This window comes from Actinomadura miaoliensis, assembly GCF_039536785.1.
Classification (GTDB): domain Bacteria; phylum Actinomycetota; class Actinomycetes; order Streptosporangiales; family Streptosporangiaceae; genus Spirillospora; species Spirillospora miaoliensis.
In genome coordinates this window covers 56,328-112,398 of record NZ_BAAAZG010000040.1, presented here as the reverse complement: position 1 = coordinate 112,398, position 56,071 = coordinate 56,328, and the positions used below count along the sequence as shown (strand labels likewise).

At 73.0% G+C, this 56,071-nt stretch carries 53 protein-coding genes (2 of these 53 only partly in view); 17 read left to right on the top strand and 36 right to left on the bottom strand.

What is annotated here, in order from left to right:
* Positions 1–239, bottom strand: partial view of a hypothetical protein gene (locus tag ABD811_RS26715; RefSeq protein WP_344952978.1) — the 5' portion only. 127 nt of this gene lie to the left of the window's left edge; the window shows 239 of its 366 coding nt (coding positions 1–239); the start codon lies at positions 237–239; its stop codon lies off the left edge, out of view.
* A 157-nt stretch (positions 240–396) separates the two neighbouring features.
* Between ABD811_RS26715 and ABD811_RS26710 the strand changes: the two genes are divergently transcribed.
* The 3 genes from ABD811_RS26710 (at position 397) to ABD811_RS26700 (ending at position 3,521) form a co-directional block, all read left to right on the top strand.
* A complete protein-coding gene (locus ABD811_RS26710) occupies positions 397–1,623 on the top strand; it encodes a helix-turn-helix domain-containing protein (RefSeq protein WP_344952976.1) in 1,227 nt (408 codons plus the stop codon).
* 24 nt (positions 1,624–1,647) lie between these two features.
* Positions 1,648–2,880 (top strand): helix-turn-helix domain-containing protein, encoded by a 1,233-nt coding sequence (locus ABD811_RS26705; protein ID WP_344952974.1) that lies wholly within the window; start codon positions 1,648–1,650, stop codon positions 2,878–2,880.
* A gap of 86 nt (positions 2,881–2,966) precedes the next feature.
* Positions 2,967–3,521: a 2'-5' RNA ligase family protein gene (locus tag ABD811_RS26700; protein WP_344952972.1), complete on the top strand. Its 555-nt coding sequence runs from the start codon at positions 2,967–2,969 to the stop codon at positions 3,519–3,521.
* 277 nt (positions 3,522–3,798) lie between these two features.
* On the opposite strand, the gene ABD811_RS26695 is transcribed toward ABD811_RS26700, so the two are convergent.
* The 6 genes from ABD811_RS26695 to ABD811_RS26670 form a co-directional block, all read right to left on the bottom strand.
* Positions 3,799–4,182, bottom strand: a complete 384-nt coding sequence (locus ABD811_RS26695; protein ID WP_344952970.1) for a sensory rhodopsin transducer — start codon at positions 4,180–4,182, stop codon at positions 3,799–3,801.
* A 44-nt stretch (positions 4,183–4,226) separates the two neighbouring features.
* Positions 4,227–5,000 (bottom strand): SDR family NAD(P)-dependent oxidoreductase, encoded by a 774-nt coding sequence (locus tag ABD811_RS26690; protein WP_344952968.1) that lies wholly within the window; start codon positions 4,998–5,000, stop codon positions 4,227–4,229.
* Positions 5,001–5,058: 58 nt separating this feature from the next.
* Positions 5,059–6,516 (bottom strand): sugar porter family MFS transporter, encoded by a 1,458-nt coding sequence (locus ABD811_RS26685; protein ID WP_344952966.1) that lies wholly within the window; start codon positions 6,514–6,516, stop codon positions 5,059–5,061.
* A 91-nt stretch (positions 6,517–6,607) separates the two neighbouring features.
* Positions 6,608–7,291, bottom strand: coding sequence for a bifunctional 4-hydroxy-2-oxoglutarate aldolase/2-dehydro-3-deoxy-phosphogluconate aldolase (locus tag ABD811_RS26680; protein WP_344952964.1), 684 nt, complete (start codon positions 7,289–7,291; stop codon positions 6,608–6,610).
* Entirely contained in the window at positions 7,288–8,265 is a 978-nt protein-coding gene (locus ABD811_RS26675; protein ID WP_344952962.1) for a sugar kinase, read from the bottom strand. The genes ABD811_RS26680 and ABD811_RS26675 overlap by 4 nt, the downstream gene beginning before the upstream one ends.
* A gap of 22 nt (positions 8,266–8,287) precedes the next feature.
* Positions 8,288–9,424 (bottom strand): mandelate racemase/muconate lactonizing enzyme family protein, encoded by a 1,137-nt coding sequence (locus ABD811_RS26670; RefSeq protein WP_344952960.1) that lies wholly within the window; start codon positions 9,422–9,424, stop codon positions 8,288–8,290.
* A 284-nt stretch (positions 9,425–9,708) separates the two neighbouring features.
* On the opposite strand from ABD811_RS26670, the gene ABD811_RS26665 reads away from it, so the two are divergent.
* Positions 9,709–10,359: a GntR family transcriptional regulator gene (locus ABD811_RS26665; protein ID WP_344952958.1), complete on the top strand. Its 651-nt coding sequence runs from the start codon at positions 9,709–9,711 to the stop codon at positions 10,357–10,359.
* Between the two features lie 36 nt (positions 10,360–10,395).
* Here the strand turns inward: ABD811_RS26665 and ABD811_RS26660 are convergent, their stop codons facing one another.
* Positions 10,396–10,980 (bottom strand): GNAT family N-acetyltransferase, encoded by a 585-nt coding sequence (locus tag ABD811_RS26660; protein WP_344952956.1) that lies wholly within the window; start codon positions 10,978–10,980, stop codon positions 10,396–10,398.
* A gap of 132 nt (positions 10,981–11,112) precedes the next feature.
* On the opposite strand from ABD811_RS26660, the gene ABD811_RS26655 reads away from it, so the two are divergent.
* The 3 genes from ABD811_RS26655 to ABD811_RS26645 all read left to right on the top strand — a co-directional run bounded on the left by ABD811_RS26655 (position 11,113) and on the right by ABD811_RS26645 (position 15,529).
* Positions 11,113–13,815, top strand: coding sequence for a helix-turn-helix transcriptional regulator (locus ABD811_RS26655; RefSeq protein WP_344952954.1), 2,703 nt, complete (start codon positions 11,113–11,115; stop codon positions 13,813–13,815).
* Positions 13,816–13,818: 3 nt separating this feature from the next.
* Positions 13,819–14,697 carry an alpha/beta fold hydrolase gene (locus tag ABD811_RS26650; RefSeq protein WP_344952952.1) on the top strand — a complete coding sequence of 293 codons (879 nt, stop codon included), beginning with the start codon at positions 13,819–13,821 and terminating at the stop codon, positions 14,695–14,697.
* Between the two features lie 271 nt (positions 14,698–14,968).
* A complete protein-coding gene (locus ABD811_RS26645; protein WP_344952950.1) occupies positions 14,969–15,529 on the top strand; it encodes a hypothetical protein in 561 nt (186 codons plus the stop codon).
* Here the strand turns inward: ABD811_RS26645 and ABD811_RS26640 are convergent.
* The 13 genes from ABD811_RS26640 to ABD811_RS26580 form a co-directional block, all read right to left on the bottom strand.
* Positions 15,521–15,904: a cupin domain-containing protein gene (locus ABD811_RS26640; RefSeq protein WP_344952948.1), complete on the bottom strand. Its 384-nt coding sequence runs from the start codon at positions 15,902–15,904 to the stop codon at positions 15,521–15,523. The two genes, ABD811_RS26645 and ABD811_RS26640, sit on opposite strands and share 9 nt — an antisense overlap.
* A complete protein-coding gene (locus tag ABD811_RS26635; protein WP_344952946.1) occupies positions 15,901–16,668 on the bottom strand; it encodes an HpcH/HpaI aldolase family protein in 768 nt (255 codons plus the stop codon). Before ABD811_RS26635 ends, ABD811_RS26640 begins: the two co-directional genes overlap by 4 nt.
* Positions 16,665–17,813 carry a hypothetical protein gene (locus ABD811_RS26630; protein ID WP_344952944.1) on the bottom strand — a complete coding sequence of 383 codons (1,149 nt, stop codon included), beginning with the start codon at positions 17,811–17,813 and terminating at the stop codon, positions 16,665–16,667. The genes ABD811_RS26635 and ABD811_RS26630 overlap by 4 nt, the downstream gene beginning before the upstream one ends.
* A 43-nt stretch (positions 17,814–17,856) precedes the next feature.
* Entirely contained in the window at positions 17,857–18,672 is an 816-nt protein-coding gene (locus ABD811_RS26625) for a fumarylacetoacetate hydrolase family protein (RefSeq protein ID WP_344952942.1), read from the bottom strand.
* Positions 18,673–18,806: 134 nt separating this feature from the next.
* Positions 18,807–19,211 (bottom strand): nuclear transport factor 2 family protein, encoded by a 405-nt coding sequence (locus ABD811_RS26620; RefSeq protein ID WP_344952940.1) that lies wholly within the window; start codon positions 19,209–19,211, stop codon positions 18,807–18,809.
* Between the two features lie 14 nt (positions 19,212–19,225).
* A complete protein-coding gene (locus ABD811_RS26615; RefSeq protein ID WP_344952938.1) occupies positions 19,226–19,681 on the bottom strand; it encodes a VOC family protein in 456 nt (151 codons plus the stop codon).
* Positions 19,682–19,715: 34 nt separating this feature from the next.
* Complete coding sequence (locus ABD811_RS26610) at positions 19,716–20,630, bottom strand: ABC transporter permease (protein WP_344952936.1); 915 nt, start codon at positions 20,628–20,630, stop codon at positions 19,716–19,718.
* A gap of 97 nt (positions 20,631–20,727) precedes the next feature.
* Positions 20,728–21,861, bottom strand: coding sequence for an ABC transporter permease (locus ABD811_RS26605; protein WP_344952934.1), 1,134 nt, complete (start codon positions 21,859–21,861; stop codon positions 20,728–20,730).
* The gene (locus tag ABD811_RS26600; RefSeq protein WP_344952932.1) at positions 21,858–23,453 is read right to left on the bottom strand and encodes an ABC transporter ATP-binding protein; all 1,596 of its coding nucleotides are present in this window, start codon (positions 23,451–23,453) and stop codon (positions 21,858–21,860) included. Before ABD811_RS26600 ends, ABD811_RS26605 begins: the two co-directional genes overlap by 4 nt.
* Before the next feature lies 1 nt (position 23,454).
* Positions 23,455–24,546, bottom strand: coding sequence for a BMP family ABC transporter substrate-binding protein (locus tag ABD811_RS26595; protein ID WP_344952930.1), 1,092 nt, complete (start codon positions 24,544–24,546; stop codon positions 23,455–23,457).
* Positions 24,533–25,969, bottom strand: a complete 1,437-nt coding sequence (locus ABD811_RS26590) for an amidohydrolase family protein (RefSeq protein WP_344952928.1) — start codon at positions 25,967–25,969, stop codon at positions 24,533–24,535. Before ABD811_RS26590 ends, ABD811_RS26595 begins: the two co-directional genes overlap by 14 nt.
* The gene (locus tag ABD811_RS26585) at positions 25,966–26,994 is read right to left on the bottom strand and encodes a zinc-binding dehydrogenase (protein ID WP_344952927.1); all 1,029 of its coding nucleotides are present in this window, start codon (positions 26,992–26,994) and stop codon (positions 25,966–25,968) included. The genes ABD811_RS26590 and ABD811_RS26585 overlap by 4 nt, the downstream gene beginning before the upstream one ends.
* A gap of 163 nt (positions 26,995–27,157) precedes the next feature.
* Entirely contained in the window at positions 27,158–28,615 is a 1,458-nt protein-coding gene (locus ABD811_RS26580) for an aldehyde dehydrogenase family protein (RefSeq protein ID WP_344952925.1), read from the bottom strand.
* Between the two features lie 75 nt (positions 28,616–28,690).
* Between ABD811_RS26580 and ABD811_RS26575 the strand changes: the two genes are divergently transcribed.
* Together ABD811_RS26575 and ABD811_RS26570 are read left to right on the top strand one after the other, a co-directional pair.
* Positions 28,691–29,770, top strand: a complete 1,080-nt coding sequence (locus ABD811_RS26575; RefSeq protein ID WP_344952923.1) for an NAD(P)-dependent alcohol dehydrogenase — start codon at positions 28,691–28,693, stop codon at positions 29,768–29,770.
* Positions 29,771–29,832: 62 nt separating this feature from the next.
* Complete coding sequence (locus tag ABD811_RS26570) at positions 29,833–32,037, top strand: cytochrome P450/oxidoreductase (protein WP_344952921.1); 2,205 nt, start codon at positions 29,833–29,835, stop codon at positions 32,035–32,037.
* Between the two features lie 27 nt (positions 32,038–32,064).
* On the opposite strand, the gene ABD811_RS26565 is transcribed toward ABD811_RS26570, so the two are convergent.
* The 4 genes from ABD811_RS26565 to ABD811_RS26550 form a co-directional block, all read right to left on the bottom strand.
* A complete protein-coding gene (locus ABD811_RS26565) occupies positions 32,065–32,313 on the bottom strand; it encodes a hypothetical protein (protein ID WP_344952919.1) in 249 nt (82 codons plus the stop codon).
* Between the two features lie 72 nt (positions 32,314–32,385).
* Positions 32,386–33,153 carry a sulfite exporter TauE/SafE family protein gene (locus tag ABD811_RS26560; RefSeq protein WP_344952918.1) on the bottom strand — a complete coding sequence of 256 codons (768 nt, stop codon included), beginning with the start codon at positions 33,151–33,153 and terminating at the stop codon, positions 32,386–32,388.
* A gap of 85 nt (positions 33,154–33,238) precedes the next feature.
* Complete coding sequence (locus ABD811_RS26555; protein WP_344952916.1) at positions 33,239–34,027, bottom strand: ABC transporter ATP-binding protein; 789 nt, start codon at positions 34,025–34,027, stop codon at positions 33,239–33,241.
* A gap of 236 nt (positions 34,028–34,263) precedes the next feature.
* Positions 34,264–34,629: a DUF1801 domain-containing protein gene (locus tag ABD811_RS26550; RefSeq protein ID WP_344952914.1), complete on the bottom strand. Its 366-nt coding sequence runs from the start codon at positions 34,627–34,629 to the stop codon at positions 34,264–34,266.
* A gap of 173 nt (positions 34,630–34,802) precedes the next feature.
* On the opposite strand from ABD811_RS26550, the gene ABD811_RS26545 reads away from it, so the two are divergent.
* Together ABD811_RS26545 and ABD811_RS26540 are read left to right on the top strand one after the other, a co-directional pair.
* Positions 34,803–35,945 carry a site-specific integrase gene (locus ABD811_RS26545; RefSeq protein WP_344952912.1) on the top strand — a complete coding sequence of 381 codons (1,143 nt, stop codon included), beginning with the start codon at positions 34,803–34,805 and terminating at the stop codon, positions 35,943–35,945.
* A 95-nt stretch (positions 35,946–36,040) separates the two neighbouring features.
* Positions 36,041–37,162 (top strand): FAD-dependent oxidoreductase, encoded by a 1,122-nt coding sequence (locus ABD811_RS26540; protein ID WP_344952910.1) that lies wholly within the window; start codon positions 36,041–36,043, stop codon positions 37,160–37,162.
* A gap of 9 nt (positions 37,163–37,171) precedes the next feature.
* Here the strand turns inward: ABD811_RS26540 and ABD811_RS26535 are convergent, their stop codons facing one another.
* Together ABD811_RS26535 and ABD811_RS26530 are read right to left on the bottom strand one after the other, a co-directional pair.
* Positions 37,172–37,720, bottom strand: coding sequence for a CHAP domain-containing protein (locus tag ABD811_RS26535; RefSeq protein ID WP_344952908.1), 549 nt, complete (start codon positions 37,718–37,720; stop codon positions 37,172–37,174).
* Between the two features lie 131 nt (positions 37,721–37,851).
* A complete protein-coding gene (locus tag ABD811_RS26530; protein ID WP_344952906.1) occupies positions 37,852–38,355 on the bottom strand; it encodes a hypothetical protein in 504 nt (167 codons plus the stop codon).
* 268 nt (positions 38,356–38,623) lie between these two features.
* Here ABD811_RS26530 and ABD811_RS26525 point away from each other — a divergent pair, with 268 nt between their 5' ends.
* The gene (locus ABD811_RS26525; RefSeq protein ID WP_344952904.1) at positions 38,624–39,412 is read left to right on the top strand and encodes a hypothetical protein; all 789 of its coding nucleotides are present in this window, start codon (positions 38,624–38,626) and stop codon (positions 39,410–39,412) included.
* Positions 39,413–39,497: 85 nt separating this feature from the next.
* Here the strand turns inward: ABD811_RS26525 and ABD811_RS26520 are convergent, their stop codons facing one another.
* From ABD811_RS26520 to ABD811_RS26500, 5 genes are all read right to left on the bottom strand, one after another.
* On the bottom strand, positions 39,498–40,217 hold the full coding sequence (locus ABD811_RS26520; protein WP_344952902.1) for an RDD family protein: 720 nt from the start codon (positions 40,215–40,217) through the stop codon (positions 39,498–39,500).
* 89 nt (positions 40,218–40,306) lie between these two features.
* Positions 40,307–40,735, bottom strand: a complete 429-nt coding sequence (locus tag ABD811_RS26515; RefSeq protein ID WP_344952900.1) for a DUF2752 domain-containing protein — start codon at positions 40,733–40,735, stop codon at positions 40,307–40,309.
* A 703-nt stretch (positions 40,736–41,438) separates the two neighbouring features.
* Positions 41,439–42,227, bottom strand: coding sequence for a PP2C family protein-serine/threonine phosphatase (locus tag ABD811_RS26510; protein ID WP_344952898.1), 789 nt, complete (start codon positions 42,225–42,227; stop codon positions 41,439–41,441).
* 38 nt (positions 42,228–42,265) lie between these two features.
* Positions 42,266–42,961, bottom strand: coding sequence for a response regulator (locus tag ABD811_RS26505; protein ID WP_344952896.1), 696 nt, complete (start codon positions 42,959–42,961; stop codon positions 42,266–42,268).
* A gap of 160 nt (positions 42,962–43,121) precedes the next feature.
* A complete protein-coding gene (locus ABD811_RS26500) occupies positions 43,122–44,339 on the bottom strand; it encodes a GAF domain-containing sensor histidine kinase (RefSeq protein WP_344952894.1) in 1,218 nt (405 codons plus the stop codon).
* A gap of 132 nt (positions 44,340–44,471) precedes the next feature.
* Between ABD811_RS26500 and ABD811_RS26495 the strand changes: the two genes are divergently transcribed.
* The 5 genes from ABD811_RS26495 to ABD811_RS26475 all read left to right on the top strand — a co-directional run bounded on the left by ABD811_RS26495 (position 44,472) and on the right by ABD811_RS26475 (position 51,260).
* On the top strand, positions 44,472–45,185 hold the full coding sequence (locus ABD811_RS26495; protein WP_344952893.1) for an SDR family NAD(P)-dependent oxidoreductase: 714 nt from the start codon (positions 44,472–44,474) through the stop codon (positions 45,183–45,185).
* Positions 45,182–46,588 carry an MFS transporter gene (locus ABD811_RS26490; RefSeq protein WP_344952891.1) on the top strand — a complete coding sequence of 469 codons (1,407 nt, stop codon included), beginning with the start codon at positions 45,182–45,184 and terminating at the stop codon, positions 46,586–46,588. Before ABD811_RS26495 ends, ABD811_RS26490 begins: the two co-directional genes overlap by 4 nt.
* Positions 46,588–47,607, top strand: a complete 1,020-nt coding sequence (locus tag ABD811_RS26485) for an S-adenosylmethionine:tRNA ribosyltransferase-isomerase (protein WP_344953059.1) — start codon at positions 46,588–46,590, stop codon at positions 47,605–47,607. The genes ABD811_RS26490 and ABD811_RS26485 overlap by 1 nt, the downstream gene beginning before the upstream one ends.
* An 83-nt stretch (positions 47,608–47,690) precedes the next feature.
* A complete protein-coding gene (serB, locus tag ABD811_RS26480) occupies positions 47,691–48,899 on the top strand; it encodes a phosphoserine phosphatase SerB (RefSeq protein WP_344952889.1) in 1,209 nt (402 codons plus the stop codon).
* A gap of 102 nt (positions 48,900–49,001) precedes the next feature.
* Complete coding sequence (locus ABD811_RS26475) at positions 49,002–51,260, top strand: FUSC family protein (RefSeq protein WP_344952887.1); 2,259 nt, start codon at positions 49,002–49,004, stop codon at positions 51,258–51,260.
* Between the two features lie 61 nt (positions 51,261–51,321).
* On the opposite strand, the gene ABD811_RS26470 is transcribed toward ABD811_RS26475, so the two are convergent.
* The 4 genes from ABD811_RS26470 to ABD811_RS26455 all read right to left on the bottom strand — a co-directional run.
* Complete coding sequence (locus ABD811_RS26470) at positions 51,322–51,792, bottom strand: SixA phosphatase family protein (protein ID WP_344952885.1); 471 nt, start codon at positions 51,790–51,792, stop codon at positions 51,322–51,324.
* 320 nt (positions 51,793–52,112) lie between these two features.
* A complete protein-coding gene (locus tag ABD811_RS26465; RefSeq protein WP_344952883.1) occupies positions 52,113–54,566 on the bottom strand; it encodes a sodium-translocating pyrophosphatase in 2,454 nt (817 codons plus the stop codon).
* Between the two features lie 548 nt (positions 54,567–55,114).
* The gene (locus tag ABD811_RS26460; RefSeq protein ID WP_344952881.1) at positions 55,115–55,534 is read right to left on the bottom strand and encodes a phosphoribosyl-AMP cyclohydrolase; all 420 of its coding nucleotides are present in this window, start codon (positions 55,532–55,534) and stop codon (positions 55,115–55,117) included.
* 380 nt (positions 55,535–55,914) lie between these two features.
* Positions 55,915–56,071, bottom strand: partial view of an ATP-binding protein gene (locus ABD811_RS26455; protein WP_344952879.1) — the end only. It continues 284 nt past the right edge of the window; only the last 157 of its 441 coding nucleotides appear in the window; its start codon lies beyond the right edge, outside the window — the gene reads right to left on this strand; the stop codon is at positions 55,915–55,917.

Genomic DNA, 56,071 nt, shown 5'->3' with positions numbered 1-56,071 from the left:
CTCGGCACCACGGCCGGAGCCGACCGCCGCTCCAAGTACGCCAGGATGGAGACCAACTCGGCGGGGTCAGCGGCCTCGACCAGGCGGTCCCGCCCGGCCCGGTCCCTGACCATGCTCCACAGGCTTCCGGTGTAGCGGCCGTACCACAGCAGCACCCCGGGGAATCGAGCGCGCAGTTCGGCGAGCGTCCGGTCGATATGGATCACCCACCGCGGCGGCGCGTCCGCCAACGTGTTCATCAGTCGAACCTCCTACGGCGAGGTCGTCTCGGCGACGCCACTGCGGCATCGACAATCTGGTGACTGTGAGTGAACAGGCGGCACACATGGCGCAACCAGAGGCACAATGAGGAGCAGGGGGGAGCAGGCCGGAGCACGGCGATCCGAGAGGCACGCGATGACCACCGCCGACGAACGGCGCCGCATCGGCGCCCTCCTCCAAACCGAGCGCAGACGCCGCCGCTGGTCCAAACCCGAGATGGCCCGGCGCCTCGCCTCACACGTCCCCGACCAGTGCCCCGACCGGGAAACCCTGATCTCCTACATCAAACGCTGGGAAGCAGGCAAAGTCAGCATCAGCGAGCGCTACCAATTCGCCTACGCCGCCGCATACGACGTGGACGTAGAAGAATTGTTCGGCCAGAAAAAGACTACCGGGCCACCGAACAAATCCGCCGCCATGGACGCACTGGACCTGCCGAACTCGAACGGCCGTCCGGCAGACATGGAATACGTGGCGAACCTCCGGGATACCGGCCAAACGCTCGTCAGGCTGGATACCGTTTACGGCGGCAACGAAGCCTTTCCGCTAGCGCTGCGCGTCTTTCGTGACGCCCATCGAAAACTCGCCGTTGGAGCATATGAGCCCAAGGTGGAGCGAGACCTTGTCGCAGCGACCGGGGAAATCGGCGAAATCGCCGCGTGGCTGGCATACGATGCAGATCGGCAAGCCGAGTCACGACAGATCATCCTTGAGGCGTTGATGCTGTCTCGGCAGGCCGGGGACCGCCACATGGAACTGTTCGAACTCACCCACATGTCCATGCAGGCGGTGCATCTCGGTCACCCGGCGGAAGCACTGCGGATCGCGGACGGACTTCTCGCAGATCAGAGCCTTGCGCCTCGCGTAACGGCACTGTTCAACATCCGACGAGGCAGGGCGCTCGCGCAACTCGGCCACCAAAATCGTGCTTTCGACGCCATTGACAGTGCACGGTCGGCCATCGCAGACGGCATCAATGAACGCGATCCCTACTGGACGTGGTGGGTCACAGAAACAGAGATCACATGGCATAAGGGAATGGCCCACGCCGAACTCGGAAACTGGGGAGCCGCCGTCCCCCTGCTCCACGAGTCGGTCGAAGGGCGCACGGCCTACCGACGTGCCCTGTACAACGACCGCGCCCACCTGCTGAACGCCCTGGTTCATGTTGCCTCATGGGCGGACGCTGAAAGGATCATCGGCGATATCTCCGGCCAGGTCGGCGAGGTGGGTTCGAGCCGTACCACGAACCTGCTCCGCCGCATCGTTCGCCGCGTACCCCACGCAGGCGCACCGTCCACGGTCGCGGACATCGCACATGACCTTCAGGAACGTCTGGATGCACGCACTGCCCTGGCTTGAAGCAGGTAGACCGAGAGGCACGCGATGACCACCGCCGACGAACGGCGCCGCATCGGCGCCCTCCTCCAAACCGAGCGCAGACGCCGCCGCTGGTCCAAACCCGAGATGGCCCGGCGCCTCGCCCCACACGTTCCCGACCAGTGCCCCGACCGGGAAACCCTGATCTCCTACATCAAACGCTGGGAAGCAGGCAAAGTCAGCATCAGCGAGCGCTACCAATTCGCCTACGCCGCCGCACTCGGCACAGACATAGAGGAACTCTTCGGCCAGAAGACGGCTGCCGGGCCTGCCCCGCTCGCTGCCGTGGACGTCCTACGCCTGCCGCACTCGAACGGCCGTCCAGCCGACATGGAATACGTGGAAACTCTCCGCGAGACAAATCAGGCACTCGTACGGCTGGATGCCCTCCACGGCGCGGGCGATGTCTTGCCTTTGGCCGCGCGCGTGTTCCGCACGGCCAATCACAAACTCGCCACCGGTGCGTACGTGGCCAAGGTCGAGCGCGATCTCATGGCCGCAGCCGGAGAAACGGGCGAGATCGCCGCGTGGTTGGCGTACGACGCCGACAACCAGGCCGCGTCGCGGCAGGTCATCCATGAGGCGCTTGAGCTGTCCCGGGCTGCCGGCGACCGCGACATGGAGTTGTTCGAACTGGGCCATCTCGCCATGCAATCCCTGCACCTGCATCGGCCTGCCGAGGCGCTGAGGATCGCGGACCGGGCGCTGGCCGGGGAGCTGCCCGCCCGTGTGAGCGCGCTGTTCGAGATCCGCAGGGGGCGAGCGCTCGCCCAGCTCGGCGACGAATCGTCCGCGCTCTCCGCGTTCGCCAAGGCGAAGAACGCGCTGTCAGAGAGCATCAGCCCGCGCGATCCGCAATGGGCGTGGTGGGTGGACGAAACCGAGCTGACCCGGCATAAGGCGATGGCTCACGCGCAGCTCGGCCAGTGGAACCGTACCGTCCCCCTACGCGAGCAGGTGGTGCTGGCCTGCCGCGGCGAATACCTGTACGGAAAGCTCGATCTCGCCCAGCTACTCGAAAGCTTGATGCAGGTGCGCGACTGGACGCGCGCCGAGGAGGTCATCACCGACATCGCCGGCATCGCGGACGCGATCGCACCCGGACGTACCGCGAACCTCCTGCGACGAATCTTTGCCCAGATCGGCCGCACGGAAGGCGTTCCGTCGACCGTCTCCGACGCCGCCGCCTACATGCGCGGGGTCCTTGAGACCACTACATCTGAGGCGGCACCGCGCTGACCAAGCCCGGAGAACCCGTGAGCCCCCTCCCCGAACGCATGTCGGACCACTGGTGGTGGCGCCCAGGTGTCCGACCGGGCCGCCGGTTGCTGGTCTGGCACATCCTGGTCGACGACCAACCCGCGGTTTGTGAACTGGCCCGGCAGTGCCAGCAGCGGCTGGCGACACTCGACGGATTGGACTTCGTCCCGCGCCAGTGGCTGCACATGACCACGCAGATCGTCGGGTTCACCGACGAGATCCCCGATGCAGAGATCGAGGCCATGGCCGATGCGGCCGCTGAGGGCCTGAGACGCGTGGATCCCATCGAGGTGGAGATCGGCAAGATCTGGTTCCACAGCGAGGCGGTAATGCTCGGCATCCGCCCGCCACGGGCGCTGGATCCGGTGCGGTCGGCCATCCGCGAGGCGGTCGCCCGGTCAGTCACCATCCATCAACTCGCCGACCAGCCCGACTGGACGCCGCACATCTCAATCGCCTACAGCAACAGCGACGGCCCGGCCGCGCCCATCATCGAAGCACTCACGCCCCGCCCGTCCATGGAGCCGCTCAAGGTGGCAGAGGTGCACCTCGTGGCACAGGAACGGACGGGGCGTCTGTATCGGTGGGACCGCCTCAATGTGGCGCATCTCGGCACATGAGTCCGCGCCTCGACGGATTCACCGTCGTCAAATGCGATCGCGTTGGCAGGCCTTGTCGTCGTGGTTGAAGTAGAGCAGCTACCTGAACGTTGACCACGCCCTTCGTGGCCGTGGTGAGCCGGGCTAGGAGCGGGATTATGCCTTGTTGCGCACCCGGTGGGCCGCTGTGGGTTGTGGTCTTGGGGTTCCAGCGGGGTGAGCGCGGTGGCGAGGCATGCCGCGCGGGGCTGGCCCGCGCGGCGGCGCTGGAGGTCGGGTCAGGGGCAGGCGGTGGGCGTCATGCGGGGAAGGCGATGGTGCTCATGAGGGCGTTGGCCTCCTGGCGGGAATCGAGGCGGGTGTGCTGGACGACGATGGGCACGTCGCTGGTGACGACCAGGCAGTAGTCGGTGCCGGCGGGGATCCGCTCCGGGTCCTCCAGGTCGTTGATCCGCTGGTGGAAGGCGCGCCGGGCGGGAATGGCCAGGACGAAGGGGCCCGCGGGTTCGCGGTCGGTGAAGTAGACGTGCACCTCGACCCGGGCCTCGGTGTCTCCCGCGTTGAGCATGCAGATGCTGTCGTGGCTGGTCATCTCGGGTTCGGGACCCGTGCTGCGGGGCGGGATGTAGCCGTCGGCGACGACCCAGGCGGTGGATCCGATAGCGGTCGGACGTGACTGCACGCGCGTGTTCCTTTCAGTGTCACCCGGTCGGGGCTTCGGTGGTGTCAGAAATCGTTGGCGCCGCGGGCGGTGAGGCCGCCGTCGACGTGGAGGTGGGCGCCGGTGACGTAGCCGGCCTTCGGGCCGAGCAGCCAGTCGATGGCCTCGGCGATCTCCTCGGGACGGGCGAGCCGGCCCATGGGGATCTGTGTCCGGGCGCGTTCGGCCAGGTCGCCGCCGGCGCCCGTGGTGACGTCGAGCAGCGGGGTCGCCGTGGCGCCGGGGACGACGCCGTTGACGCGGATGCCGGACGCCGCGTAGTCGATGGCGAGCGCCCTGACGAGGGCGGAGACCCCGCCCTTGGAACTTCCGTAGGCGCTGTTGGACCCTCCGGCGAACCCCACGAACGCCGAGGGGGACGAGACGCAGACGATCGCACCGGGAAGGTCCGCGTCCAGAAGCAGCCGGATGGCGTCGCGGCAGGTGAGGAAGGTGCCGCTCAGGTTGACGTCGATCACCCTGGACCATTCGGCGAGCGAGGTCTCGTGCGCCTTGCGCGCGATCTCGACGCCGGCGTTGGCGACGATGCGGGTGGGGACGCCCAGGTCCGCGCGGCACCGCGCGAAGGCGTCGGCGACGTCGGCCTCTGCCGAGATGTCGGCGGTGATGGCCAGCGCTCGCGGAGCCCCTCGCCGCTCCGCCTCCGCGGCGGCCGCCCGTACACCGGCCTCGTCGGTGTCGAGCAGGGCAAGGGGGCGTCCGGCCGACGCCTGCAGCATCGCGACGGCCAGCCCGATACCGGATCCTGCTCCGGTGATCAAAGTGATGTCGTTGCGCATCGTGGTGTGCCTCCGGTGGTTCGCCATGGCCGTGTGGCCGCGGGTAGAGGGAGCGCGCTCAGGGTCGCGGGGCGCGTGGCGCGAGGCTGTCGGTCATGTCCTCCAGTTCGCGGTTCGTCGTCTCCCGGACGCCGAAGTAGACCAGGACCCAGGAGAGCACGGCCATGACCGCGTACACCGCGTAGCTGCCGGGCAGGGAGATCTCCCGCATGGTGGGGAAGGACAGGTTGAGCCCCACGCCGGAGAACCAGTTGACGGACGCGGCGAGCGCGAGCGCCACCCCGCGGATGGCGTTGGGGAACATCTCCCCCAGCAGCACCCACACCACCGGGCCCCAGGAGACGGCGAAGCACATGACGAACACGTTGGCGCCGACGAGGGTCAGCGGCCCCCACGCCCCGGGGAGCGTCAGCTCGTCGCCGGCCACGACGGCCCTGGAGAACCCGACGCTGACCAGGACGAGGCTGGCCGCCATGCCCGCCGAGCCGGCGAGCAGCAGACGGCGCCGGCCGACCCGGTCGATGAGCGCGATGGCGCCGATCGTCGCCACCACGTTGATCAGTGAGCTGAGCACGGACAGGCCGAAGGAGGCGGACTCGTCGAACCCGACCGAGCTCCACAGGGAGTTCGAGTAGTAGAAGATCACGTCGATGCCGACGAGGGCCTGGAGGGCGGCGATGCCGATGCCGACCCAGACGACGGGCAGCAGCCCGCTCCGGCGGGAGAGCAGGTCGCGGAAGCGCGGGCGGTGCTCGCCGGGAACGGTGGCGTTCATCCGGTCGACGTCGCGTTCGGCCTGCTCGCGGGGGATCGCGTGCAGGTCGGCCAGGATCCGGCAGGCGTCCTCGCGGCGGCCCCGGGCGGCCAGGTGGCGGGGGGACTCGGGGAGCCGGAGGGACAGGGCGCCGTAGAGGAGCGCCGGGACCAGACCGGCGAGGAACATCCACCGCCACGCGGGCAGTCCGAGGAACGATCTGGCGTCCGCGCCGCCGAGCACGGCCGCGATGAGGGAGTCGGAGAGCAGGGCGGCGAAGATCCCCAGCACGATGGCCATCTGCTGGAGCGAGGCGAGCCGGCCGCGGACGGAGGCGGGCGCGATCTCGGAGATGTAGAGGGGGCCGAGGACCGTCGCGTAGCCGACCGCGACGCCCGTCAGCAGGCGCCATGCCGCCAGGTCCCAGAACCCCGACGACAGCGCGCAGCCGGTCGCCGACGCCATGAACAGCAGCGCGGCCACCCCCATGACCCTGGTCCGGCCGAGACGGTCGGCCATCCACCCGGCGAGCAGCGACCCCGTGGCGGCGCCGAACAGGGTGATGGCGACGACGACGCCCAGGCCGACCGTGCCGAGCGCGAAGTTCTCCTTGATGGGGTCGACGGCCCCGTTGATGACGGCCGTGTCGAAGCCGAAGAGGAACCCCCCGACGGCGCCCGCGGCGGAGATGAGGACCACCCGGCGGGGCGGTCTGCCGATCGTGGGTCTGGACGGGGCCGCAGCCGTGTACTCGCCGGACATACGCATTCCTTGCTTTCGGGCGGGGCGGGTGGGATCGCTCGTGATGAATGACCTTCTAGGCCCGACGGCCTATTCAGTGTGGTTCGTCCGGTCAGCCCTCGGGTCGGGGCGCCGGGCGGGCCTGGGCGGCGAGGCGCAGGGCGCGTGCGGCTTCGGTGGTGACGACGTCCCACCGCCGCCCGGCGAGCAGTTCCGGCGCCACCATCCAGCTTCCGCTGACAGCGGGTACGCACGGCAGCGCGAGGTACCCGGCCATGGTGGCGGCGTCGAGACCGCCGGAGGGCATGAAGGACACGCCGGGGAAGGGACCCGCGAGCGCGGAGATCGCGGCGGGGCCGCCCAGGAGGCCCGCCGGAAAGAACTTCACCTCGGTCAGCCCCCGCGCGACCACCGCCATGAGATCGGACGCGGTGGCCACGCCGGGCAACGCGGGAACCGACCGGGCCCGGGCGCGGTCGAGAACGGCGGCCGAGGTCCCCGGGCTGACCACGAAGGCGGCGCCCGCGTCGACGACCCGGTCCACCTGGTCGGGGCGGACCACCGACCCGGCGCCCACCCGCATCCCGGGCAGCGCCGCGAGCCTGCGGATGCCGTCCAGCGCGGCGGGGGTCCGGAGGGTGATCTCCACGACGTCGACGCCTCCGGCCAGGAGCGCCTCGCCCATCGGCAGCGCGTCCGCGGCGTCCGCGAGCACCACCACGGGGACGATCGGGCACCGACCCAGCAGCGGCCCGGTCACCGGACGGGCAGCGGACGTACGGTCGACCCGGCTCATCGCATGACCTCCTCACCCTGGAGGTCCTCGGCGAGTTCGGCGCGGGTCGGCAGCCCCTCCCAATCGCCCTCGGTCGCGGTGACGACCGCGCCCATGGCGTTGCCGGTGCGCAGGCCCACGTCGGGCGGCATGCCTCTCAGCAGTTCGGCCAGATAACCCCCGGCGAAGGCGTCGCCCGCGCCCACCGGGTCGACGACGGTCACGGCACGGGCGGGCGCGTAGGCGACACCGCCCTCGTGGGCGGCGACCGCCCCGAGCGCGCCCAGCTTCACCACGGCCGTGCCCGGCCCGAGGGCCAGGAGGGCGGCGGCGAGTTCCCTGCCGTCGTCCACGGTGGCCTCACCGGCCGCCGGACGCCCCAGGATCAGCGCCGCCTCCTCGGCGCCCGCGAACACCACGTCGGCGGACGCGGCCAGATCCCGCAGCACCGGCGCCGCGGCGGCGTCCGGCCACAGGGTGCGGCGATGGTTGAGGTCGAAGGACACGCGGGTGCCCACGTCGCGGGCGACCTGCGTCGCGCGGGCGAGGGCGGCGCGGGGTTGCGGCCCCAGGGCGGCGGTGATCCCGGTCAGGTGGAGGACGCCCGCGTCGGCGATGGCCCGGCGGGCCCGGTCGACGTCCGTGGGCGACAGCCGGGAGCCCGCGCTGCCGGTGCGGTAGTAGCGGACCCGCCGAGGGCGGCCGCCGCGCAGCTCCTTCAGCAGCAACCCGGTCGGCGCGTGGGGGTCGACCTCGGCCAGGACCCGCACGCCCTCAGCCCGCAGCTCGCGGACCACCAGGCGGCCCAGATCGTCGTCGCCGACGCGGCCGATCCAGGTGCCGGGCGCGCCCAGCCGGGACACGGCCACCGCCACGTTGGACTCGGCGCCTCCGATGCCGACGCGCAGCGGGTTTCCCGGGCCCGGCCGTCCCGACACGGCCGGCGTCAGGACCGCCATCGTCTCGCCGAGCGTCACCAGACCCGCGGTGTTCATGGTCTGCTCTCCGTCCGGCCGGTCACGGCCGCAGCAGGGCGGTCGCGTCGGCGTAGCGGTCGAGGGCCTCCGGGTCGAGGCGGATCCCGAGGCCGGGCGTGTCGGGGATGGCGAGCATCCCGTCGTCGTCCAGCCGCCAGGGCTCTGCGGTGATCGAGTCGACGTAGGGCGATCCCGTGACGTACTCGACCAGGTCGGTGCCGGGCAGCGCCGAGGCCAGTTGCAGGTCGGCCGCCAGTCCCACGGCAGTGTTCCAGCCGTGCGGGATCAGCCGCACGCCGTGGTCCTGCGCGGCCCATCCGATGCGGCGCTGCTCGCTCAGGCCGCCGACCTTGGTCACGTCCGGCTGGACGATGTCGAGCGCGCCGGCCTCCAGCCACGGGTGGAAGCTCTGCCGCCGGGTCAGCACCTCCCCGCCCGAGATCGCCACCGTGGCCGTGCGGCGCAGGTGCACGTAGTCGTCCAGGGCGTCGGGGCTGAGCGGCTCCTCGAACCAGGCGACGTCGTAACCGTCGAGCATCCGGGCGGTGCGCAGCGCCCACTTGTAGCCGTTGGACCATGCGCTGTCGCTGCCGCCCGCGTCCACCATGAGCAGCGCGTCCGGCCCGACGGCCTCGCGCGCGGCGGCCACGATCCGCTCGTCGAGCCGCGCGCTGACCCGCCCGAAGGGCCCCCAGCCGATCTTGAACGCGCGCCAGCCCTGCTCGGCCAGCCGCCGCAGCCGCTCGGCGAGGATCTCCGGTTCGTCCATGAGCAGGGAGGCATAGGGGCGGACGCGCTCCCGGTACCGCCCGCCGAGCAGGCGGCCCACGGGCTGGCCGGTGACCTGGCCGAGCACGTCCCACAGCGCCATGTCGACGCCGCTGATGGTGTGCGTCACCGTGCCGCCCCGGCCCATCCAGAAGGTGGCCCGGTGCAGGCGCTCCGACACCCGCTCGGGTTCGGTCGCCGTTTCGCCGATCAGCAGCGGCCGCAGGATCTCCAGGGCACCGCGGACCAGAGCCTCACTGGTGAACACGCTGCCGATGCCGATCGGTCCCTCGTCGGTGTGCACCGCCACCAGGGTGTGGACGACGTCGTCGGGGGTGAGTTCGTCCTGCCACCCGCCTTCTGGGGTGGCGCCTCGCAGGCCGGCTGCACGGATGTCACGGATTCTCATCTGGTCCTGATTCGTTCGTGGATGGCTCCGGACGACTCTGGGAGCCACCGGACGGTCGATTCGCCGGACGCCCCGGCCGGTGTCCTCCGAGCGGACGGACACCGGTCTCGCGGCAGCGGGAAGGCCGGGCTCGCGCACCGTCCTCCGGGAAGGGCCGGTGCGGTGATGCGGAACACTAAACCGGCAAATGGCAGATGGTCAACCATCTGCCATCTCGCGGCGGCGGCTATCGTAGGGTCCGGGTGCCCGCACGCGGCGGGCTCTCGACCTTGGATGGGACAGAAGTGACGAGCTCGATGCCGCCGTCCACCCCGCCGGCCTCACGGCGCGAATGGATCCTGAACTGGCTTCGCCAGGCCATCGCCACCGGCGAGCTGAAACCCGGCGACCGGCTGGTCGAGCGCGAACTGTCGGCCCGCTCCGGGGTCAGCCGCGGCCCGGTCCGGGAGGCGATCATGATCCTGGAGCAGGAGGGGCTGGTGGTGACCCATCCCTACCGGGGGGCCGAGGTCGCCGGGATCACCCAGCGGGAGGTGCGCGAGGTCCTCGTGCCGATCCGGCTGACGATCGAGCGGTTCGCCTTCCGGGAGATCGCCGAGACCCGCCCGCCCGAACTGCTCGACCGGCTCGAACGCCTCGTCGAGGAGATGACCGACGCCGCGGAGAACGGCGGGTCCGCCGAACGGCTGGCCGACCTCGACGTGGCGTTCCACGAGGCGGTCATCGCCGCCAGCGGACACGCCCAGGCGCTGCAGATCTGGCGCACGATCCAGCCACGGGTGCGCGCCTACTTCGTGCGGGACGCCCCCGGCCACCCGTCCCCGGAAGAGATCCCCCGGCAGCACCGGGCCCTGCTGTCCGCGTTGCGTTCCGGCAAGGCCGACGAGGTCGACCGGGTCGCCACAGGACACATCGAGACCTACCTCGGCGGCTGACTCCCAGCCCGGCCTGACCGAGAAGGCTCACCGTGGTCAGTGCGGGGGGCGGCTCATGCACCAGGTCTTCGGGCCGTTGTCGGGGACGTCCACTTCGGCGACGACCTCGAAGCCCAGTTTCCGGTAGAAGGCGACGTTGCCGGGGTCGGCGGTCTCCAGGAAGGCCGGTACCTTCGCCTCGGCCGCGGCCTGGATGCCGGGCTCCAGCACCGCGCGGCCCAGGCCCTTGCCCTGGACGGCAGGATGCACGCCGACGGTGCCCAGGAACCACACGGGCTCGGTCGGCCGGTACGGGTTCAGCGCGGCTTCGGCGCGTTCCGAGATCTCGGCCCGATCGCCGGCCAGTTCCGTCACCAGCGGGCCGATCTCGCCGAACGCCGCCTCCGCGTCGGTGTCGGGAGTGGTCCACACCGCCACGGCGCGGCCGTCGTCGGCGACCCAGACCCGGCCGTGCGCCAGCCCGATGTGCTCGAAGAACAGGGCCTGGATGCGGCGTATCCGGCCGACGTGGTCGTCGTGGGCCACGGTGTGCCGGGTCCACGGGTAGTCGGCGAACGCCGCCGCCAGCGTCTCCGCCGCCTGCGGAAGGTCATCGATCGTGGCTTCCCGGACATTCACCATGGCGACGAGTCTAGGGAGTTCGTCCCGCGCCTTGACCGACGCCTGGCATGGCGGTGTGTTCCCCGAGCGGGCGGTTGGACTGTGCGCTCGACGGCCGACGTGCGGGTAGGGCGGCCTCCTACTGTGGGGTTCGTGCTTTACGGCAGGTCTGCGGAAATCAGCGCACTCGACGAGGTGATCGTGCGGGCCCGCGAGGGCTCCGGCGGCGCGGTGGTGTTGCGGGGCGAGGCGGGTGCGGGCAAGACCGCCCTGCTCGACGCGGCGGCCGCGCGCGGCGGCGCGATGCGCGTGCTGCGGACGACCGGCGTCGAGTCCGAGTCCGATCTCGCGTTCGCGGCGCTGCACCAGGTGCTGTGGCCGGTGACCGGCTCGCTGGACGCGCTGCCCGAACCGCAGCGCGACGCCGTGAGCACGGCCTTGGGGCTCGCCGCGGGCAGTGCCGGGGATCGGTTCCTGCTGGGCGCCGGCGTGCTGTCGTTGCTGGCCGAGGCGGCCGCTCCGGACGGGCTGATCTGCGTGGTCGACGACTTCCAGTGGGTCGACCGGGCCTCGGCCGACGCGCTGCTGTTCGCCGCCCGGCGGCTGGGGACGGAACGGATCGCGATGTTGTTCGCCGTGCGCGGGGACGTGCCGGTCAAGGGCGTGCCGCTCACAGTGGACGTGCGCGGCCTGCCCGAGTCCGCGGCGGCCGAGCTGCTGGAATCCCGCTGTGGTGGGCTGCCCGCTCATGTGACGCGGGATCTCGTCACGCTGACTCGCGCGAATCCGCTGGCCCTGGGCGAGATCGCCGCCCGCCTGACGCCCGCGCAGCTCGCCGGGCGCGAGCCGCTGCCCGAACCGTTGCCCGGTGGCGCCCGGCTGTTCGGCGACCGGGTGGCCGCGTTGTCCGCCTCTGCTCGGCTCGTCGCCCTGGTCGCCGCCGTGGAGGCCGACCTCGACCAGGTCCTGCGCGCCGCCGACCGGTTGTTCGCCGAGCAGCCGGTACGGCCCGGCGAGAACACGGGAGCCGGGGCCGGGCGGGTGGCGTTGGCCGAGCTGGAAGGGGCCGGGCTGGCGGAGGTGTCGGGCATGAGCGTGCGGTTCCGTCACCCGCTCATCCGGTCCGCGGTGCACGAGGCAGCCGCTCCCGCCGAGGTCCGCCGCGTGCACGCCGTCCTGGCGGAGCTGACCACGGACGATCGCCGCGCCTGGCATCTGGCCGGAGCCGCCCTGGGGCAGGACGAGCAGGTCGCCGCCGCGCTGGTGACCGCCGCGGAGCGGGCGCGCGACCGCGGCGGGTACGGCGCCGCCGCCACGGCCCTCGCCAGGGCCGCCGAGCTGACCCCCGAGCCGCGCACCCGGGCCGTCCGCCTGAAGGACGCCGCCGTCGCGGCCTGGCTCGGCGGCCGTCCGGGGCAGGCGGAGTCGCTGCTGGCCGAGGCGCGCGAGCGGGCCGGCGGGGACGCCGCCCTCGCCATGGAGATCGCCCGGCTCCGGGGCCGGTTCGAGCTGAACTCGGGGAACGCCGCCGAGGCCATGCGGATCCTGGCGGCGGGCGACAGCCTGGACATGCTGGCCGACGCCGCGGAGGCGGCCTCGTACGTCGGCGACACGGCGGCCATCGTCGAACTCGGCCGGCGGGCCGCGGCGCACCCCGAGGGGTTCCTGCGGGACACGGTGGCCGGGATCGGCCTGACGCTGGACGGCGACGCCGCCGGGCCGGGCCTGCTGCGGCGGGCGCTGGGGCGTGCCGGCGAACTGGAGGACGCGGCGGGGCACCTGTGGGCGGCGGCCGCGGCCAGCTACCTGGGCGAGTCGGACCTGGCCACCGAGATGGTCGGCCGGGCCGGACAGGTGGCCAGGGTGTCGGGGATGACGGGCCAGCTACCGGTGGTGCTGGAGTTCGTGGCGACCGCCGAGCGCATCGCCGGGCGGCTGGCGCGCAGCCAGGCCGTCTCCGAGGAGGGCCTGGAGCTGGCCCGCGAGGCCGGGTACGAGAACACGGTGGCCGCGCACCTGGCCAACCTGGCGGTGCTGGCGGCGCTGCGGGGCGAGGAGGAGTCCTGCAGGCGGCACGCCCGTGAGGCGCTGGCCATCGCCGTCCCCCATCGGGTGGGTATGCGGGCGGGGGTGGCCGCGTACGCGCTGGCGCTGCTCGACCTGTGCCTGGGCCGCCACGCGGCGGCGCACGACCGCTTCACGGCCATCGTCGCGGCGGGACCGGGCGCCGGGCATCCGACCGTGGTGTGGCGGTCGGCGCCGGACCGGGTCGAGGCCGCCGTGGGCGCGGGCGACGACGCGGGCGCGCGGGCGGTGCTGGCCGCGTACGAGCAGTGGTCGAAGCACGCCGCGACGGCCGAGTCGCACGCGCTGCTGGCCCGCTGCCGGGGCCTGGCCGAGTCGTCCGAGGACGCCTTCGCCGAGGCGCTGCGGCTGCACACCAACCCCTTCGAGGCGGCCAGGACCGCCCTGCTGCTGGGTGAGCGCCTCCGCCGCGCGCAGCGGCCCGGCGAGGCGCGGGCACATCTGCGGATGGCGTGGGAGACGTTCGAACGGGCGGGTGCCCGGCCGTGGGCGCGGCGCGCGCAGGACGAGTTGCGGGCGGCGGGCGAGAGCGGGCAGGCTCCGCCCGCGGCCGTGCTCGACGCGCTGACCCCGCAGGAGCTGCGCATCGCGGGCCTGGTCGCCGACGGGTTGTCGAGCAAGCAGATCGCCGCCCGGCTCTTCCTGAGCCCGCGCACGGTCGAGTACCACCTGTACAAGATCTATCCGAAGCTGGGCATCGGCTCCCGTACGGAACTGGCGCGGCTAGTAGTTCTACAGAAGGCGCCCGTGGCCGGCGACGACATGCTGTGAGACATGCAGAACGTGACCATCTGGAGTGAAGAGTTCGGCGCCGGGACCGACGAGCCGATTCTGTTGATCATGGGGTCGATGTCGCAGGGCATCCTGTGGCCGGACGAGTTCATCGGCCGCCTGGCCGCCGGGGGCCGCCGGGTGATCCGGTACGACCACCGGGACACCGGCATGTCGGGCACCGTCGACTTCGCGGCGGAGCCGTACACGTGGGACGACATCAAGAACGACGTGTACCGCGTGATGGACGCCCACGGCCTGGACAGCGCGCACCTGGTCTGCCACTCGGCGGGCGGGCTGCTCGGCCAGTTCGTCGCCGTGGAGCGGCCGGAGCGGGTGCGTTCGCTGACCGTCATCGGGTCCTCGCCGCTCGGCGGCGGCGAGGGCCAGGTGATCATGCGGGCCCTGACGGGGCAGCCGCAGCCCGAGGGGAGCCTGCCGGAGCCCACGCCGGAGTTCGTGGCCTTCTACCAGGCGCTGATGGCCGCCCCGCCGCCGGTGGACCGGCGCGCGCGGATCGACGGCATGATCGCCGAGCAGCGTCTGCTGCACGGCACCGGGCTGCCGTTCGACGAGGACGCGGCGCGCCGGCTGCAGGAGCAGATCTACGACCGGGCCCGTGACCTGTCGGCGGTGGCCAACCACCGGCTCGCCGCGATGGCCAAGCCCGACTTCGAGCCGGTGGGCGTGCTGCACCAGGTGAAGGCGCCCACGCTGGTCATCGAGGGCAGCCACGAGCCGGCCAAGCCGGGCCACAGCGCGATCATCGCCGAGCAGATCCCGGGGGCGCGGCTGATGATCGTGGCGGGCATGGGGCACACGCTGCCGCCGGAGGTGCACGAGGAGCTGGCCGCCGCCATCCTCGCGCACACGGCCGGGTGACGGCCGACCGGGAGCAACGGCACGGCCCTCGGCGGCCGGGCGGGGAGGGCTCAGGGGGCAGGCCGGCGGCGCCCCCGGGCCGTGCCGTTGGGAGCCCCGGTCGTCTCCGCCGGGCACGCTCATGCGGCTCGCCGGAGCTTCGGAAGACTCGGGCCTATAGGATTCGTGGCGGTCTTGATGGCGAGGGCGGCGACCCGTGGTGGCCGCCGGGCGGACGAGGCGGACCTGTCGCCTCGTCGATCGTCCATGGACGTGGCTCGCGGGAGATGACGTGGTGGGCGATGGGCCGGTGCTGGAGCTGAGGATCACGCAGGGCCGGCTCGCCGCCCGGACGGTGATGACCTGCACGGCGATGGCCGTCGTCTGCATCGGGCTCGCGAGCCTGTTGGCCGCCTCGGAACTGCCGCGTGTCGTGTCGTCCGGGGGTTCGCTGGTGCTCGGCTGCGTCGCGGCGGGGCTGCTGCTGGCCGTGCTGGTGGCCCTGCCGACCCTGTTCGGCGGCGACCCCGCCCTGACCGCCGACGGCATCCGCATGAAGGTCTTCGCCTGGGACCGCACCCAGACCGTGATCCCCTGGTCGGCGATCGAGCGGCTGTGGATAGCCCGCACCGGCCAGTTCGACTACCTGTACGTTCTGCCGCGTGAGCCTGAGCGGTACCGGCGGGGGCGCGGGCTGCTGCGGGCCGGGCTGATGTCGCAGATGCATTCCGCGCAGGGCAGCGCCCTGCACATCCACCTTCCCGCCGACGGGATTTCCCAGGAGCGCGTCCGCGTCGCCGTCGAGCAGTTCAGCGGCGGAGCCGTCCGCGTCACCGCCGCGCCGTCATCGTGACCGGTTCAGGTAGGTCAGGGACGCGGCGAAGTCGGCTCGGGGCGGCACGAAGATGTCGATGTTGACGCAGGGTTCCTCCAGGGGCTCGACGTAGTGTTCGGCGCCTCGCGGCACCAGCAGAAACGAGCCCGCGGTCATTTCGTGGGGGACGCCGTCGACGTAGTAGTTGCAGCGCCCCTCGGCGATGTAGACGAGCTGGTCGAAGTCGTCGTGGCTGTGCGGGTTGAGGTCCATGCCGACGGACAGGCGGTGGTGGGCCAGCATGACCTCGTCGGTGGAGTAGACGCGGCGCCGTACGCCTCTGCGCAGTTCGGTTTCGGGGATGTCGTCCCAGTTGATGACGCGGCCGTAGAGCCGCGGGTTGCGTTCCGTCATCCGTTTCCTCCTTGGGATGCGGCTGCTTTGAGACCGGTGGCGAGGATTTGCAGGTCGGAGCCGGTGACGAGGTAGCGGGCGGCGGCCAGGCCGTGGGCGGCCGCCGTGTCGGGTGAGGGCGTCCAGCCGCCGAAGGCGATGCCGTGCTCGGCCGCGGCGGCGGCGATGCCGGTGACGGCCGCTCGGAGCCGCTCACCGCCCGGCTCGGCGCCCAGGCTCACGGCGAGGTCGGTGACACCGACGAACACCACGTCCAGGTCGCCGATCAGGGGCTCCCAGGGGCCGTGCACCGGTGTCTCGATCTGGCCGACGAGCAGGGGCGGAGACTCGGCCTCGTCCCGCAGGAAGGCCCGGAGACCACCTTCGCGCAGGCCGAAGCGGGCGGTGCGGTTGGCCATGCTGATGGAGCGGGTTCCGGCCGGGGCGAAGCGTGTCGCCTGGAGCAGTGCGCGGGTTTGTGCCGGGTCGTGGAGCATGGAGAGCTGGAATCCGGCGGCGCCGTTCTCCAGCAGACGGCAGATCTGCGGCCCGTCGACCGCGGGGATGCGGACGAGCGCCGCCAGTCCGCACAGGTCGGCGTGGCGGACCAGGGCGATCGCGTCGGATTCGGTGAGGGTCGAGTGTTCCAGGTCGACGACGACGAAATCGAAACCGGCCTCGGCACAGATCTCGACCACGTCGCACGAGGGCAGCTTGACGAACGTGCCGGTGACGCGGCGGCCCGACGTCAGGGCGGCGCGTATCCGGGACCTCGCCGGACTCATGACGGGAGGCCGCGCCAGGGCGTGATCTCCACGGCGCCGCCGTCGTGCAGGACGAGGGTCGGTTCGAGACGGGGCGCGACGATCGTGTTGCCGGCGGCGTCGGGCAGCTCCACCTCGTCGGTCTCGGTGACGACGGTGATGTGGGCGGGCCCGCCGACCGACAGGCGCCCGTAGCCCTCGGCGTCGAGGCCGAGCAGCGCGGCGGGGCGGACGGTGGCGCGGGTGACGGCCTCCACGAGCGGGACGCCCAGGGCGATCAGCTTGGACATGCTGGTCAGCAGGTCGAAGACCGGGCCGCGCCAGTTGCGGGCGCTGGTGTCGGACGACAGGACGTCGGGCAGGAAGCCGGACGCGATGGCGCGGCGGGCGATCTCGAAGCTGAGGTTGCTGCGGCCGTGGGCGGAGTCGAACAGGACGCCGCGGTCGCGGGCCTCCAGCACGGCGGGCAGGACGGTGTCGCCGTCCAGGATGCCGTGCGGCTTGCCGGTGTAGCAGTGCGCGACGACGTCGCCGGGACGCAGGTACGACAGGACGACCGGCAGCGGTTCGGACGTCTCGCCGATGTGCACCATCAGCGGCAGCCCCGCCTGTTCGGCGACCGTCAGCGACTTCTTCAGCAGCGTCTCCCACTGCTCGCCGACCACGTCCTCGGACAGGCGGATCTTGAAGCCGCGTACGACGTCGGGGTTCGCGGCGGCGGTCTCCAGGGCGTCGTCGGCGACGAGCGTGTCGGGGTTGAGCAGCTCGCCGAAACGGAAGTCGATGAGACCGAGCACCGAGACGTTCAGGAAACTGACGACGCGCATGTCCACCGGTTCGACGATCAGCTTGCGGAACGCGGGGAACGTGGACGCGCCGGCGGTGCCCGCGTCGGCGGCGGCGACGACGCCGCGCCGCAGGTGCGCCTCCTCGGGCGGCGCGCCGACCTGCGACACGTACTGGAAGATGTGCGTGTGCCCCTCGACCAGGCCGGGGAGCACCAGGCTCCCGGCACAGGAGGTCACGCGGGCGGCGTCGGCGGCCAGGCCGGGGCCGATCGCCGCGATGGTCGAGCCGTTGATCGCGACGTCCAGTCGGTCGTGGGTACCGGACGCGGGGTCGATGACAGTGCCACCGGTGAGCACGTGGTCGTAGCGGGTGGGCATGGCGGTGGGCTCCCGATCTGGTGAGGGGACGGGGGACGGCGGGTCACGCGGAGATCCGGTTGGTGAGCGGCAGCACGCCGTCGACCTCGACGCGGACGGTGTCTCCGGGGGTGAGGAAGGCACCGAGGTCCTGGCCGGTGCCGGCGGGCGTGCCGGTCAGCACGACGTCGCCGGGACGCAGCGCGGCGTACCAGGAGACGCGGGACAGCAGCTCGGGGATCGGGAAGATCATCGCGGCACTGGTGGCGTCCTGGCGCGGCTCGCCGTTCACCCAGGCGCGCACGCCGATCGCCGCGCTGTCGGCGATCTCGTCGCGGCCGAGCAGGGACGCGCCGAGCGCGGTGAAGCCGGGGAAGCTCTTGGCCAGGACGGGCGCGGCGGTCGCGCGCATGACGTCGCGGGCGGTGAGGTCGTTGGCGGCGGTGACGGCGGCGACGGCGTCCCACGCCTCGGACGCGGCGGCGCGGTAGAGGGGGCGGCCGAGGACGACGGCGATCTCGGCCTCGTAGTCGAGTTCGGCGGTGCGGCCCGACGGGACGCGGACGGGTGAGCCGGGCGCGCCCAGTGACGAGGGCGCGGCGAGGTAGAGGATCGGCTCGTCGGGGAGGGGGCGGCCGGTGGTCTCGGCCTTGCAGCGGTAGTTCAGGCCGACGCCCCACAGCGCGCGGGGACGGGGCAGGGGCGGCAGGACTTCGTCCTCGGTGAGGGGGACGCGGCGGACGACCCGGGCGGCGGCGAGGGACTCCAGCGATCCGGTCTGCTCGATCAGGGTGCCCGCGTCCGGGTACGGCGTGTCGAGCACGGCGACCGCGCCGTCCTCCACCCGGCCCAGCCCGGCCGCGGTCATCACAACATGCACGACGTCATCTTTCGATGCGAGATAGATCGCTGTCAAGAAATAAGAGATGGCATCTCACCATGCAGGATGAGGCCCTGCGGGCAGGCCGAGGCGGCGGTGCGGCCACCCGGCCGCACCGCCGCTCGCGGGGCAGGTCAGAGGGTGTCGAGCTGGCGGTTCACCTCACCGCTGTCCCAGTAGTCGACGCGGTGGGCGATCAGGCCGTCGGCGGAGACTCGGAAGCGGAACACGCCCCGTACGCGGACGGGCGCGTGCCCCGCCGAGGCGAGCCGGAACGACATCCAGTACGCCAGCACGGCGCGCACGTCCCGGACCACCAGGTCCTCCACCTCGTACTTCAGGCCGGTGAAGTCGGCCAGGAAGCCGTCCAGGCGCTCGCGGTAGGCGGCCCGCCCGATGACACCTTGGCCCGTGGACGACACGTGCTCGCTGACGAAGTCGTCGGTGACGCAGGCGGCCACGGCGTCGGCGTCGTGGCGGTTGAGCGCGGCCAGGTAGCGCAGCACCGCGGCGCGGGTCCGCTCCTCGACCCGTGTCACGGCGACGTCGGTGCTCAGGATCCGTCCCCCCAAAGCTTGCGGACCGTCTCGAAGACCTTCTGGTTGTGGGAGATCTCGATGACGTTGCCGTCGGGGTCCTTCAACGCGCAGATGTAGCCGACGGGGCCGGGCATGTCGCGCGGCTCCCAGTGCAGGCACCCCATCTCGCGCGCACGCTCGGCCATGGCGTCCACGTCGCCGCGTTCGGGCACCTCGATGCCGATGTGCGCGAACGGCTGGAGCAGCCCCTGCCGCTTCCCCTTGTCCTTGTTGAAGGACACCAGCACCAGCACGAACGGCGTCTCGACCTGCCCCTCGTTGGACAGCCAGGCGCTCTCGCCGTCCGCGTCCTGGAACCGCTCGACCACCACCAGCGGGGTGAGCGCGGTGTAGAACTCGATCGACCTGTCCAGGTCGCCCGTGGGCAGCGCGACGTGCGTCCAGCGTGCGCGGGTCAGTCCGGTCGTCATAGTGTCTCCTCCTCGAGATCATTTCCACACACGGTCATGTCGAACCCCGCTGGAAGGGCGCGCCGAGCGCCCGCGGCTCCCGGTCCCTGGCGGCGAACGCCAGCATGACCAGCAGCGCCAGCAGGTACGGGGCGACGATCAGCAGCTGGGAGTTCAACGTCACACCCAGCGCGGGCAGCGCCAGCCGCAGCGCGTCGGCCAGCCCGAACAGGGCGCAGCCCAGCAGCGTGCGACCCAGCCGCCACGCACCGAAGATCACGGCCGCGATGACGATGTACCCGCGTCCGGCCGTCATGTTCTGGCTGAACGAGCCGACCTCGCCGACCGCCAGGTACGCGCCGCCGAGCCCGGCCAGCGCGCCGCACCACAGCAGGGCCTGGCGGCGCCGCGCGTTGACGTCGATGCCGGTCACGTCGGCGGCCTGCGGGGCCTCGCCGACCGCGCGCAGCTCCAGGCCCCACCGGCTGCGCTCCACCAGCCACCAGGTCAGCGGCACCAGCAGGAGCAGCAGGTACGCGGGCCAGCGTTCGACGAACAGGGCGCGCCCGACCACCGGGATGTCGCGCAGCACCGGCACGCTGACCTGCCACACCTGGTGCCCGCCGAACGTGCCGGTGGTGATCAGATAGCTGGTCAGGCCGAGGACGAGGGCGTTCAGCACCAGGCCCACCACGAACGTGTTGATCGCCGCGCGGTGCGACAGGGTGCCGTGGACCAGCCCGACGGCCAGCCCCACCAGCACGCCCGCGGCCAGCCCGGTGGTGGCGCTGCCGGTGGCGGACGCGACGGCGATCGACCCGAACGCCCCGCCGAGCATCATCGCCTCGACGGAGATGTTCACCGTGCCCGCCCGTTCGGCCAGGTACTCCCCGCACGCCGCGAACGCCAGCGGCACCGTCAGCCGCGCCCCGCTCGCCAGGATCGTCGAGACGTTGTCCACCGCGCTCATGCTGTCTCTTCCGCTCGCCTCCACGGCGCCCTTTGGGCGCCGCCTTCCCTCCTCGCAGGCTCGTCGGTCCAGGCGGCGCCGCGCCGCTCCGGCTCGCTCATGTGAGCACCTCTTCCCGGACGGGGGCGGCGGTGGCACGGGCGGCGCGGCGGGACGCGCGGTCGCGCAGCGCGGCGACCACCACCGGCGGGATGACGAACGCCAGCACCAGCAGCGACTTCACCACGTCCACCAGGTACGACGGGACGCCGGTGGCGGCCAGGAAACCGCCGCCGGAACGCAGCACGCCGAACAGCAGCGCCACCGGGATCGCCGCGACCGGACGGTTGCGGGCGACCAGCGCCACCAGCAGCCCGTCCCAGCCGATGTTGTTGGAGATGCCCGGCTGGAGGCGGTTGGTGCCGACCGGGCTGGCCAGCAGCACCGCCCCGGCGAGCCCGGCGAACGCGCCCGACAGCGCCAGCGCCGTGCCGCCCAGCGCGGCGACGCGGACGCCCGCGTGCCGGGCGGCGCGCGGGTTGAGCCCGAGCATCGTCAGCCGGAAGCCCCACCGGGTGCGGGCGATCACCACGGCGGCCACCACCGCCGCGACCAGCGCCAGGATCAGCCCGCCGTTGATCTGCAGACCCGGGTACTGGCCGAACGAGCCGAGCAGCGCCCCGTCCTGGATCTTGTTGGACTGCGGCGAGACGGTCGCGTTGCCGAGCCGCGTCTCCTGCAGCAGCCAGGGCGTGTTGACCGCGTACGCGACGAGCTGCTGCGCGAGGAAGGTCATCAGCAGGGTGCTGACGACGACGTTCACGCCACGCAGCCGGTGCATCAGCGAGCTGAGCCCCGCCCAGGCGCCACCCGCCAGCGCGGCCGCCGCGAGGACGAGCACCAGCAGGACGGGTCCCGGCACGGCCAGGCGCAGCCCGACCCACGCCCCCGCGAGAGCGCCGATCAGTACCTGGCCTTCCTGGCCGAGGTTGAACACGCCCGCGCGGACGCTCAGGCACGTGCCGACCGCGACGAGCAGCAGCGGCGCCGCGTACAGCAGCGTCGAGCTCCAGGCCGTCCGGTCGGCCACCGAACCCCGCAGCAGCGCCTCGACGGCGTCCGCGGGCGACCCGCCCGTGACGGCGACCAGCAGCGACGACAGGGCGAGCGCCACCGCCACGGCCAGCACGGTCACCCCGGCCGTCGGCGCGCCCCCGGGCCCGAGGAGCACCCCCGGCCGCACTCCGTTCATGCCGCCACTCCTCCGACGAGCATGCCGAGGCGTTCGGGGCTGGCCTCGGCGGTGGGCAGCACGCCGGCCACCCGGCCGCGGGAGATCACCGCGATCCGGGACGCCAGCGCCATGACCTCCTCCAGCTCGGTGCTGACCAGCAGCACCGCGACGCCGGACGAGGCGGCCTTGCGCAGCCGCAGGTACATGTCCTCGATGGCGCCGACGTCCAGCCCGTGCGTGGGCTGCGCCGCCACCAGCACCGACGGGTTCGCCGACAGCTCCCGGGCCAGCACGAGCCGCTGCTGGTTGCCGCCCGACAGGCTGCGCACGGGCGCGTCCAGCGACGGGGCGACGATGTCGAACTCGGCGGCCAGCCGCCGGGCGATCTCCAGCATGCGGCGCCGGTTGAGCAGCCCGCCGCGTCCGCCGACCGCGTCCAGCGAGTTCATCACCAGGTTCTCGGCGACGCTCATGTCCAGCACCACGCCGGAGTCGTGCCGGTCCTCGGGGACGATGCCGAGCCCGGCCCGGTGCAGCGCCCCCGGACGGGACAGGTCGACGGGCTCCCCGCCGATCTCGACCGTGCCGAAGTCGGGCTCGACCAGGCCGGACAGCACCTCGCCGAGCGTGGCCTGCCCGTTGCCCTCCACGCCGTACAGCCCGACGATCTCGCCGGGCGCCACGTCCAGCGTGAGGCCGTCGAGCAGGGCGACGCCGCCGGAGCGCACCACCAGGTCGCGCAGCCGCAGCGCCGGGACGCCGCCCTCCGGCTCGCCGGCCGGTTCCCGGGAGGGGGACGCGGCGCGGCGCTCCACCGGCAGCATGCCGACGGCGGCGGCCTCGGCGCGCAGCGAGACGTCGCGTCCCACCATCTGCCGCGCCAGCTCGCGCGGGGTGGTGTCGGCGGTCGCGCTCTGGAACACGACCCGGCCGCCGCGCAGCACCGTCACCCGGTCGGTGGCCGCGGTGATCTCGGCCAGCTTGTGGCTGATGAGGATCACCGCGCGGTCCTCGCCGCGCACCACCTCGCGCAGCACGCCGAACAGCTCGGCGGACTCGGCCTGGGTGAGCACCGAGGTCGGCTCGTCCAGGATCAGCACGGACGGGTCGCGGCTCAGGCACTTGATCAGCTCGACCCGCTGCCGTTCCCCGGCCGACAGCCGCGCCACCCGGGCCGCCGGGTCGATCGGCAGCCCGTAGCGTTCGGCGACCCGTTCGACCTCGGCGCAGGCGGCGGCGCGGTCGACGCGGCCGGTGTCGCCGAGGATCACGTTCTCCCAGACGGTCAGCGGCTCCACCAGGCTGAAGTGCTGGTGCACCATGCCGAGGCCGAGCGTCACCGCCTCCTGGGGGCTGCGCACGTCCACGGGCCGGCCGTCGTAGTGGATCGTCCCGGCGTCGCGCCGCACCAGCCCGAGCAGGATCTTCATCAGCGTGGACTTGCCCGCGCCGTTCTCGCCGAGCAGCCCGTGCACCTCGCCCCGGTGGACGGTCAGGTCGACCGCGTCGCAGGCGACGACCCGGCCGTACCGCTTGCCGATGCCGCGCAGCCGCAGCGCGGGCTCGCCCGGGGGCGGGCCGCCGCCCGTACGCATCCGCTGGTCGGCCATGTCAGGCCCCCAGCCGCCGCACCTGCTCGGCCGGGTCGATCTTCTTGTCGCCGATGTCCTTCATGAAGGCGTCGAGCTTCTGCTTCTGCTCGGCGGTGCCGCCGCACAGCTTGACGGTGGGGTACGGGTCCTTGCCGACCGTCCACACCTTCTCCACGCCCATCGCCAGCTTGCCGTCGGCGAACTGCTTGAGCGCCTCGGTGAAGTAGTCGCCGGGGCTGAAGATGACCGACACGTCGAACTTCGGGGCGGTGGAGGCGCACCGGTCGGTGCCGGGGGTGAGCGTGATCAGCTTCTTGGTGTTGGCGAGCGCGGTCGCCGCGTCCGTGGAGCCGCCCAGGTAGGGGTAGACGACCTGGGTGCCCTGGTCGATCTGCGCCTGCACCGCCTCCTTGGCCTTGGCCGAGTCGTTCAGGTCGCCGGTGTAGGTGGTGGTGACGGTCGCGTCCGGCAGCACGGTGCGGATGCCCGCCTTGAACGCCTTGGCCGCCGCCTCGGTGAAGTCGGCCTGGGCTCCGGTGACGAACGCGGCCTTGGTCGCGCCGCGCGACTGCATGAGGATCCCGGCGGCGTACCCGGCGGTCAGGATGCTCTGGTTCGGGTCGTCGGTCGACAGCATGATCTTGGGGGTCTGCTGGATGTTGCCGGACGTGGGCACGTACCAGGCGGTCTTGGCGCAGGCGGCCTCCTCGGAGGCGGGGATGGCGTCCTTGAGCTCGGACGCGCCGAGCGCCACCATGTCGACCTTCTGCTGGCACAGCGCGCGGGCCGCGTTCAGCGCCTCGGTGGTCGGGACGCTGCCGCGCTTGATGACCGTCCACCCCTTGGACTTGGCGAACGCGTCGGCGCCGTCCACGAAGCTCTGGTAGTAGCCCTTGTCGTTGATGTCGCCGGGGCTGAGCACGCCGATGACGACCTTGCCGTCGCCGTTGAGGTCGGGCTCTCCGGGCGGGACGGTGCCGCCGCCCGCGGCGGTGGCGCCGCCGGTGCTCTTGTCGGCGGTGACGTCGGATTCGGCGCACGCGGCCAGGGACAGCATCGCGGTACAGGCGAGCGCCGCGCCCGCGAGCCGTGCCGCTCTACGGTGTTCCACCACGGGGATCCTTTCGGTCGGGCGGGGAGGGAGGACGGGGAGGGGAGGGGACGGCGGCGACCACCGGCCAGCGGCGCGGGATCCGCAGGCCGGTGCGGCGCAGCAGTCCGGCGGACAGCCGGGCCGCCTCGTGGCGGAGGGCGTGGACGTCGACGGTGGTGACCTCACGGTCGCGCACGACGACCTTCCCGTCGACCACCACGTCGCGGACGGTGTGCGTGGGAGCGCCCCACACCAGGTGGGTGGCCAGGTCGCCCGGCGGCGTCCAGGCGGGGCCGCGGGCGTCGAGAACGACGAGGTCGGCGGCCTTGCCGACCTCCAGCGACCCGACCGTGCCGCCGAGGCCGGCCGCCTCGGCGCCGCGGCGGGTGGCGAGCGCGAACGCCTCGTCGGCGCGGATCGGCCACGCGCCGCGGTCGTTCTCCAGCCCGGCCAGCAACGCGGCGGCGCGCAGGACGTCGGGTGCGTCGGCGGCGTTGTGGGAGTCGCAGCCGAGCGCGACGCGGCCGCCGCGCCGCACCAGCTCGCCGTGCCGCCCGGCGCGCGTGTAGCCCTGGCGCAGCCGCAGGTAGGCGGCGGGGCAGGACGCGACGGCGGTGCGGGTGGCGAGCACGGCCTCGACTTCGGCGTCGTCCAGCCACACCGCGTGGCCGAGCAGCAGCCGGGGGCCGAGCACGCCCAGCCCGCGCAGGTGGACGAGGGGACGTTCGCCGGTGCGCCGCAGGTAGGACTCGGCGTCGCCGGGGCCGGGCGACATGTGCCAGGTGACGCCGACGCCGAGGCGTTCGGCCAGCTCGGCGGCGCCGATGAACAGCTCGTCGCTCACCAGGTCGTGCCCGACGAGCGTGATCCAGCCGGTCACCGGGCCGTCGGCGGGCAGCGCCCGGACGATGTCCTCCTGCCAGGCGAGGGCCTCGGCGGCGGGCAGCGTGTAGGGCACGCCGGGCGCGTCCCAGCCCCAGCCGCCGACGCGTCCGCGGATCCCCGTCCTGAGGAACGCGGCGGCGACCCGTTCGGGGTGGGCGACGGTGCCCGCGTCGAGCACGGTGGTGACGCCCCGGGTGAGGCAGTCGACGGCGGTCAGGGTCGCCGCCAGCTCGTCGTCGCCGCCGGTGACCCGCGCGTGCAGCGGCACCGCCCAGTCGAAGATGGCCTGCCGGGAGTCCAGGTCGTCGGGGATGACGCTGCGGATCAGCGGGTCGACGGTGCTGTGCTGGTGCGCGTTCACCAGCCCGGGGATGACGACGCATCCGCGCGCGTCGATCTCCGCCTGCGCCGGGTGGCGTGCGCGCACCTCGTCGTCGGCTCCGATGGCGAGGATCCGGCCGTCGGCGACCGCGATCGTCGCGTCGGTGACGACCCGCCGGTCCTCGGCCATCGTCACCACCGTCCCGCCCGCGACCAGCAGCTCGGCGGCGGTCACGGGCGGACCAGCACTTTGCCGACGGTGGCGCGGGACTCGGCGGCGGCGAACGCGGCGGGCAGGTCGGTCAGGTCGTACTCGGCGGCGAGCGGGACGCGCAGGCCGCCCGCGAAGAAGGCGTCGAGCATCGCGGCGAAGTCGGCCTCGGTGTAGGCGCCCGAGCCCAGCAGCCGCAGCCCCCGGTGGTAGATCTCCGAGAGGGAGAAGGTGACCTGGTCGCCGCCGGTGTTGCCGAACATCACCAGGCGGCCGCCGGTGCGCAGGCAGTCGATGGACGCGCGCCAGGTCGCGGCGCCCACGTGGTCGAGGGCGACGTCGGCGCCGCGTCCGTCGGTGCAGCGCCGTACGGCGGCGGCCACGTCGGCGTCGTTGCGCACGATCACGTCGGCGCCCAGGTCGGCGGCGAGGGCCAGCTTGGCGTCGCTGCCCGCGACCGCCACGACGTGCGCGCCGGCGCGTTTGGCCAGTTGCAAGGCGGCGATACTCACCGCGCTCGCGGCGGCCTGCACCACGACGACGTCTCCGGCGGACACCTCGCCGACGCCGAACGTGGCGCGCCAAGCGGTGCTCCACGCGGACGGCAGGGCGGCGGCGTCGGCCAACCCCACGTGGCCGGGGACGCGGTGGACGACGCGGGCGGGCACCGCCACGTACTCGGCGAAGCCGCCCGCGACGTTGCCGCCGACGACGCGCAGCGCCGGGCAGTGTCCGGGCCGGCCGGCGCGGCAGGACGGGCAGTCGCCGCAGCCGAGCGTCGGGTCGATGACCACGCGGTCGCCGGGGGCGTGGCCGCGCACCCGGTCGCCGACGGCGGCGACGTGCCCGGCGACGTCCATCCCGGCGATGTGCGGGAGGCGGAAGCCCGGCAGCACGGCCGGGCCGCGCCGCTGCAGGATGTCGAGCCGGTTGAGGGCGCAGGTCCGCACCCTGACCACCACGTCGCCCGGTCCCGGTTCGGGGTCGGGGACCTGCCGCGGCGTGACCACCTCGGGGCCGCCGAACCCGGTCTGCACCAGCGCTCTCACCGTGCCTCCGACCGCTCGGGCCTCATCTCGCATTGCGAGCCACCGACTCACAATGTGAGGCAACTGTGAACCGCGCGCCGGGCCGCTGTCAACACCCCGGGGGAAACTGGCCGCACCCGCAACCCGCAGGTAACAGCAGTTGAGCGCAGGTCACGCGGATGGGTCAGCGGTCGAGCAGGCGGACGGCGACGGCCTTCTCCTGGGTGTACTCGCGCAGCGCCCCGTACCCGCCGCCACGGCTGAAGCCGCTGTCCTTCTGCATGTTGAAGGGGAAGCCGATGACGCCCGCGTCGTGGAACTGGTTGACCGCGACCTGCCCGGCGCGCGCCTGGCCCGCGACGTGCAGCGCCCGCGACACGTCGTTCGTCCACACGCAGGCGAGCAACCCGAAGTCGGTGGCGTTCATCAGCTCGACCGCCTCGCGCGTGCCCGAGAAGCCCTGCACGGCCAGCACCGGGCCGAACACCTCCTCGCGGACGATCCGCATGTCCGGCGACACCTTGTCGAAGACGGTCGGCTGGACGAACAGGCCGTTCGGGGTCAGGTCGGCCGGCCCGCCGCCGGTCACCACCCGCGCGCCCTCGCGTTTCGCGTCGTCCAGGAAGCCGAGCACGCGCCGGTACTGGGGCTCGTTCACCAGCGGCCCCATGTCGAGGTCCTGGTCCCAGCAGCCGAGGCGGACGGCGCGCATGCCCTCGGCGACGCGCTCCACCACCTCGTCCCGAATCGCCTCCTCGACCAGCAGCCGCGAGCCCGCGTAGCAGTTCTGCCCGGCGTTCTCGGTGATGGACTGGACGATGGCGGGGATCGCGGTGTCCAGGTCGGCGTCGGCGAACACCACGTTCGGCGACTTACCGCCGAGTTCCAGCTTGACGGGGACGAGGTTGGCGGACGCGGCGCGCATCACCGCGCGGCCGGTGGCGGTCGACCCGACGAAGCTGATGTGGTCGACGTCCGGGTGCGCGGTCAGCGCGGCGCCGGCGTCCGCGCCGAGCCCGGTGACGACGTTGAGCACGCCCGGCGGGAATCCGGCCTCGCGCGCCAGCCCGGCCAGCGCCAGCGGGGCGAGCGGCGCGACCTCGGACGGCTTGAGCACGACGGTGTTCCCGGCGGCGAGCGCGGGCGCGACGTTCGCGGCGGTCAGCACGGCCGGGACGTTCCACGGGATCACGGCCGCGCACACCCCGTACGGCTCGGGGACGGTGTAGCCGAGGTAGCCGGGCGTGCGGGTGGGCAGCGTGACGCCGGTGAGCTTGTCGGCGGCGCCCGCGAAGTACTCGATGATGCCGCGCGCGATGAAGATGTTCGTCCGGCCGCCCGACAGCGGCTTGCCGACGTCCTGCGCCTCGTAGCGGGCGAGGTCCTCGACGTACTGGCCGACCAGCCGCGCCCAGCGGGCCAGCAGGGCGCCGCGTTCGGACGGCGAGGTGGCGGCCCAGGCGGGGAAGGCGCGGCGGGCGGCGGCCACGGCGTCGCCGACGTCGGCGCCCGTGCCGAGGGCGACGGGCTGGATGGTCTGCCCGGTGGCCGGGTCGAGAACCGGCAGTTCGCCCTTGTCGCGGGCCGGTGTCCACTCCCCGTCCATGAGCAGCCGGGAGACCGGAATTTCGAGTTCGGACATACCGGAAATCCTTGACCGGCAATATCCCACATGTCAAGATGCCATATCTCTTTGTGAAATTACTCGGGAGGGCGCATGCGCGTCACCGCCGCCGTTCTCCACTCCCCCGGCGAGCCCTTCGCCCTACGGGACGTGGAACTGCACGGCCCCCGTCCCGACGAGGTCCTGGTCCGCGTGACCAGTGTGGGGATCTGCGCCACCGACCTGGAATTCGCGACATTCTTCGGCACTCCCGCCGTGCTCGGCCACGAGGGCGCGGGCGTCGTGGAAGAGGTCGGCGAACGGGTCACCTCCGTCTCTCCCGGCGACCACGTCGCGATGACGTTCCACTCCTGCGGACGGTGCCGCCAGTGCCTGACCGGCGCGCCCGCCTACTGCGCGCACTTCGACGCGGTCAACTTCAGCGGCCGCCGCCCCGACGGTTCGTCGGCCGTGTCGCTGGACGGCACCGAGATCAACGCGCATTTCCTCGGGCAGTCCTCGTTCGCCGACCATGTGGTGGCGCCCGCCCGCGCGGTGGTGCCGATCGGCAAGGACGTGGACCTGACCGTCGCCGGACCGTTCGGCTGCGGCTTCCAGACCGGCGCGGGCGCGGTGCTCAACGTGCTGCGTCCCGGTCCCGGGTCCTCGCTGGCGGTGTTCGGCGCGGGCGCGGTCGGGGCCGCCTCCGTCGCCGCCGCCGTGCTCAGCGGCTGCTCGGTCGTCGCGGCGGTGGACCTCAACCCGGCCCGGCTGGACACCGCCACCGCGCTCGGCGCCACCCACGCCGTCCCGGCCGGTGACGGCGCCGCCGACGCGCTGCGCTCCATCGCCCCGGACGGCTTCGACTTCGCCATCGACACCACGGGCCGCGCGGACGTGCTGCGCACCGCCGTCGAGTCGCTCGCCCCGCTCGGCCGGTGCGGGGTGGTCGGCGTCGGCCCGAGCCCGGAGATGAGCTTCGACTGGCGCAGCGTCCTGAACGGCCGCACCGTCACCGGCGTCATCGCGGGCGGCTCGATGCCCCAGGTCTTCCTGCCGAAGCTGCTCGACCTGCACGCCGCCGGACGCTTCCCCGTCGACCGGCTCGTCACCCGCTTCCCGTTCGACCGGTTCGACGAGGCCGTGGACGCGGCGCGGCACGGCACGGTCGGCAAGGCCGTCCTGACCTTCTGAGACACCCGGTGGCGCGGCCGGGGAACACCGCGCGCACGCACTGCGCATCTGGAGTCAGCGCAATGACACAGGGACATTTCGACCACCACTCGGCCGAGTGCACCGCCGATCCCGTCGCCTACTACGCGGCGTTCCGCGACCGCTGCCCGGTCGGCCGCACGCCGGCGCACGGGGGCTTCGTCTACACGACGCGGTACGCCGACGTCGTCCGCGTCGCCCGGGACGACGCGACGTTCTCGTCCACGCGCGAGGCCACGGGCGTGGACGGCGTCGCCATCGTCATCCCGAGCGGACCGGGCCTGGCGCAGTACCCGATCGAGCTGGACCCGCCCGCGTCGGCCCCGTACCGCGACCTGATCAACCCGCTGCTCACCCCCGACGCGGTGGACGGGCTCCGCCCGATGATCGCCCGGCACGTCACCCGCGTCATCGACGCGTTCGTCGAGCAGGGCTCGGCCGACTTCGTCCGCGACCTGACCAACCCGGTGCCCGCCGCCGTCACCCTGGACTGGCTCGGGTTCCCCGAGGAGGACTGGGCTAGGCTCGCCGGGCCCATCCACGACATCTTCGCCGCGCCGCCGGACAGCGAACGCGCGCAGCGCGGCGCGCGCGGCCTCGCCTACATGGAGCGGCGCATCCGCGAACTGGTGCGCGCGCGCCGCGCGGAACCCAAGGACGACGCCGTCGGCGTGCTGGCCGCCGCGCGCCGCCCGGACGACGGCGAGCCGTTCACCGAGGACGAGCTGGTCTCCGTCATCGGGCTGCTGATCGCGGGCGGCGTCGACACCACCACCTCGCTCACCGGATCGGTGCTGGTGCACCTGAGCCGCCACCCGGACCAGCGGCGGCGGCTGATCGAATCGCCCGACCTGCTGGAGACGGCGACCGAGGAGTTCCTGCGGGCGTTCGCGCCGTCCCAGTCCATGGCCCGCACCGCGCTCGCCGACGCCGAGATCGGCGGCTGCCCGGTGCGCGCCGGGGAGCGCGTGCTGATCCCGTGGGTGGCCGCCAACCACGACCCGGCCGTCTTCCCCGACCCCGAGCGGGTGCGGCTCGACCGCGACGCGTCCCGGCACCTCAGCTTCGGCATCGGCACCCACCGCTGCGCCGGCGCCCACCTGGCCCGCGCCATGTTCCGCGAGATGATCACACAGGTGCTGACCCGGCTACCGGACTTCCGCGTGCTGGAGGACGGCCTGATCGGCTACCCGACCAGCGGCAACCAGACCGGCTGGGACGCGATCCCGGCCGTGTTCACGCCCGGCGTGCGCGCCGGATCCGCGGCCGTCGCCCCGGCGCCCGCCCTCGGCACGACGTTCGACATGGTCGTGACCGCGGTCGAACGCGCCGCCGACGACGTCGTCGCGCTCACCCTCGCCCGTCCCAGCGGCGCCGAGCCGCCCGCGTGGCGTCCCGGCGCGCACCTGGAGTTCCGGCTGCCGTCCGGCCGCGTCCGGCAGTACTCGCTGTGCGGCGACCCGGCCGACCGCGCCCACTACCGCGTCGCGGTGCTGCGCGAGACCGGCGGCCGCGGCGGCTCGGAGGAGCTGCACGCGCTCGCCGCGCCCGGCGTGACGCTGCGCGTGCGCGGCCCCCGCAACCACTTCCCGCTCGTGGCCGCCGACGACTACCTGTTCCTGGCGGGCGGCATCGGCGTCACGCCGATCCTGGCCATGGTGCGGGAGGCCGTGTCCCGGAACGCGGACCTGCGCGTGGTGTACGGCGGACGGACCCGCACGTCGATGGCGTTCCGCGACGAACTCGCCGCGCTCGCGGGCGACCGGCTGCGGCTCGTCCCGCAGGACGAGCAGGGCGTCCCCGACCTGCGCGCCGTCCTGGCCGGCGTCGGGCCGGGCACCGCCGTGTACTGCTGCGGGCCGGCCGGCATGATCGCCGCCGCCGAACGCGCCTGCGCCGGCCTGGGCCTGTCCGACCGGCTGCACGTCGAGCGCTTCACCGGCGACGACGTGCCCGAGGTGCCGTTCGACCCGTCCCGCAACACCGAGTTCGAGGTGCACCTGGCGCGCACCGGCCGCACGCTGCGGGTGCCCGCCGACCGCCGGCTCATCGAGGTCGTCCGGGAGGCCGTGCCGGGCCTGTCGTACGACTGCGAGAAGGGGTACTGCGGCGCCTGCGAGACGCGCGTGCTGGGCGGCGAGCCCGAGCACCGCGACTCGCTGCTCACACCGGAGGAACGCGAAGCGGGCCGGACGATGATGATCTGCGTCGGCCGGTGCGCCTCGTCTCGCCTCGTGCTCGACCTCTGACGACGCGGCCACCTGACCGGGTTCGGATCACTGCGGGTCGCGGGGGCGGCGTCCCTCCTCGTCCAGCACCGGATGCTCGACCAGCGCCAGCACCCTGCTCGCCATGAACCGCGCCGTCCGGACCGGCCCTCCGGTCCGGGTCACCTCGCTGACCTCCACCACCCCGCGCCGGTTGCTGATCTCCACCCGGCGGCCGGCGCGGGTGGCGACGACCTCGTACGTCCGCGTCCCCTCCCCGCCGACGTCGATCACGATCTCGACCCTGTCGCCCTTCATGCGCGCCCTCCGGTTCGAACGTGTATTCGATATATACCCGGACGAAACACGCACAACCCTTGCCGGAGGCGCTCAGGCCAGCAGGTTCACGATGGCCAGGACGCCCACCGCGACGATCACCCCGCGCAGCACCGCCGGCGGGATCCGCCGCCCCAGCTTGGCGCCCAGCAGCCCGCCCAGCGACGAGCCCAGCGCGATCAGCAGCACCGCCCACCAGCTCACGTCGGTGGCCCCGACCGCCCACATCAGCACGAACAGCAGCGCCGCCGTGGCGTTGACCACCGTCGCCAGCACGTTCTTGGTGGCGTTCAGGGACTGCAGATCATCGTCCAGCGCGATGGCCAGCATCGCGATCAGGATGACGCCCTGCGCCGCGCCGAAGTAGCCGCCGTACATGCCCGCGCCCAGCACGCCCAGCCACAGCCAGGCGCCGCCGTGCGACGAATGCTCCTCACGCCGCGCCAGCGTCCACTTCTGCAACCTCGGCTGGACGATCACCAGCACGACCGCGATCCCAATCAGACCCGGTACGATGATCTTGAACGCCTCGGCGGGCAGGGTGAGCAGCAGCAGCGCGCCCGCCAGCCCGCCGACCAGCGACGCCGCCCCCAGCCGCAGCAGCCGCTCGCGCTGCCCCTTCAGCTCGTGCCGGTACCCGTAGACGCCGGACGCGTTGCCCGGCACCAGGCCGAGGTTGTTGGACACGTTCGCCACCACCGGCGGATACCCGAGCGCCACCAGGGTGGGGAACGTCAACAGGGAGCCCGACCCGACGATGGTGTTGATGCCCCCTGCGGCGACCCCCGCTGCGAAGACGGCGGCCGCGTCCAGAATGTTCACGTTCGTCCCCACCCATTTCGGCGCGTCGCTAATCGCCCCACGATGGTAGGGATCGCCGGTTCACCGTCCGTGCACGGGGGTGGCGCTAGCGCACCGTCCGCGCGTACCAGCGCCCGTCGCGCCGCTCCACGGTCAGCGGAAGGCCGAAGCAGTCCGACAGGTGCTCGGGGGTGAACACCTCGTCCACCTTGCCCTGCGCCACGGCCTCGCCCTTGCGCAGCAGCAGCGCGTGGGTGAAGCCCTCCGGGACCTCCTCCACGTGATGGGTGACCAGCACCATCGTGGGGGCGCCGGGGTCGTCGGCGAGACGCCCGAGCCGGTCGACCAGATCCTCGCGGGCGCCGAGGTCGAGCCCGGCGGCGGGCTCGTCCAGCAGCAGCAACTCGGGATCGGGCATCAGGGCGCGGGCGATCTGCACCCGCTTGCGCTCGCCCTCCGACAGCGTGCCGAACCTGCGGCGGAGCAGGTCGGCGCACCCCAGCGCCTCCAGCAGCGCCACGGCCCGCGTCACGTCGGTGGAGTCGTACTCCTCCCGCCAGCGCCCCAGGATCGCGTACGAGCCGGTCAGCACCACGTCGATGACGCTCTCGTCCGGCGGCACCTTCTCCGCCACCGCCGCGCTGGCGATGCCGATCCGCGGCCGCAGCTCGAACACGTCGGTACGGCCCAGCTCCTCGCCGAGCACCCGCACCGCACCCGTCGTCGGATACAGCAGCGCCGCGGCGACCTGCAGAAGCGTCGTCTTCCCCGCGCCGTTGGGACCGACGACCACCCACCGTTCGTCCTCGTTCACCGTCCACGACAGCTCGCGCAGCAGGTCGGCACCCTCCCGCCGGACCCCCACCGCGCGCAGGTGCAGTACCTCGTCGGTCATCGCCTGCCCGTATCCCACAACTCGCTCCGTCCGTCGGAATGAACCTATGCGATTTCCCACCACCCCGGGAGCCGCACGCCCACCGCTCCCACGCCCCGTGACGAACACCGCAACTCAGACGAATCACCCACCGCAGGCGTCCGCTCACAACGCACCCGCACGTGTGAGCGCCCGCTCAGGGGGAGGCAGGCTCCACCCTGAGCGGGCGCTGCGTCGGCTGTGGTCGTCGGCCCAGTTCAGCCGGCGGTCTCCAGGTCGCGCGCCTGTCGCAGCCAGGCAGTAAACAGCTCTTCGTCAACGTCGTCCAGGGTGCGGAGCTTGACCGCGGCCATGGTGCGGCTGCCGGGCTCCAGACGGCCGGACGGGTCGGTGACCTCCCCGCCCCGCCACAGCCCGAAGGTGACGTGCGCGGAGTAGGCCTTGACCAGGCAGACCGGGGACCGGCCGGGCTTGTCCCCCAGGCTCCACACCGGGTGACCGTGCCAGATCGCACCGGCGCCGGGCAGGACCTTCTCGATGAGCGGCAGGAGCCTGTCGGCGATCTCGCGCTGTGCCTCGGGCAGGGAGGCGACGTACTGCTCCACGGTGGCGAACTTGGCCATGGCGATGTCCTCTCGTCTTGGGTGGTGGCGTTCGGGGAGATGCGGGTCGGGGGGCGTCACAGGCCACGGCGGCAGCGGGCGGCGACCACGGAGATCCAGAGCATGGCGGTGATGGTCCCGACGAGAACCGGGGACGCTGGGACCAGCTGCTCATCCGCCGCGGATTCACCGCGATGCTGCGCGCCCGCGAAGCGGGCGGCACGCCCGGCCCGTACGTGCTGCAGGCGGCGATCGCGGTGTGCCACGCGCAGGCGCGGACGGCCGAGGACACCGACTGGGCGCAGATCGCGGCCCTGTACGAGGCGCTGGTCCGGCTGGTGCCGACCCCGGTCGTGCGGCTCAACCGGGCCGTCGCGGTCGCGATGGCGCACGGGCCGCGGGCGGGGCTGGAGCTGGTCGACGCCCTGACCCCCGACCCCGCGCTGCAGGACTACCACCTGCTCCCCAGCGTCCGGGGCGATCTGCTGCTGCGGCTGGGACGCGGTCAGGAGGCACGGCTGGAGTTCCTTCGCGCCGCGTCCCTCACCGGCAACGCCGCCGAGCGGGCCTTCCTGCGCCGCCGCGCGGAGGAGATCGCCGGCACCGGCCCGCCGGGCCCCACCCTCGGGCAGACCGTCACGCGGTTCCTTGAGCGCGATGATCTGGACGCCCAGACCCTGCGCTCCTACGCCCAGACGCTGCGGCGCCTGTGCCGGGCCCTGGGCGAGCAGACGCCGTTGCCGTCCGTCACCGCCGACCAGGTCGCCCGGGCGGTCACCACGGCGTGGGAGCAGGCGGCGGCCAAGACCTGGAACCGGCACCTGTCCGCCATCCGGTCGTTCAGCGCCTGGGCGGACCTGGACGATCTCGCCGCGGGACTCCGGCGGCGCCCCGAGACCCGTCGCGCCGTCCGGCGGGCGCTGACCTCGGCGCAGTTGGAGGCCCTGTGCGGCCGCCCGGACGTGTCGTTGCGCGAACGGACGCTGTGGCTGCTCCTGCACGAGTCGTCGGCACCCGTCCGGACCGTGCTGTCCCTGAACGTGGAGGACCTGGACCTGGAGGACCGCCGGGCCCGGGCGGACGGCCGGTGGGTGACCTGGCGCTCGCGGACGGCCCGGCTCCTGCCCGACCTGCTGGCCGGCCGCACCCGGGGCCCGGTGTTCCTCTCCGACCGCCGTCCCGCCCCGTCCCGCACACCGGCACCGGCCGACCTGTGCCCGCAGACGGGCCGTCGCCGCCTGTCCTACGAACGCGCCGAATACCTGTTCAAACAGGCCACGAAACCCCTCGACCCGCACGGCGCCGGCTACACCTTGACGGCCGTCCGCGGCGACTGACCGGGTCTCCTCCGAGGTCGCCCCGGTTGGGCCTTGTGGATCTTGGCCGCTTGCTCTACAACTCGTAGTACTACACAGCGTCGTGGAGGTTCGGGATGCGGGTGCTCATCGTGGGGGCGGGGATCGGCGGGCTGGCGGCGGCTCGGGCGCTGCTCGCCGACGGCCATGAGGTGACGGTGCTGGAAAGCGCACCCGAGCTGCGCGCGGCCGGCGGCGCCATCACCCTGTGGGGCGGCGGGCCCACCGTCCTGGCCGACCTCGGCGTCGACCTCGACGGAGTGGGCCAGCGCCTCACCGCCATCGAGGCGCGGACCGCGGCCGGTCACGTGGTGTCGGAGGTCTCGACGGATGAGCTCGGGGCGCTGGTCATCCCGCGCGGTTCGCTGGTGGTGCGGCTGGCTCGGGGCCTGCCAGACGGCACGATCCGGTTCGGCAGCCGCTTCGGCCGCTTCAAGGACGACGGCTCCGAGGTGCGGGTCTGGACGCAGGACGGCGCCGTCCACACCGGGGACCTGCTCATCGGCGCGGACGGCGTGCGTTCCCGAGTCCGCGCCGCGCTCTGGGGCGACAACGAGCCGCCGTGCACAGGCGTGGCCAGCTACCAGGGCCTGATCCCCGCCCCGGTCGACCTGGGCACACGCGGCATCATGATGGTCGGCCGGGCCGGCGACGTCGGGCTCAGCCCCGCCGGTGACGGCCTGGCGCAATGGCTGATCGACCTCCCGTGGCCACCGCCCAAGCCCCACGGCAAGCCCTTGGAGATGCTGAGGCGGCGGTACGGGGACTGGGCCTCCCCCGTCCCCGAGCTGCTCGACGCGCTGTCCGGGGTCGCCCTCAAGGCGTGGCCCCACCACCGGCTCAAGATACGGCGCAGCTGGGGGAAGGGCCGGTGCACGCTGCTGGGCGACGCGGCACACGGAATGCCCCCGATCCTCGCACTGGGCGCGAACCAGGTGCTGGAGGACGTCTGGGTGCTGTCGCGCTCCCTGACCGCCGCCGCCCCGGAGACGGCACTGCGGACCTACGAACGCGACCGCCGCAGGCGGGCCGCGCGGGCCTCGCTGTTCGCCACCCAGGCCGTGGCCTTCACCGGCCCCCGGACCTTGTTCCAGAGCGAACGATCAATGCGCATGGCCCCGGCGTCGTCCCGGCTGTCGACCCGCGCCGTCACCGCCCTCCACCGCAGCGTCAGCAACCGGCTGCAAGTACAGGGATGACGCAGAACCCTAGAAGGGGAAGTGGATGTAGTTGTCCGGGTCGTTGCGACTGATCGTGCGCTTGCTGTAGGCCTCGCGCTTGCTCTTGTTGTACTCCTCGACCACGATCTTCGAGCCGTCGACCCTGGCCACATAGGCCACGTGGCCGAACCTGCCGTCGTTCCACACGGCGATATCGCCGACCTTCGGCGTGCGATCCACCTTCAGCTTGACCTTTTTGGCGGCGTCGTCCCAGGTCTTGGCGTCTCCCCAGTTGACCCCCTTGTAGTTGTTGTGGAACTTCAGCTTGAGCCGGTCGTTGATCCGCCATGCGGCGAAGGAGGTGCACTGACCGGCCCAGAAATTGTAGGGATCGACCTTACCGATGCGCTTCTTGTACGGGTAGTCGTCCGCGATCTTACGGTTACAGGGTTTCGTGCAGGCGGCGCTCTGCTCCACGGAAGTGCCGGCGGCCTGCACGGATTCGCGGGAAACCGGCGAGGGAGCGGCGGACGCGGCGACCGGAGGAAGGCCGGCGGTCGCCGCGACGGCGACGGCCGCGACGATCATCAAACGCATGGTGCTCTCCTGGAAAATCGGGGGGTGTATGGGACACCGCCTTCCGGGGCCCGTCAAGTGATCACGCTAGCCGCCGCCGAAGAGTCGCCAAGCAGCGGGGTGCTCGGCGTGCCGGGGGCGCGGCCGTGAATTCATGGGCGGTTTCCGGTGGCCGCCTTGTTGCCGGCGCGGCGGGCGAACCACGGCACGATCACGGCGACCACCGGCGCCACGCACAGCATGACTTTGAAGCCGCCCGTGTAGCCGTTCACAAAGCCGTCCACCCCGAAGACCGACAAGGCCAGCAACGCGCCCACGGCTACGCCGAAGGAAGGCCACCAGTGCCAACTCGCCATGGCCCGCATGACGAACAGCACCGACCCGAAGGACGCCAGCAGGAAGAACCCGCCCATGGCCGCGAGAAAATCAGCCGTCGCCTCGGCAGGCACCCCGCACACGGTATTCCCGCGCGAGTCCACGCGGTAGTCGCATCCCGAGTCGATACCCCCGACCAGCCCCCAGACCCCCAGGAACATGCCACCCGTCAAGGCGATCGCGAAGACGCACTCGGCGAGGAAGACCAGCCGTTTTCTGCTCGGCGACGCCTCCCGTGCGGACATCCGGGCGTTGTCACCGTTGGCGGGCGACCGCGGCATGGCCCCTCCTCGTCCGGAACGTGGGCGCGGGTGAAGCCGCCGGCAGGCGATGGCTCGGCGTACGCCCGCGATCTCATGGTCCTGGGACGTACCACCGTCCATGCTCGTTCCGCCGCCGGGCGCGCGAGGCTCTGAGCATCCGCGCGAGCGCGCTGGGTCAGCGCGCCGCCCCGTCGCCCTGAGCCCGCCCGGGTGGCCGGATCGAGAACCTAGGCGAATTCGAGCACTTATGGTGGTCTGCATGTATGCAGGGGCTCGGCGGGGCGCGATGAACGGGCTTGGAGGCGTGGCGACCGCGCTGGTCGCCTGGGGCAACGCGTGGCTGACCGGGCACGTCGGCCTGGACGAGGCGGTCGACGCGGTGGAGAAGACGGCCGGGCCGCAGATCGTCGGCGGCGGCGTGCCGGGCACCGGCGGCGCCGAGCGGGATCTGCCCCTGCGGGCCGGGCTGGGCGAACTGCGCGTCGCGGGCCTGGCGGCGCTGCGGGTCGCGCTGCCCGCGCCGGGCGACCCGCTGGGGCTGACCGGCCCGCCCGACTTCAACCGGGCGGCGCTGGACGCCCGGGCCGCCGTCATCGCCGTGCTGCCGGACCGCGCGGTGGGCCTGATCCCGGCCGAGGACCGGCGCGGCTCGTCCTACGTCGGGGTGCGGTGGCAGGCGCGGGACGCGGCGACCGGCACTCCCGACGTCCCGTCGCTGGCCGAGGCCGACCGGCAGTTGCTGCTGGCGATGCGGGACGCGACCGAGGTGCTGCTGACGGTGGACGACGCCGCGTCCGGCACCGTCCCGCCCGAGATCGCCGACGCGCTGGCCGACCTGCGCGAGCCGGGTCCGGACGACCATCCGCTGGCCCCGGGCTACCCGCAGCGCGCGCACCGGGTGGCGGCGCTGGCCGGGCGGCTGTCGCTGGTGGTCGACCTGGCGCGGCGCCTGGACGACCGCGGGCTGACCGCCGAGCAGATGCGGCGGCGCGGCGAGGCGCTGCGCATGCTCGACCGGGCGGTCCGCCGCGCCATGGTGGCCGCCTGCAACAGCTCCTTCGACCCCGTCCCCTGAACGGGCCCGTGACCGGCCCTGAACGGCCCTGAACAGGCGAACGGGGCACCCGCGGTGGCGGATGCCCCGTCGTGGAGGGAAGGCGTCAGCTGCGCACGACGTAGGTGCTGCAGATCTTGTCGCCGAAGGTCTGGCGCTTCTCGTCCCACAGCGGCCACAGGAAGCCCAGGTAGCAGACCCAGCCGTCGATGGTGCCGTGGCACAGCTGCCGCAGGAACGCCCAGCCGAAGCCGACCGGCTGGCCCGTCTGCGCGCTGACCAGCTTGATGCCCATCTGGCGCTTGCCGATGGTCTGGCCGGTGGTGCCCTCCTGGTAGCACAGCCACATGGCGGCCGCGAACGCCGCCACGTACCCGAGCAGGATGAGCAGGAAGCCGAGGACCGCGGCGGCGTCCCCGGCGGCGCCGAGGATCGCGCCCAGCAGGTACAGCACACCCAGCGGCACACCGATGATCAGCGCGTCGATCAGCCGGGCGGCGAACCGGGAGCCCCAGGTGGCGAGCTGGCCGCTGGAGCCGTAGTAGTGGTGGTGCACCTCCTGGTAGCCGGGCTGGCCGGCGGCCGGAGGCTGCCCGTACCCGGCGGGCTGCGCGGCGGGCTGGCCGTAACCCGGCTGCGCGGCCGGCTGGCCGTAACCCGGCTGGGCCGGGGGCTGCTGTCCGTAGCCGGGCTGGGCGGGGGGCTGCTGCCCGTAGCCGGGCTGCGCGGGCGGCTGGCCGTACCCGGGCTGGGCCGGGGGCTGACCGTAGCCTGGCTGCTGACCGTAGCCCGGCTGCTGACCGTACGGGTCGTAGGGGTTACCCACACTTGCTCCTTATTGATTGACCCTGTGGTTATGTGACGCCCGCCGGACTCGGAGGGCTCCGCAAGTCTGGCGACGTTCCTGACGGCGACTCAGACCCGCAGGAGACCGAACCGGGCGAGTTGCCACAGCTCCGACCCCACGAGGGCGATCCCGAGCACCCAGGTGCGAGTGCTCGGCGCGAGCGCCCACCACCGGCGCCCGAGTCCCAGCGGCGCGAGGGCGAGTCCGGCCGCGCCCGTGAGCGCCACCGGGTTCGCCAGCAGCGCCGCGACCGGGCGGCCCGAACCCAGCTCGATGAACACGGTCGTGCCACCGCACAGGGGACAGGGGATTCCGGTGAGCGCCCGGAGGGGGCAGAGCACGCCGGGATCGTTGACACGGTGGATCCACGCCACGCCGACGGCCGCGACGGCCATCGCCGAGACGCGCAGCACCACCCCGCGTGGGCCGTACCGCGCCGCGGCGAGAATCCGGCCGACCAGGCCACCGAGCGCACCTCGCTGTGCACCGGCAGCCATCGCCTCGGACTCTCCCCCCAACGAATCCTCCGCCTCGATGACTGGTCCGGTGACCCGTATACAGGGAACACCCCGAGGCCGGTCAAGACGCGACAACGATCCGCAGCCGGACCGTTACCTCAATCGTGACCGATGCCGCCCCGGGTGAAAGGGTAGGACAAACCAGTCACCACACGCCCCAACTTTCCCCTGAAGCTCGTTCGGTTCTGGTATGCGGACGCCACACCCGAACGCCTCCGGACCGCGTCGCGGGCCCTGACGACCGGCGCGCGAAGAGAGCAACCTCACACAGGCGGAGGCGGTGGGACAGCGGCTAATCCCGCAGGTCACTGCACCAATCACATGAACACGGCGCCCCGCGCGAACAGAACGCCGGGTGAACGAGAGGCGTCGCCGAACCCGACCGGCACGGCGCCTCCAACGGCCCTCCGTGGGCGCGTGCCTGCGAGACGGAACGTCCAAAAAAGAATTCCCAAGGCCGGCAGGCGCAAGGCATACGGGCGCTCAACGCGACGCGCGTGGGCGAGGAACGCCAGCGGGCACGGCGCGTCGACGGACGCAGCACGCCCGGGCAGGCGGTGGGCCTGGGGGCGCCCACCGGAACGGCAGGACGGAACGCGGGGTGTTCGGACGGCCGCCCGGCAGGGTGGTCGGGCAGCCGCGCATGGACGGCCGCGGGTGCGGCCCTCGGTCGACGGCCGGGTCAGGCGTGGGCGGCCGCGCCGACGGTGAGGGGCCCGTGCTGCTCCTCGGTGACGTGGTCGATCTCGACGACGTCGGCGATCACGGCGGTGATGTTGTCCGGGCCGCCGCCCTCGCGGGCCAGCCGGACCAGCGCCTCGATGGCCCGGCCGGGCTCGGGCTCGGCCGTCAGCACCTCGTAGATCGTCTGCGGGTCGACCACGTTGCTCAGCCCGTCCGAGCACAGCAGGTAGCGGTCGCCCAGCCGGGACTCGCGCAGCTGCAGGTCGGGCTCGCGGTCCTCCCGGCCGTCCAGCACCCGGTACAGCACGTGCGCCAGCCGGGACGACTCGGCCTGGTCGGGGGAGCCGCCCTGTTGCTCGGCCTCGGCCTTGAGCAGCTCCTCCATGGTGTGGTCCTTGGTGATCTGGAACAGCTCGCCGTCGCGCAGCAGGTAGCCGCGCGAGTCGCCGATGTGGGCCAGCGCCACCGTCTGCCCCTGCCAGAGCATGGCGGTCAGCGTGGTGCCCATCCGGCTGAGGTCGGGCCGCTCCTCGCGCACGATCCGCAGCTTCTCGTTGGCCTCGGCGACCGCCCGGCCCAGCGCCTCGACAAGATCGTCAATATGGGCGTCGGTGTCCAGCGAGCGCAGCGAGCCGATGACGGTGGAGCTGGCCACCTCGCCGCCGGCATAGCCGCCCATGCCGTCGGCGACCGCGATCAACCGCGCGCCGGCGTACCCGGAGTCCTCGTTGTTCTCCCGGCTGCACCCGATGTCGCTGCCTGCTGCGTACTTGATAATTGCGTCCATACTGATATTTCGATGACGATCCTGTCAGAGGAGTTGTATCAGCCGCCGGCCTCTTCCCCGGCCGCACCGGGGGAGTCGATGCCGTGCCGGACGGCGTAGAGCGCCGCCTGCGTCCGATCCTGCACTCCCAGTTTCATGAGCAGATTACTGACGTGCGTCTTGACCGTCTTCTCGGAGACCATGAGCGCGCGGGCGATCTCCCGGTTGGACCTGCCCCGCGCGATCTGCACCAGCACCTCCCGTTCCCGTTCGGTCAGCGCGGCGCGGCCGCGCTCTGCGTCCGCGGCGGGCCCGGCGTGCGGCGCCGGCCCCGGCCGCGATGTCCGGCCCGCGAGCACCGCCTCGGCGGCGTCGGGCGCGAACAGGACGTGCCCGTCGTGCACCGCTCTGATCGCCTGGACGAGCGCCCGCGGATCGACATCCTTGTAGAGATACCCAGCCGCCCCCGCCTGTACAGCCGGGAGGACGTGTTCGCGTTCGGTGACGCTCGTCAGCACCAGCACCCGGGCCGTCACCCCACGGGCGCGCAGCTCGGTCAGCGCCGCCAGTCCGCCGGCACCGGGCATCTTCAGGTCCAGCAGCACGATATCGGGCCGCAGCGTCTCGGCCAGCCGCACCGCCGCCGCGCCGTCCCCGGCCTCCCCGACGACCTCGATGTCGTCCTGGACGCCCAGGAAGGTGCGCAGCCCCTGCCGAACCACCGGGTGGTCGTCGGCGATCAGCACCCTGATCACGGCGCCCCCCGCTCACCGCGCCCCGGCTCGTCGCGCCCCGCGCATGGCACGCTCCCAGTGTCGCTCGTCACGTCCGTCGTCACAGTCGTTCTATCCCGCCCGGCGGGCCGCACGCTCGGCTTCGGGCGAACGGCCGCGCGGATGGTGTCCGCCGACGTTCTCACAGCGGCACCTCCAGGCGCACGACCGTGCCCGTCCCGGGCGCGGCGTCGATGGTGAGCGTGCCGCCGATCGAGCACGCCCGGTCGCGCATGGAGGCCAGGCCGAGCCCGCCGTGCGGCTCGCCGCCGCCGCTCTTGGCGGACGCGCCGGGGTCGAAGCCGGTGCCGTCGTCGGCGACCTCCAGCACGACGCCGCCGTCCAGCGCGCCGAGCCGGACCCGGACGGTGCGGGCGGAGGCGTGGCGCAGCGCGTTGTGGAGGGCCTCCTGCGCGATGCGGAACACGACGGCCTCGTGCTCCTCGGGCAGCACGACGGCGCCGTCCACGGTGAGACGGACGTCGGTGTCGTAGGCGCGGTCGAGGACCTCCACGTGCTTGCGCAGCGAGGCGGCCAGGCCGTCGGCCAGGTCGGCGGGCCGCAGCTCGAAGATCACCGCGCGCAGCTCGGCGAGCGCGTCGGCGGCCAGCCGCTCCACCTCGGCCAGCTCGCGGACGGTGCGGGCCGGGTCGCGTTCGGCCAGCGCGGCGGCGGCCTGCGCGGTCAGCCGCAGCGAGAACAGCTTCTGGGCGACCGCGTCGTGCAGTTCCCGGGCCAGCCGGTTGCGTTCGGCGACGACGGTCAGCTCCCGGTTGTGCTCGTACAGCCGCGCGTTGGCCATGGCGATGGCGGCGTGCGCGGCGAACAGGGTGAGCAGGTCCTCGTCGGCCCGGGTGAACCCGCCGGGGCGGCGCCTGTTGGCCAGGAACAGGATGCCGAGCACGTCGTCGCCGTCGCGGATGGGGACGCCGAGGAAGTCCTTGAGCACCGGGTGGGCGGCGGGCCAGCCCTCGAACTCCGGCTCGCGGCGGATGTCGGCGAGCCGCTTGGGCTCGTTGTCGCGCAGCATCGCGGCGAGCATGCCGTGCTGGCGGGGCAGCGGGCCGATCTTCTCCCACCGACCGTCGGACACGCCCTCGACGACGAACTCGGCGAAGGAGCCCCGGTCGTCGGGCACGCCCAGGGCGGCGTAGCGGGCGTCCAGCAGCTGCGCCGCGGCCCGCACGATCACCTGCAGCACCTCGTGCACGGACAGGTGCCGGGTGACGGCGAGCACGGCGGAGCTGACCGCGTGCAGGGTCGCGCCCGGGTCCCCGCAGTCCCGCTGCCCGCCGTCCATCCGCCGTCCGCTCCGCTTCCCGTCCGACGCCCGTCCGTCCGCGGCCGTGTCGCCGCCCACGTGAAGACCGTACTCTCTGACCTGACGGTCCCGAATCAGCCTGTGCGCCCAATGACCTAGGACCATGTGCGCAGGCCGTACCGGACCCGGCGGCCGATGTGCCGGGCGCCGCCGCGTCCCTACCGTCGGGGCATGACGCGCGAGACGGCACTCATCACCGGGGCCTCCCGGGGGCTCGGCCGGGCGCTGGCCGGCGAGCTCGCCCGGGACGGCTGGAACCTGATCATCGACGCCCGCGGCGGCGCCGCCCTCGCCGCCGCGGCCACGGAGCTGTCCGGGCTCGGCGCCGGGACGGTCGCCGCGATCGCCGGCGACGTCGGCGACGCCGCGCACCGGGCCGCGCTGGCCCGCGCCGCCGCCGCGGCGGGCGGGCTCGACCTGCTGGTCAACAACGCGAGCGTGCTGGGCACCGTGCCGCTGCCGCGGCTGGCCGACCAGCCGCTGGACGACCTGGCCGAGGCGTTCCGGATCAACACGCTGGCGCCGCTGGCCCTGATCCAGGCCGTGCTGCCGGCGCTGCGCGAACGGCGCGGCGCGGTGCTGAACGTCACCTCGGACGCGGCCGTCGAGGGATACCCGACGTGGGGCGGCTACGGCAGCACCAAGGCCGCGCTGGAGCAGTTGTCGAACGTGCTGGCCGCCGAGGAGCCCGGCATCGCGGTGTGGTGGGTGGACCCCGGCGAGATGCGCACCGACATGCTGCGCGACGCGGGCGAGGACGTCTCGTCCGCCACCCCGCCGGAGGATGTGGCGGCGGCCCTGCGCCGCCTGGTCGGGGACCGTCCCGGGAGCGGCCGCCTCCGCGCAGCCGACCTGATGCCCGCGGTGGACGGACGCACGCGATGACCACGACCGTCGATTCCGGCGGCGCCACCACGCCCGACGTCGCGTCGGCCCCCGCGGCCGGGCGGCCCGAGCGGCTGCTGGGCGGCCGGTACCGGACGCCGACGCTCGGCATCGTCCTCGTCGTCACGCTGATGGCGTTCGAGCAGATGGCGGTCGGGACGGTCATGCCCGTGACGGCGCGGGAGCTGGACGGCCTGTCGCTGTACGCGTGGGCGTTCAGCGGCACGTTGATCGCCAGTGTGTTCGCGATCGTGCTGGCGGGCGGGTGGTCCGACCGTTCCGGCCCGGTGCGTCCGCTCATGGTGGGGCTGGTGACGTTCGTGACCGGGCTCGCCGTCGCCGGGTCCGCCACGGCGATGTGGGTGTTCGTCCTCGGACGCGCCGTCCAGGGGTTCGGCAGCGGCCTGGCGATGGTCCCGCTGTACGTGCTGATCGCCCGCGTGTACCCCGAGTCGCTGCGGCCCCGGGTGTTCGCGGCGCTGTCGGCCGCCTGGGTGCTGCCGTCCCTGCTGGGCCCGGCGCTGGGCGGGGCGGTCGCCGAGCACGCGGGGTGGCGCTGGGTGTTCCTCGGCATGATCCCGCTGGTCGTCCCGCCCGTGATCATGCTGGTGCCCGCGCTGCGCGACGTGCGCCCGTCCCCCGGTACGGCGCCGTCCAACCGCAACGCCGCACGGGTGATGGCCGCGGTCATGGTCGCGACGGGCACCGCCGCGCTGCTGTACGCGCTGGACCACCCGCGCTGGAGCCTGCTCCCCGTGGGCGCGCTGGCCGTGGCCGGGCTCGGGTACGGGCTGGTCCGGCTGCTGCCCTCCGGGACGCTGCGGATGCGGCGCGGGCTGCCCAGCGTCGTGCTGGCGCGGGGCCTGCTGTCCGGCGCGTTCTTCGGCACCGACGTGTTCATCCCGCTGGCCCTGACGTCGCTGCACGGGTTCACGCCCACGCAGGCGGGCGTGGTGCTGACGGTCGCCGCGCTGGGCTGGTCGGCGGCCTCGCAGTACCAGGGCCGCTCGAACCGGCCCCGGACGTTCTTCGTGCTGCTCGGCGCCGGGTTCGTCACCGCCGGGATCGTCGCGGTGACGGTCACCGCGCAGCTTCCGGGCTGGTGGACGGCGCCCGCCTGGATCCTCGGCGGGATCGGCATGGGCCTGTCCGTCGGCAGCCTCAGCGTGCTGCTGCTGGAGCTGTCGCCCGAGGAGGAGCAGGGCGTCAACTCCTCGTCGCTGCAGATCGCCGACACGCTCGGCTCGTCCCTGGTGGTCGGCCTGGCAGGGGCGCTGGTGACCGGGTTCGGCGCCGACCGGCTCCGGCCGGGGCTGGCGGTGGCCGGGGCGCTGGTCGCCGCGATCGCCGCGCTGGGCGTGCTCGCCGCGCTCCGTCTCACACCCCCGAAGGAGGCCGGGTGATGTCGGTCCTGGACTTCACGCTTCCGGCGGCGCTGGAGGCGCACGAACCGCCCGAGGCCCGCGGCCGGGCCCGCGACGGCGTGCGGCTGCTGGTGGGCCGCCGCTCCACCGGAGAGATCGGCCACCACCGGTTCCGCGAGCTGCCCGGCCTGCTCGGCCCCGGCGACCTGCTCGTGGTCAACACCTCGGCGACGCTGCCCGCCGCCGTGCGGCTGGACAAGCTCGCCGTGCACTTCTCCACACCGCTGCCGGGCGACGATCATCTGTGGCTCGTCGAGCTGCGGCGGCGTTCGGGGAAGGCGAGCGTCCCGTACGGCGGCGGCGGCCCGGGCGAATGGATCCCGATGCCGGGCGGCGCCACGCTGACGCTCGTCCGGCGGCACACCGGCCGGCTGTGGGCGGCCCGGCTGAGCACCGACGTCGTCCCGTACCTGCGCCGGCAGGGGATGCCCATCCGGTACGGCTACGTGCGCCGCGACTGGCCCACCGCCGCGTACCAGACCGTGTTCGCCCACGACCGCGACGACGGAGGCGCGGAGATGCCGAGCGCGGCCCGCCCGTTCACCGCGGAACTGGTGACCGCGCTCGTCTCCCGTGGGGTGCTCCTGGCGCCGCTCACCCTCCACACGGGGGTGGCCTCACCGGAGGCACACGAACCCCCGTACGCCGAACGCTACGAGGTGCCCGAGGCGACCGCCGCCCTGGTCGAGCACGTACGCGCCCGGGGCGGACGTGTCATCGCCGTCGGGACGACCGTCGTGCGCGCCCTGGAGACGGCCGTGGACGCCCATGGCCGGGTCCGGCCTTCCCGAGGCTGGACCGAGCACGTCGTGACCCCGGAGGGCGGCGTACGGGCCGTGGACGGGCTCCTCACCGGCCTCCACGAACCCAGGTCGTCCCACCTGATGATGCTCACCGCGATCGCCGGACCCGGCCTCCTGGCCGCCGCCTACCGGGCCGCTCTCGACAACGGCTATCTGTGGCACGAGTTCGGGGACGTGCACCTCATCCTCCCCTGAGACACCGGCGGCCCCGGAAGGGTGTCCGCATGGCGGACCTCCCGCGCGGCGGCCGGGCCGCGGCCGGTACCGTTGTGAACAGCATGGACGGGACAGCAGAGCGCACCCTGCTCATCACACTCACCGGCCGCGACCGCCCCGGGGTGACATCCCGGCTGTTCAGCACACTCGCCGAATTCCCGCTGACGGTCTCCGACGTGGAGCAGGTCGTCATCCGCGGGCGCCTGGTGCTGGGCGTGCTGGTCTCCTACTCCGACGGGGTCGACATCGGCCGCGTGTGGACGGCCGCCGAACGCATCGCCACCGACCTCGACATGGAGATCGAACTGTCCACCGGACGGTTCCGCACCATGCCGCGGCGCCGTGGCCGGCTGCACGTGACCGTCCTGGGCGCCCCGCTGCGCCCGGCGGCCATGGCGGGCATCGCGGGGCGCATCGCCGCGTCCGGCGCCAACATCGACCGCATCGAACGCCTCGCCAACACCCCGGTGACCTGCATCGAGATGGACGTCTCCGGCGCCGACCCGGAGGCGCTGCGCGCGGCGCTCGCGGTGGAGGCGGCCGAGCAGCAGGTCGACGTGGCCGTCCAGCACGGCGGGCTGCACCGGCGGGCCAAGCGGCTGATCGTGATGGACGTCGACTCCACCCTGATCCAGGGCGAGGTCATCGAGCTGCTGGCCGCGCACGCGGGCTGCCTGGCGGAGGTGGCCAAGGTCACCGAGGCGGCCATGCGCGGCGAACTGGACTTCGAGGGGTCGCTGCGCGAACGCGTCGCCCTGCTGGCCGGGCTGGACGCCGCCGCCATCGACGAGGTGCGCCGCGAGGTGAAGCTGGCCGCCGGCGCCCGCACGATGGTGCGCACCCTCAAGCGGCTGGACTACAAGTTCGCCATCGTCAGCGGCGGGTTCACCCAGGTCACCGACGCGCTCGCCGCCGACCTCGGCATCGACTACGCGGCCGCCAACGTCCTGGAGATCGAGAACGGCAAGCTCACCGGCCGGGTGGTCGGGCCGGTGATCGACCGGGCCGGCAAGGCCGCGGCGCTGGAGCGGTTCGCCCGCGAGGCGGGCATCCCGATCAGCCAGACCGTCGCGATCGGCGACGGCGCCAACGACCTGGACATGCTGCAGGCCGCCGGGCTCGGCATCGCCTACAACGCCAAGCCGGTCGTGCGGCAGGCCGCCGACACCGCCGTCAACGTCCCCTACCTGGACACGATCCTGTTCCTGCTCGGCATCTCCCGCGAGGAGGTCGAAGCCGCCGACGCGGCGGACGCGACGACCGCGCTCTGAACCCGCCCCCCCTGGACGTCTTCTACGACACCGTACGATCATCAGTGTCCCGTTTGGGGTACATGCTGGTGGGATATCGCGCGAGTCCAGGGACGGTGAACGGTGCTGCAGCGTGCGCGTGAGGCGTACGCCGCTATCGGCGGCCGTGCGACACCCTTCTACGGGATCGCCGCCGCGCTCGCTCTGGCCCTCCCACTGATCGTCGGAGCGCTGACCGGGCACGCGGCGCAGGGCGCGATGATCGCGCTCGGCGCGTACCTGGTGGGGCTGCGGGCGCCCGAAGGGCCGTACGGCGCGCGCGCCCGCAACCTGGCCAGCGCCGTGCTGGTGGTCGCGGTCGGCGCGACGATCGGCGGCAACCTGGCCGGGCACACGTGGCTGGCGGTGGTCGTCGTGCCGCCGGTGGTGGCGCTCGGCAGCGTGTTCCCGTGGATCGGCCCGACCGCCGGGCTCGCCGTGCTCCTCACCGCCATCCGCCCGTCCACGGGGGACGTCCTCTACGGCGGGTTCCTCGAACTGCTCGGCGGGCTGCTGGTCAGCGCGCTGCTGCTCGCCCCTTGGCCCGCGCGGCGGCTGCGTCCCCTGCGCGGCGCGCTGGGCGAGGCCGCCGACGCCGTCGCCGAGCTGCTCGACGCCGTCGCCCAGGACGTCGGCGAGCAGCACACCGAGGCGCTCGACGACGTCGAGGTCGCCGACCCGGGTCTGGCCGCCGTCACCCGCAAGCCCGACTGGGAGGAGGCGCGCCGGGCCGCGTCGCGCGCCCTGACCAACGCCCGCGCCACGTACGGCTTCTACCGGTCGGGCCGCGGACGCGAGGAGCCCACCCGCCCCGAACGGCTCATCGAGGCGCTCTCCCGCGTCATGCACGAGACCGTGGCGCTGCACTCGCTGATGGACGCGGCGCGGCGCCGTCCGCCCGGCCGCGAATGGGAGATGGAGGCGCGGGTCGCCGTCGCCGCCCTGGCCGCCCGGCTGCGCCTGCTGGCGGGCGCCGTCGCCGCGCCGGACGGCGGGCCGCTGGGCGACACCGACTCGGCCGCCGTGCGCCGCCTGGGCCGCCAGATCGAGGCGATCCGCCGGGCCAGCCTGGCCGGCGAGGAGGACCTGGTCGCCGCCGCGCTGCTGGTGCAGATCCGCCGGTCGGTGGAACGGATCTCCGGCGGCATCGAGTCGGCGCGCCGCGTGGTGTCCGGCGGCCTGCGGATCGGGTTCGGGCCGCCCCGGCTGCCGGCCGCGCCGCACCGGATCTCGGTGCTGAACCGCTTCGGCACCGCCGTGCGCACCCGCTCGCCGGGGTTCCGGCAGGCCATGCGGGTGCTCGTCACCGCGGCCGTGGCGATGGCGCTGGCCGCGGCGCTGCGCCTGCCGCACGGACAGTGGCTGACGATCACCGCGGCGCTCGGGCTGCGTGCCACCTACGACGAGACCGTCACGCACCTGATCCAGCGCGTCGGCGGCACCGTGCTCGGGTCGGCGATCGCCGCGATCCTGCTGGCGCTGGCGCCCGGCCAGCTCGCCGCGGCGATCATCCTGTTCCTCTTCGCGATCATCGCCTTCACGCTGCGGTCGGTGAACTTCGGGTACTGGATGCTGTTCGGCACGCCGGTGTTCCTGATGCTGCTGGACTTCTCCACGCCGTCGGACTGGACCGCGGCGGGCGAGCGCATCGCCCTCGTCATCGCCGGGGGGCTGCTGGCGTTCCTGGCCACCCGGCTGCTGTGGCCCACCGGCCACGCCGAACGGCTGCCCACCCAGCTCGGCCAGCTGCTCACCGTCCACGCCGACCTGGTGCGCGCCACCGCCGCCGTCGTGGAGGGCGACGCCGAACGGCTCCCGCACGACAAGGTCGTGGCGGCGGAGCAGGCCGTGGAGACGGTGACCGACTCGCGCAACCGCCTGGAGAACGAACGCGTCCCCGACACCGAGCGCATCGCCCGGCTGGACGACGCGATCAGCGCCGCCCGCAGCATCCGCGACCACCTCATCGCGGTCACCCGCATGGCCCGCCAGGACGCCGAGGACGTCGGCCCCGTCCCCGAGATCCTCGACCGCGTCGCCGACCACCTGGAGGAGACCTACGACCGCCTGTCCGCCCCGGAGCCGGCCGATGCCGACCTGCCGCCCCTGCGCGAACGCCTGGACGACGACTTCGCCGATCTCGACAGCCACATGGCGAAGCTGGCCCGCCGCCGCCGCGCCGAGATCAAGGAGGGCGTGAGCACCGACGAGTACACGCCCCTGCGGCACGCGGTGCTGCAGATCTCCGGGACCCGCTACGCGCTGCGGTCGCTGCGCAAGGACGTCGACGACCTGGTCACCCAATGCCTGGCCGCCGCGGCACCCTCGGCTGAGCGCTCCTAGGGCTCGGGGGCTCCGAGGCGCCTTCGGCCTCCTGGGGCGCCGCCTCGTCGGCTGGGCGCGCCTAGGGCTGCTTGGGGGTGCGGAACGTGACGAGCGTGCCCGCCCCGGGCCAGGCGTCCGTCCAGCCGCCCTCCCACTCGATCACGGCGAGCGCGCACGTGGGGAAGGCGTCCGGGGCGGCCCCGGTCAGGTCGTGGACGAGCTGGTGCACCGACGGGTTGTGCCCGACGAGCAGCAGCGTGCGCACGTCGTCGTCGGCCTCGCGGACGAGGGTGAGCAGCGTGTCGGCGTCGTTGTCGTAGATCTGGGACTCGTACCGCACCGCCGCCGGGACCGCCAGCCGTTCCAGGGTCTCCCGGGTCCGCACGGCGGTCGAGCACAACACCAGGTCGGGCACGAGGCCCCGGTCGCGCAGCCACTCGCCCGCCGCTTCCGCGTCCCGCCGTCCCCGATCGGCGAGGCTCCGCTCGATGTCGGGCATCCCCCCGCCCGGGACCGCCTTGGCATGGCGCAGAACGAGCAACGTCGACATGCCCGCCACCCTAACCGTCCCGCCGCCGGGGCCCGGTCAGGGGGCGACCAGCGCGGCCAGGAGCCACAGAAGGGCGATCATCCCGAGCATCCCGCCGAGGATGACGGCCAGCCCCTTGGGTCCGGACATCGTGGACTTCCCCGTGCTCACCGCACGCCTCCTCGTGATCATCAAGGGGGGCGTCGCGCCCTCGTCCAGCGTACGACCACCCCGCCCGAGCCCCGCACCGGCCCCGCGGCACGCGCGGACGGCGGGACGCCGGGGCGCGGCACGCGCGGGGCCGGCGACCGAGACGGCCGCCGGCCCCGACGCGGCTGCGCTCACGCCTTGTTCGCGGACGACTCCTTGCCCGTGTCGGCCTTCCCGTCACCCACGAGCCGGGCCTTCTCTGCGGGCCCGGACGCGGCCGACGCGGCGGGCGCCGTACCGGACGTCACGGCACCGGCCTCGGCGCCGCCCGCCACGGCGGGCTCCGGCTCGCCCGCGCCGATCAGGTCCGCGCGCCGCTTGGAGACCACGATCGCGCCGACCACGACGCCCACGGCCACCACGGTCACGCCCACCCGCAGCGGCACGTTGCCCGCGTACGTGACGACCGCGTCCGCGATCAGCAACGCCACCAGGTTCATCACCTTGATCAGCGGGTTGATGGCCGGGCCCGCGGTGTCCTTGAACGGGTCGCCGACCGTGTCGCCGATCACCGTGGCCTCGTGCGCCTCGCTGCCCTTGCCGCCGAGGTTGCCCTCCTCGACCAGCTTCTTGGCGTTGTCCCAGGCGCCGCCGGAGTTGGCCAGGAACACCGCCATCAGCACACCGGCCGCGATCGCGCCGCCGAGGAAGGCGCCCAGCGGCGCGTACCCCAGCGCGAACCCGACCGCGATCGGCGTCATGATCGCCAGCAGACCCGGGGTGGCCAGCTCGCGCTGGGCGTCCCGGGTGCAGATGTCGACCACCCGGTCATAGTCGGGCTTCTCGGTGAAGTCCATGATCCCGGGCTTGGTGCGGAACTGCTCGCGCACCTCCACCACGACCCGTCCGGCCGCCCGGCCCACCGCCATGATCGCCAGGCCGGAGAACAGGAACACCACGGCCGCGCCGACGATCAGCCCGATCAGCACGTTCGGGTTGTCGATGGACAGGCTGAAGTTCGCGAACGAGCCGAGCGCGTCGCGGGCGTCCGCGGACGCGTCGCCCAGCGCGCTGACGACCGTCGTGCGGAACGAGCCGAACAGCGCGGTCGCCGCCAGCACGGCGGTGGCGATCGCGATGCCCTTGGTGATCGCCTTGGTGGTGTTGCCCACCGCGTCCAGCCGCTCCAGCACGGCCGCGCCCTCGCCCTGGACGTCGCCGGACATCTCGGCGATGCCCTGCGCGTTGTCGGACACCGGGCCGAAGGTGTCCATCGACACGATCACGCCGACCGTGGTGAGCAGGCCGGTCCCGGCCATGGCCACCGCGAACAGCGCCACGGTGGTGTTGCCGAAGCCCAGCAGGAACGCCCCGTACACCGCGCCGCCCACGACCAGCGCCGTGTAGACGGCCGACTCCAGGCCCAGCGAGATGCCCGAGAGGATCACCGTGGCGGGGCCGGTGCGGGCGCTGCCGGTGACCTCCTTGACCGGCTTGCGGCTGGTCTCGGTGAAGTAGCCGGTGAGCAGCTGGATGGCGCTGGCCAGCACGATGCCGATCAGCACCGCGCCGAGGGCCACCCAGCGCGGGTCGGCGTCCAGGCCGCGGATGGACTGGTCGGTGACGCCCGACAGGTCGGCGAACGAGGACGGCAGGTAGACGAACGCCGCGACCGCCACCAGCACCGCCGAGATCACCGCCGACAGGAAGAAGCCCCGGTTGATGGCGGACATCCCGGAGCGGTCGCGGGCGCGCGGCGCCACCGCGAAGATGCCGATCACCGCGGTGACGACACCGATCATCGGTACCACCAGCGGGAACACCAGGCCCTCGGTGCCGAACGCGGCCGAGCCGAGGATCAGCGCGGCCACCAGTGTCACCGCGTACGACTCGAACAGGTCGGCCGCCATGCCCGCGCAGTCGCCGACGTTGTCGCCCACGTTGTCGGCGATGGTCGCCGCGTTGCGCGGGTCGTCCTCGGGGATCCCCTGCTCGACCTTGCCCACCAGGTCGGCGCCCACGTCCGCGGCCTTGGTGAAGATGCCGCCGCCGACCCGCATGAACATCGCCAGCAGGGCCGCCCCGAAGCCGAAGCCCTCCAGCACCTTCGGCGCGTCGCCCTTGTACGCCAGCACCACCACCGCCGCGCCGAACAGGCCGAGCCCGACGGTGAACATCCCCGCGACGCCCCCGGTGCGGAACGCGATGCGCATCGCCCGGCGCTCGCCGCCCTCCTCCCGGGCCGCGGCGGCCACGCGGACGTTGCCGCGCACCGCCAGCCACATCCCGGCGAACCCGGTGACCGCGGAGAACAGCGCCCCGATGACGAAGAAGACCGACCGCCCCACCCGTTCGGAGGTGGAGTCGGCCGGCAGGAGCAGCAGCAGAAGCGGGATGAGCACCACGAAGACCGCGACCGTGCGGAACTGGCGTTTCAGATAGGCGCTCGCGCCCTCCTGCACCGCCCGCGCGATGTTCTGCATCTTCTCGGTGCCCTGGCCGGCGCCCAGCACCTCGCGTACCAGTCCCGCGGCGACGGCCAGTGCCAGCAGAGCGATCACCGCGACGACGACGACCAGTGTCTGGTCGCCGCCGCCGAGATCCACTTCTGCGCCGGCCGGGCTTGACAGGGAAAGCCCAGACATGCGTCCTCCTCGACAGGGGCGAGCGAGCTCAGATCGTCCAAAAGGACGATCTTTACCGCGTACCCCGCGAGTGGCCGTTTTAGACACCTCGCACGGCAACGCGGGTGCCGGGAGTCTACGCAGGTAACGGAAAGATGAGAACCCCACGAGCTCGACATCGAAGGGGAGATTCGGAAACGCTCAGCTTTACGTCAGGATTTCCCGCAAAAGTAGACACTTGCCGCATCGCTGCAGGTCAGCGGCATCACGGCGGCACTTCTGGCCCTGTCCGGCGCCTCACCGCACCGCATCCTGACGCGCTTTTTACCTCAAACCACAACCCGCATTACGTACCGGCCCAAACCGACCGACACCGCCCACTCCAGAAGATGATCTCATAAGCGCCGCACCGCTCCGGCCCCACCCGCGGCCGCCCACCGGCCGCCCGCCCTCGCGACGAATCACAATTCGCTGCGATCCCATATGATCAATAATCGATTGTGCATTTTTTCGCAAAGTCTGAGACGGGACCGGGGCGGTGGCGATGACGACCCCGCGGTGCGCTCGCGCTACTCGTAGAGCCCTGGCACGGGGCGGAGCGCGCCCTCGTCCCCGATCGCCCGGTAGTAGCAGGTGCGGCGCGCCTGCCCGGAGGGCAGCTTGGTGTGGCAGGCCCCACCCGTCGTGGGACGGACCAGGTAGAGCAACGAGTTCTGCTCGCAGTTGACGCGGACCTCGACCAGGGCCAGCGTGTCCCCCGACGTGGCCCCCTTGCGCCACAGCTCGTTACGGGACGTGGACCACAGGACGGCGATGCCCTCGTCGAGCGACGCCCGCAGCGCCCTCTCGTTCGCGTACCCCACGAACAGGACCTCGCCGCTGTCGGCGTCCTGCAGCACGACGGGCACGACCTGCGCCCCTGTGGCGGCGACCGCGGCCAGCTTCCCGAAGTCGAGTTCGAGCTTGAGACCTTCTTCGAGCTCGTTCATCTGCTTCCTCCTCCATGACGACGCCCCGGGCGGGGCAGGGGAACGTGTACCCCGGACGCCAAGGAGCCGGTACGGCATTCCACGCTCGTACCGGCTCCTGGCTCGTTACGGATTCGACCTTGGCCCGCCGGGGTCGGCTCGCCCACCTTCGCGATGGGGGCGGGCTGCGTGACGCGCCGTCCGCCTCGGCAGGCGTCGCGTCCGCCTCTGGCGCCGGGGTCCGCGCCCGGGACTGCTCGCGGTCGGCTCTGGCCACGTCCCCGCCCGCATACGCGTACGGTGGCCGCCGCCCCTTGCAGTTCCCGCGTCCATGGTGGCGGGTGCGGGGGCGCAGCCTGTCCGGGCGGCCCGCGCGGCCTGCCCGGGGCGGCGGACGGGGGTCAGCTCTGGGGCGGCACGCCCTCTTCAGCGGGCCAGCTCATCCGGATCTGGACGCCCTTGGGGGTCGAGGAGATCTCCACGTCGTCCGCCAGGCCGGAGATGACCGCCAGGCCCAGCTCGGCGGTGCCGTCCCCCAGCGCGTACTCCAGGCCGTCC

Excerpts from the sequence above, each read along its gene's own strand:
- ABD811_RS26490 (WP_344952891.1), top strand. The coding sequence starts at position 45,182 with ATGACCACGACCGTCGATTCCGGCGGCGCCACCACGCCCGACGTCGCG.
- ABD811_RS26605 (WP_344952934.1), bottom strand. The coding sequence starts at position 21,861 with ATGAACGGAGTGCGGCCGGGGGTGCTCCTCGGGCCCGGGGGCGCGCCG.
- ABD811_RS26615 (WP_344952938.1), bottom strand. The coding sequence starts at position 19,681 with ATGACGACCGGACTGACCCGCGCACGCTGGACGCACGTCGCGCTGCCC.
- ABD811_RS26650 (WP_344952952.1), top strand. The coding sequence starts at position 13,819 with ATGCAGAACGTGACCATCTGGAGTGAAGAGTTCGGCGCCGGGACCGAC.
- ABD811_RS26545 (WP_344952912.1), top strand. The coding sequence starts at position 34,803 with ATGCTGCGCGCCCGCGAAGCGGGCGGCACGCCCGGCCCGTACGTGCTG.
- ABD811_RS26660 (WP_344952956.1), bottom strand. The coding sequence starts at position 10,980 with ATGGTGAATGTCCGGGAAGCCACGATCGATGACCTTCCGCAGGCGGCG.
- ABD811_RS26530 (WP_344952906.1), bottom strand. The coding sequence starts at position 38,355 with ATGCCGCGGTCGCCCGCCAACGGTGACAACGCCCGGATGTCCGCACGG.
- ABD811_RS26610 (WP_344952936.1), bottom strand. The coding sequence starts at position 20,630 with ATGAGCGCGGTGGACAACGTCTCGACGATCCTGGCGAGCGGGGCGCGG.
- ABD811_RS26465 (WP_344952883.1), bottom strand. The coding sequence starts at position 54,566 with ATGTCTGGGCTTTCCCTGTCAAGCCCGGCCGGCGCAGAAGTGGATCTC.
- ABD811_RS26515 (WP_344952900.1), bottom strand. The coding sequence starts at position 40,735 with ATGGCTGCCGGTGCACAGCGAGGTGCGCTCGGTGGCCTGGTCGGCCGG.
- ABD811_RS26670 (WP_344952960.1), bottom strand. The coding sequence starts at position 9,424 with ATGAGAATCCGTGACATCCGTGCAGCCGGCCTGCGAGGCGCCACCCCA.
- serB (WP_344952889.1), top strand. The coding sequence starts at position 47,691 with ATGGACGGGACAGCAGAGCGCACCCTGCTCATCACACTCACCGGCCGC.
- ABD811_RS26685 (WP_344952966.1), bottom strand. The coding sequence starts at position 6,516 with ATGTCCGGCGAGTACACGGCTGCGGCCCCGTCCAGACCCACGATCGGC.
- ABD811_RS26535 (WP_344952908.1), bottom strand. The coding sequence starts at position 37,720 with ATGCGTTTGATGATCGTCGCGGCCGTCGCCGTCGCGGCGACCGCCGGC.
- ABD811_RS26460 (WP_344952881.1), bottom strand. The coding sequence starts at position 55,534 with ATGAACGAGCTCGAAGAAGGTCTCAAGCTCGAACTCGACTTCGGGAAG.
- ABD811_RS26575 (WP_344952923.1), top strand. The coding sequence starts at position 28,691 with ATGCGCGTCACCGCCGCCGTTCTCCACTCCCCCGGCGAGCCCTTCGCC.
- ABD811_RS26540 (WP_344952910.1), top strand. The coding sequence starts at position 36,041 with ATGCGGGTGCTCATCGTGGGGGCGGGGATCGGCGGGCTGGCGGCGGCT.
- ABD811_RS26680 (WP_344952964.1), bottom strand. The coding sequence starts at position 7,291 with ATGAGCCGGGTCGACCGTACGTCCGCTGCCCGTCCGGTGACCGGGCCG.
- ABD811_RS26470 (WP_344952885.1), bottom strand. The coding sequence starts at position 51,792 with ATGTCGACGTTGCTCGTTCTGCGCCATGCCAAGGCGGTCCCGGGCGGG.
- ABD811_RS26485 (WP_344953059.1), top strand. The coding sequence starts at position 46,588 with ATGTCGGTCCTGGACTTCACGCTTCCGGCGGCGCTGGAGGCGCACGAA.
- ABD811_RS26550 (WP_344952914.1), bottom strand. The coding sequence starts at position 34,629 with ATGGCCAAGTTCGCCACCGTGGAGCAGTACGTCGCCTCCCTGCCCGAG.
- ABD811_RS26640 (WP_344952948.1), bottom strand. The coding sequence starts at position 15,904 with ATGACGGAACGCAACCCGCGGCTCTACGGCCGCGTCATCAACTGGGAC.
- ABD811_RS26555 (WP_344952916.1), bottom strand. The coding sequence starts at position 34,027 with ATGACCGACGAGGTACTGCACCTGCGCGCGGTGGGGGTCCGGCGGGAG.
- ABD811_RS26675 (WP_344952962.1), bottom strand. The coding sequence starts at position 8,265 with ATGAACACCGCGGGTCTGGTGACGCTCGGCGAGACGATGGCGGTCCTG.
- ABD811_RS26580 (WP_344952925.1), bottom strand. The coding sequence starts at position 28,615 with ATGTCCGAACTCGAAATTCCGGTCTCCCGGCTGCTCATGGACGGGGAG.
- ABD811_RS26495 (WP_344952893.1), top strand. The coding sequence starts at position 44,472 with ATGACGCGCGAGACGGCACTCATCACCGGGGCCTCCCGGGGGCTCGGC.
- ABD811_RS26705 (WP_344952974.1), top strand. The coding sequence starts at position 1,648 with ATGACCACCGCCGACGAACGGCGCCGCATCGGCGCCCTCCTCCAAACC.
- ABD811_RS26510 (WP_344952898.1), bottom strand. The coding sequence starts at position 42,227 with ATGGACGCAATTATCAAGTACGCAGCAGGCAGCGACATCGGGTGCAGC.
- ABD811_RS26565 (WP_344952919.1), bottom strand. The coding sequence starts at position 32,313 with ATGAAGGGCGACAGGGTCGAGATCGTGATCGACGTCGGCGGGGAGGGG.
- ABD811_RS26635 (WP_344952946.1), bottom strand. The coding sequence starts at position 16,668 with ATGAGTCCGGCGAGGTCCCGGATACGCGCCGCCCTGACGTCGGGCCGC.
- ABD811_RS26710 (WP_344952976.1), top strand. The coding sequence starts at position 397 with ATGACCACCGCCGACGAACGGCGCCGCATCGGCGCCCTCCTCCAAACC.
- ABD811_RS26630 (WP_344952944.1), bottom strand. The coding sequence starts at position 17,813 with ATGCCCACCCGCTACGACCACGTGCTCACCGGTGGCACTGTCATCGAC.
- ABD811_RS26570 (WP_344952921.1), top strand. The coding sequence starts at position 29,833 with ATGACACAGGGACATTTCGACCACCACTCGGCCGAGTGCACCGCCGAT.
- ABD811_RS26525 (WP_344952904.1), top strand. The coding sequence starts at position 38,624 with ATGAACGGGCTTGGAGGCGTGGCGACCGCGCTGGTCGCCTGGGGCAAC.
- ABD811_RS26600 (WP_344952932.1), bottom strand. The coding sequence starts at position 23,453 with ATGGCCGACCAGCGGATGCGTACGGGCGGCGGCCCGCCCCCGGGCGAG.
- ABD811_RS26690 (WP_344952968.1), bottom strand. The coding sequence starts at position 5,000 with ATGCGCAACGACATCACTTTGATCACCGGAGCAGGATCCGGTATCGGG.